Raw genomic sequence first — 57671 nt, 5'->3', positions numbered from 1 at the left:
CTAGTTGTTTAAAATCCATACGTTTCTCCACTTTCCTTCTGATTGTAATTCCGTGTGCTTACTTCTTACTTTTCTTTTGTATCCTCCGACCTCAATGCCTTTAACAAGCACACACAGGATAGTAACATGATAATTGCCAAAGGAAATGCCGCAACAATGGAACAATTCTTTAAGGAATCCAGTCCCCCTGACTTGAGTAATACCAATGTCAAAAGTGCCAGAAGTGCTCCCCACAGAATCTTTTTCCCATTTCCAGGATTCATCTCTCCATTACAAGAAAACATGGACAGCGCAAAAATTCCTGAATTTGCCGAGGTAATCGAAAACGTTGCCAGCAGACAGATTGCAATTACTGAAAACAAGCTACCTAGAGGATATTCTCGTAAAACCACAAATAAAACAGTTTCCGTTGATTCCACTGCTTTTAAAATGATCTTTGTGTCCAAATTAAGTCCAAGACTTCCAAAGATAGAAAACCATATAAAGGACACGATGGAGGGTGCAAAAATAACCCCAATCACAAATTCCCGAATCGTCCTTCCCCTTGATATTCTGGCAATAAAAGTACCTACAAATGGTCCCCAGGCAATCCACCAGGCCCAGTAGAAGATCGTCCAGGACCCAAGCCATGTTTTATCTTCAAAAGGACTTGTTGCAAAGCTATCTGCTAAAAAGCTGTTTACATAGCTTCCCAGCGAATTCATAAAGACATTAATAGATAAGAGCTTTGGACCAATGATAAATGCACCAAGCAATATGGTAATTGCCAATACAAAATTTATATCGGATAAAAATTTGACTCCCTTATCAATTCCTTTCACTGCCGTCCATGTGTAAATCACCATTAAAGTAAATATAATTATAATCTGAATTGTAATGGTTTTTGGCACTTGAAACAAGAAGTTAAGACCAGAATTGATTTGCATGGTTCCCTGCCCCAAAGAGGTAGCAAAACCAGCCACTGTGGCAAATACTGCACAAATATCAATTAATTTACCAATGGGCCCCTTTATCCCCTTTTCTCCAAGGAGCGGATAAAAAATACTGCTGATCAAACCTGGGGCATTTTTTCTGTACTGGAAATAACCAAGAGACATACCAATAATAGCATAAGCAGCCCATGGTTGAAATCCCCAATGCATAAAGACTTTTTTCATTGCCAGATTCGCTGCCCCCTCATTTGCTCCAAAGCTGACAAAATGGGTTAGGGGCTCTGCTGCTCCCCAAAACACAAGTCCAATGCCCATGCCTGCTGCAAAAAGCATTGCAAACCATGATCGGTTGCTGTATTCAGGCACCGAATCATCTGGCCCTAATTTGATTTTTCCATATTTGCTAAATGCAATTCCTAATGAAAATACTACAAAAACCAACATACAGAATAAGTAAAACCACCCAAAATATTGAACTAGAAAATCTTTTGCCGCAATGGTTGCTGCCGTAAACACATCTTTTGCAATGAGACCAAGTGCAATAAATACAGCAGTTATAAAAAGTGATATGTAAAAAACAAGGTTTTTCTTCATTACAAACCTCCTCCTTAAAGTTTAAATTCATACAGATATCTTTGCAAAATTGCTTTGATGATAGAAAAACACTTTACACCAAGTTTGTGAAAAGTGTTTTTCCATCATGTATTAGTTCTGGACTAAATTTTAACTTTAAAGACCTGAGGTTCTTCTATCTCACTGGTTAACGCATCAAGTGCCACTCCTACTCTGTGATAACGAAGCTTAAACTGCTCTTCCCTGGATGTCGCTGGATCTCCAAGCGGATAAGGAATTGAGATGGTTGGAACCAAACGGTTTACTCCAACGGTTTTTGCTACTGGAATTAAGTTTGCCATCTGAACAATGGTGATTCCTTCTCTTTCGATTTCTCTTGTCATTGTTGCACCGCAACGTGTACAAGTCCCTCATGTGGAGGTCAGAATTGCGGCTCGTATCCCATCCTTTTTTAGTACTCTAGCTATTTCCTTTCCCATTCTTGAAGCTTCTGCCTGAGTAGTTCCCGTTCCTACGGTAGAGAAGAAATGCTTATAAACTCCACCGATCTTCCCTTCTTTTTGATGCTTTCTCATTGCATCCAAAGGAACGATTACATCTGAATCATTATTTGCTGCTGCTGGATCAAATCCAGCATGGATGGTCATGTATTCCCCTTTGACTAAATCATCGATCTGGGAAATATCATATTTGCCCCATTTGGTTGCTGATGCAGACTGAATACGGTCTGGATTTCCTACTGGAACAATTCCTCCAGAGGTAAGCAGAGCAACCTCCATGGTGCTTAGTTCCTCCGGCGTAATTGCAGGAGCAATTGCCACCCGGTCAGATTTTGGTATGGAAAGCTCTGTCTCAAAAGGCTCTCCATGTACCTTTTTTAGAAGCATATCAATGACACGATCTGCCCCAGTAACAGGTGGATCCAGCCAAATCTGTTCTCTGATGCCTCTTCCAAAGTAACCTTCGGTTACTGCTGGGAGTAAGGTCTCTCCTTTTAATAGCTTAAGACCAAATTTTGCCATAGCGCTTACATCTTTTTTCATGCTTGCAGCACTGGCTCCACCCTTGAACACGTACATTTCCTTACGGAACATCTCAACGCCAGGGTTTTCATCATTCATGGAAGTGATTACCGGCACGTGAAACTCCTGCTTAACAGCCTTGCAGATATGGCCGCAGGCAGAGCCGTAACGACCTGCGCGAAACGCTGGACCGGCAAAGAATATATCTATTTCCTTGCCTTTGAGCATAGAAATTATAGTTTCTACCGCTTCTTCTGTATTGGAACCAATGAAGTTATCCCCACAAATTATGGTATGGGTTATCTCAACTTCATTTCCAAGTACCGCCTGTAAAGCCATTGCCGGACCTACAAGGCCCTCTCTAATTTCAGGCTTAAAATCAGCAAGTTCTTCTCCACCAATTTGGCCAAAGAACTGATTTAAGTATAAAATCCCCTTCATCTTTTCCCCTCCTTTAATATTCTGCCATTGTCTTTGTTGACCACCCAACCACCCGGTCTCCGCAGAACATTGCATTATTCTCCATTATAATAGATCCATCCTCTTTTACAGATGCTCCCAGAATCTCATCATTGGACCAGCCTCCTGACATTCCATCTCTCGCCAGGGCCTCCAGCTCACCCAAGACAGTTTCCATTTTGGGTAAACGGATGAGCGTGGAAACATTTCCGCAGGATACAATTGCATTTTCCTTTTCATCAAGGGATACAAGAGGCTGGCTCGCACCATCTCGACCCGTACATTCATTGGTGAGTCCCACGGTCTTTACGTTTGCATTCTCTAATGCTACAATGCAGCCTGTAAAATCAGCATCCGGATTGCCATACCCTTCCTCTGCAACAACTGCAGAATCTGCTCCCAGAGACTTCGCCATCTGAGCCACAAACAATGCTGCTCTGTCTTTCTGTTCAAGAGCTACATTTAAGTTTGACATGATGACACCAAGGAAATTAATTGTTTTTCCATGTTCACCATAAAGCTTGCGGATCATGGGGAGATTCTGAAAATCATAGGTAGACCACTTGGATGAACACGGCATGAAAGAACCGCTAATCATAGCTCCATCTAACACCTCATTGGGATGCATAAATGTGGGAAGCATCCGGTTTGTATCCCAACCATAATTTAGATCATTATAGCCGCCCTCTTCCATCTGAGATTGAGGCTGAAGCACTAAAACAACGCTTGGAAGATCATTTACTTCCTTACTTCTTTTTGTTACAGGTTCCAGCTCAAAGGTTTCCACCTCATCCGGTGTTAAATCCTTTGTCACAGCACCAATGTATTCTGAAAGGCGCATGCCTGCCCATCTTAATGCTTTGTTCTTTTTCTGCTGTTCTCTTTGTTCAATGACTTCATCACTGTCCGCTACCAGAACTAGGTTTTTTAACTGAGAGTAGTAGGTGTATTTTGCGCCCTCTCCGCCCATATCAATGAGCCCATCCTGAAATCCGCCGTAATGTTTTCCAACCACTAATACACTCATGTCTTTTAACGCGTATGTGGTGCCATCCCCCGCCTGCATAAGATCTCCTGTCACACCTGGGAAAACAGGACCTCCTCCAACACGGTAACGTGGTTCTATTGCTTCTTTTACAGGAACAAGCCGAACCATATCTCCCGGTGAAACAATATAAAGTTCTGCTTCTGTAATATGCTCATCTTCTTTTATGACCGCAAGAGCCTCCTCTTTGTTCACAGTAAGAATCCCATCTTTTAAAGAAGTTTTTTCACCAAAGCAAATATCTTTTACATAAAAATTGCCTAATTCCAACTTCATTGGGTGTCTCCTTTCAAAAAAGACATGATGCTTTCTTTCCATGCATCTTAAGTCTTTATAATTGATTTAAAAAATCTGCCGCTGTTTGAATTTCAACTTCATTCATAGTCCTTACATCAAACAGCACTTTGTTTTTCCATATTCTTGTTACAATTGGGGTGGAATTCTCTCTGAGCATTTGTTCCAGCATTCCTTCTGAGATATCGTTTCTGCATACACAAACTGCATAGGAGGAAAGGCTTACCCCTGGCATAGAACCCCCGCCGATCTGCCCCTGTGTCTCCACTACTTCATATTCCGCCTCTGGACACTCATCCAGTGACTGAAGAAAGAACTGTGCCCTTTTCTCCAGGAGCTCCAAAGGCTGCATAATCATATTTAGGGTTGGTATCCTCTCCATAGCAGCAGCTTCGTCTAGGTACTCTCTCAACGTAAGCTCCAGGGCTGTTAAGGTAAGTTTATCAATTCTCAGTGCTCGTAGAAGATGATTTTTCTTCATTTTGCTTATGTATTCCTTACTTCCAACTATAATCCCAGCCTGAGGACCTCCAAGCAGTTTGTCTCCGCTAAAGCAGACCACATCCGCCCCGTCCTCCAAACACTTTTTAACAGTAGGCTCTTCTCCAATTCCATAAGCCTGAAGATCAATTAAAAGACCGGAGCCCAGATCATATATAACCGGGAGTTGATGCCTGATACCGATTGCTTTCAGCCGTTCTACTGAGACCTCTTCTGTAAAGCCAATGATTTTATAGTTGCTGGTATGGACTTTTAAAAGCGCACCGGTATTCTCACTAATACCATCTAAAAAATCGGATTCATGAGTCTTATTAGTAGTCCCCACCTCTACCAGGTTACAACCGCTGGCCTTCATAATTTCCGGTACCCGAAAAGAGCCGCCGATTTCTACCAGTTCCCCCCTTGAGACAATTACTTCTTTTTCCCTTACCAGAGAATTCAGTATTAAAAATACAGCTGCTGCATTATTATTTACAACCAAAGCTGCCTCAGCACCTGTTAAAAAAGTAAGAAGCTGCTCCACATGAGAATATCTTGACCCTCTTTCGCCAGCTTCCAGATCATACTCCAGATTGGAATAATACGCACCGATATCTTTCATTTGATCAGAAACTTGATTGGCAAGCATTGCTCTACCCAAATTTGTGTGAAGAACAATTCCAGTGGCATTAATGACTCGCTTCAAATGCGGCCGATTCTGCCTTTTTATTTCACCTTCAATCCGCTCTAATAAAGCTTCACGTGTGCACCCAGTGGATTCACCTGCTAATATTTTCTCTCTCTCAGCATCTATCTCTTTTTTAACAGCCAGTTTTATTAGAACTTCAGGCGCTTTTACGGCTCGTTCTATGATAATACAACGTATTATTTCATCTACTTTTGGCAGTTGTCTCATTAAACTGTTTTTATCGGTCATTCCATCACCCTTTAAAGAAACGTTTTCTTAACCCATATTTATCATTTCTTCTTAGCCAATAAACTTTTTCTGGCTTAGAATATTCCTTGCTTGTTCCAGATTGTGTTCCCCAACAAGAACCACAGGTCCTGTGAAGCCCATACCGCTCTCTGCATAGATGCCGGCTTTCCATAAGCAGGTAACCGCATCCTCCAGATCCATAATTTCAATGCCAAGGATCTCCTCTGTTACAACTTCCTTTGGAGGTGCCTTTACTTCTACTGCTGTCTCTTCCCGTTTTCCAGCTTTAAGTTCAACCAGGATATCATTTAGACCAGCTTTTCTGGCTTTATTAAATTCCGCTGCTAATACCTTTTGGTATTCACCTAAGAGCATCTCTTTGGCAAATTCAATTGCACCTGCAATCACAGGAACTCCCGATGCTCTTGATACAATCATGATCAGCTTATCAAAGTCTTCGCCAATGCCAGGACCGTAACCAAAGCCCATGGATTCATACTTACCTCCTGTGGTATAGGAAGATAAAAGCTTAGACAGTACGTTGCCGGTTAAGGAATCCATAACCATTACATCTGCAGAGGCTGTCAATAGATCATTTCCACGCATAATCATGCCACCATCACTTCTTCCTGAAGTAGCAAAGTTAATATCGTATCCATTTTCTTTAAGCTTCTGCAATGCAATTTCCGTCTGACGGGCTCCATCCACATTTAAGATTCCTACGGTGGGCTGGTTCACTCCACAGGCTTTGGCTGTAATAATGCCGTAAATGGCATTTTTTATCATTCCCTCCACCCGGTTGACAGAAGAGGTACCCGTAGTGGTCGCAAGATACATCTTTCTCCCGGCTGCCGGTGTAATCACACGCCCAACCGTAGATACTCCAATTGGAAATGGATAGTGCATGGTTACTGCGCCATAAGCAACTTTTTCAGAGAGCATTTCATCCATTTTTTTGTGACCCTCTTCTTCCGAAGAAACGAGAATGGACTCAAGATTTTCTGCCTTTACGTCTCTGGTTCCAATCACCTTTACACAAATTCCTTTTTTTGCAGCTTCCAGGGCTGCGTTGTAAATAGTCTCTTCACCGTGCTCACTGCCAATGGCTGTAACTAAAATTGGCATCTTCTTGCCTGACTGCCCGGTTTCCAGTATTTGTGCCAGATCAAGAAAGGTGCTGGCGACTATTTTTTTTATTTTTTCATCAGACATAGGTTCACCCCTCATCACCTTGAAGGTGCTTTGCAAAGTCCTTTAGTGAATCAGCAATCAACTTTCTGACACTGGTTTCTGAAACAGACTTTTCTTCTCCGGCACCACTGTTTTGCTGAAGGATAAAAGATACTCCATCAAACAAGTTGGTCATTCTGCCAAGAAACAGGCTGCCCTTTCCAATTACCATGACTCTGTTAAGCTTTTTATCCATTAGTTCCTGTCTGGCAAAGCCAAGATAAGGAACACCGGATGGGATATGTCCCTGGGTAGGTGCCCAGCCAACCAGGCCATGTTCTGAAACAAAGTCTGCAAGCTGTGACTTTTCAATTTCTTTTCGCATGGCAGCAAGCGCCCCAATCATCTTATAATTGGCTTCCGGCACATTGCCTGCTCCAGCCGGCTTTGTAATATCCGGGTTTTGCATTTCCACGGAATACTTGTCAATATCTGATAATTTCAGTCCCACCTTTTCGAGTGGTATTGCAGTCAGGGAAGAGATGACATTCTGTGGAGATGACCCTGTTCCCACTGTATGTCGTCCTACAATGTCACTGTTGATTTCCGGACTTACTCCATCGTTAGCACTGATTAACACTGCAAATCCAGCAACGCAGTCTTCCAGTATTGGCATGTTCTTATTTACGTGGTCTTTTCCGTTCATACCAAGTTTAGCGGTGGATCCGCCAGCAGCAACAATTACATGTTTAAAGGTTCCGGATTTGACCAGGGCCGCTGCATGAAGCAAAGCATGAGCTGGACCTGCACAAAATCCTCTAACATCAGAACCGGTAGCATTTACAAGACCTGCCATTTCAGAGGCAGCTTTTGCAAAGTTTCCTCCACCTCTCTGATTCATATCTCCACACGCTTCTTCCGAGCACTCAATTACATAATCGATCTCTTCTGCATTAACTTCTGTTTTGCCGATGAGATGTAATAAGGATAAAACACAGGATGCTTTCGAAACAAGATTCTCAAAAATGACATGTGCAGAAAGTGATTGGTCAATATCGTGTGCCGCTTTGATGCATCCAACTATGTTGCCATTAAAGTACAAGGGCTCTACACGAGTATCCTCAATCAACTGCTTTACTTCAGGCAATGCAACTCCCTTTTCGAGGGCTTTTAATAGGGCTGGATTGATCAGGCTGTGTGATTCCAGTTTCGACCTTACGGTATTGGCAAAATTCACTTCCAACTTTACCAGGTCAAATACATCACATATGGCAATCAGGCCGATAAATTCATCTTCCGGCATGATTTCTCCGAACTTGCCTTCTCTTTCTGTGTGTTCAGACTTCTGCAAAAACCATGGTTGCTCGTATCCAGCCAGCTCCTGTGGCGTCATATTTCCAATATAGGTCTGATTGGGGAGATACGCCTTGCACTCTTCATAGGTGCGCAGGCTCTTATCCAGGTTTTTTAAATATTCAGATTCCGGATCAATGGTTCTTTGCGTAGTTTGTGTCGTGCCATTGTGAATGACCATATCCGGCGTATGAGCAAGAATATAACTTGCTCCTTTTAAGACACTATACATATTCGCCTCCTAATAATAAATCAATTCCTGTAAAATGTTTACCTTATACCATTTCACAAGAATTGATCTGTAAAGAGAAGATACTAGTATTTACAATACTCGTCTCTTATCGTCGACATTTCCTTTATAATATCATCTACATCTAAAACCATTTCCATCATACTGATCTGCTCGTCATAAACAGCACTGTCTACTTCGTCTTTTACTTCTGGCTCACAGACATGATATACTTTTAGTCCCAACTGGACTCCTGCTAAAGGTCCTGCATAAGTAGGGTCTCCTGCAGTAACAGTCTCAGCAGCAAGGCCTGCGGCCTCACCTTCTGCGGCACCTAAAATAACAATAATATTTTCAGGTCCATACTGTTCTGCTAATGCTTTCACCCTCTTTTGATTCTCAAGATCCATAGCACCCGCAGCCGTTCAGACAAAGCATTCTGTTGATGAGAATACTACTTGTACGCCAGCTGTTTTTACACACTCTTCAATGGCAGGGCCGGGAATGCCGTCTCTGTCACCGATAATGATGGCTTTTTTGTCTCTCAGCATCATATATTCCTCCTTTTATTATTTATATTAACGCAAATTACCAGGTGAGGCCCAATGCAAAGCATACAGCCCACACAAGAATTTTGGCGCTATTACCGATGTTTGGTTTGTTTCCTTTATTCAGCTAAAGCATACCTTTTAACCATTTCTTCAATGCGATCAGTAGTCGCATCTTCTTTGACCAGCTCTTCTACCTTTTCTCCGCCTTTGTAGATTGCCATGACAGGAAGACCAAGTATCTTTTGTGATATAGCAAGTCTCCTGGCCTTTGTCGTGTTAAGCTTTGTAAATTTCAGCTTATCTCCATATTCCTCTGCCAGCTTTTCCACATGTGGCAAAAGAGCCTTACAGGGCTCACAGCCATCTCCAAAGAAATCCACGAAAACAAAGCCTTCTGCCTCTAGAACTTCTGGTACAAATGTGTCCTTATCAACGATTAACATAGCAATTCCTCCTCTATTCTGAAACATATTTTTCAGCCATTACTGCGGCAATCGCACCATCCGCACATGCTGTAACAACCTGCCTCAACTCTTTTACTCTGATATCTCCCACCGCATAAACGCCTGGAATATTGGTCTCCATATTCTCGTTTGTCTTAATGTAGCCGTAATCCATATCCAAAATGCCATCGTAGCACTTTGACTGGGGAAGATATCCGATAAATCCAAACAAGCCGAATGTACCATCCTCTTCATCGGCCACGATTTCCTTTTTCTCCCCGGTTTTCAGGTTCTCTACCATCATACTCTGAACCATTCCGTCACCGCCTACTTCTTTCACCACAGAATCCCACATAAATTCGATCTTCTTATTTTTGAAGGCCTTTTCCTGAATGGATTTTGCAGCTCTTAATTCATCTCTTCTATGAATAATGGTGACTTTACGGCCAAACTTGGTGAGATAAATTGCTTCTTCCACTGCGGTATCCCCGCCGCCTACCACATAAATCTCAAAATCCTCAAAAAAATTACCATCACAGGTGGCGCAGTAGGATACGCCTTTTCCAATATATTTTTTCTCCCCTTCACATCCAATGGGCCTTGGAAATGCTCCGGTTGCAATGATGACTGTCTTGGCATAGTAATCATTCTTTTTGCCGTGAAGTACTTTAACATCATTTGAAAAATCTACGGCTTCCACACAATCTGCAGCTCTTTCTATTCCAAACGTCTCCACCTGCTTTGCCATTCTCTTTACCAGAGAACTTCCTGACTCTTCTGGAAGACATCCTGGATAATTCTCAATCTCAGAGGTGATGACAATCTGTCCTCCATCCTTTTCTTTCTCAATCAGCAACGCATCTAGCCTTGCTCTTCCTGCATAAAGTCCGGCTGAAAGTCCGGCTGGTCCCCCTCCAATTATTACAACATCGTAAATTTTCACTTGATACCCCCATGTATTTTAATTTGTATTTCAGACGATGATTCGATCTTCCCCCTGTCGCTTTGTAAACTTTTCCTGGTCAAACCGCTCCAATAATAGTAAGGCAAACTTTCGGCTAGTTCCAGCCATATCCCTGAAGTCTGATAGCTTTAACATACCTTTCTGAGTAAAAAGTTTTTTTGCTTGCTCTTTTAATTCTTCATATTGACTTCGATTCATTATGTATTGACCTGGAAGCAGGAACAGTTCTTCCTTTAACATAAATTCAAGGACTTGCTGCCTGTCTTTTTTATTCTCAGTAAGTTCAGCGATGGTCATAAGTGAATAACCACTGATATGAATCCTGCTTAACAATTCTTCCTTTATCATTTGCTGGTTTTGTGTCAATTCAGGCTGAAAAGAAATAGTGGATACGAGATTTTGTTCCAGCTTTATCCGTTTTATTTCAGACAGGTACTGAAGAAGAATCTCTCCCTGTTTTTTATTAGCCAGATTGAATTTTTCAATCAGCTCTGCTTTTGGCATCCCATTTCTAAGGGGGTTCCTTTTATGGTAGTCCATTAATACCGATTCGACTCCAGACTGAAATCGTATCAAAAATTCTCTATGTAAATATTGCTTTCCAATCTGTATGACAGTTCCTTTTTCCATCAGGTCTTTAAGTTCAGCTCCCACCCTTTCATCATTGATGAATGCAGCGATTTCTTCCAGAACAGAAAAGGGATGCCCTTTTACATATTCGTCCATAATCTCATCTACAGACGAGGAATTCTTTAGATCCACAGACTTTATAAGCTCTTCTGTGAATTTTTTATATCGCTGAGGCTTTGGATCAATAATAATACCGCCTCCTATGGTTGTTACCGGAGTAATGGTTCGTAAGACAAAACGGTCTCCTTTTAATACAACAATAGGGTGATCTAACATGATCTGAGCATAGCCCTCATCTTTTGCTTTCACTGTTTTATGGGTGATTGGAACAATTTTGGCTAGCACTTCCGTTGAGCCTACATAAAGCTTCAAACGAGAGAATTTCTTTAATTCAAACTTTGTATCTGCTACGATCCGAAACTTCACATCTATAATATTTGTTACATATACGCTGTCTTTTACTGCGACCGTGTTTCCTCTTTTTAATTCTTCCAACGAAAGACCGGATAGATTAATTGCTGTTCTTTGCCCTGCATATGCCTCCTCTACATTATGGTCATGAACCTGGAGATTTCTCACCTTTGCTGATATTCCCTGGGGGAAAACAGTAAGTTCATCATTTACCTTTATGACCCCCTCCATCAGCGTTCCGGTGACTACCGTCCCGTACCCTTTTATAGAAAAAACCCTGTCTACATTCATACGGGGTTTTTTCGTGAAGCTTCTTTCTTGAATATCAAAAGACAGATTCTCAAGTTCCTTAATCAGAGTATCCAATCCCTTTCGGCTAATGGAATCCACTTCAACGATCTTGGTCTGAGCCAGGAAAGTTTCTTTTAAAAAATCTCTGATGTCTTCCACTACCAATTCCTTAAATTCTTCATCCACCATATCGACTTTTGTAAGCACAATCAAATATTTCTGAATTCCTAAATACCCAAGGATTTCTATATGCTCCCTTGTCTGTGGCATAATACCTTCTGTTGCCGCTATGATGATCAGTGCAAGATCGATTCCGGTTGCTCCAGCTAACATGTTCTTAATAAATCTCTCATGTCCTGGTACATCTACAATACCAATGTTTCGTCCATTCGGCAGCCGAAAGCTGGCAAAGCCAAGATTGATTGAAATTCCCCGTTTCTTCTCTTCTGCCAGCGTATCCGTATCGCAGCCGGTAAGTGCTTTTACCAAAGCTGTTTTTCCGTGGTCAATGTGACCTGCTGTCCCCACAATAATGCTATCCATGGAATCCCCCATCCCAATCCTTTACTTCTTTCATAAGGCAATCAAATATATGTAAATGTTAATTATTTTTGGCGGAAACATATGGGAATCGAACCCACCCACGGCAGTTAATACCGCAACACGGTTTTGAAGACCGGTAGGCACACCAGTTACCTCTCTGTTTCCATTGTTGTTAGTATTGTAGATTGTCTACAATACATATCCTTATTATAGCATTCTGAAATTCATTATCAATCTGGATATGGCTATATTGTTATGCAACTTTATTTGTTTTTTTTATAAATACCAGAATTTTATAGGCACATTGTACAATCCCTTTGTATCCGCCTTATGTCTTTTGACCCGTTTCTTGATCATGCTTTAAGACAGAAAAACAATCTATGTATGCAAGGTTTCTATCTGTAGTTCTACATACAAACCGGAGTTCTTCCTATATATACCCCGGGGAGAAATGCTGCTGCTTTTCAACAAATGGTATGCACAAAGACCATCAGCCTCTGGCAGGCGCAGACAAAGCCCGCATCCGGCTGTAATTACTTCTGGCATCGGCATTACCTTTACTGGTATATTTGCTTCAAGCAAGATCTTCTCAGCTAAAATTGAATGATGCGTGTTGTGAAATGTAAATAAGATATCCTCCATAAGGCATCCCTTCTTCAATTAAAAATTCATGTGGCATATCTATAGATTAATGACTGTACCTGCCAATGCCATCTCTTCTGTTATGGTCATCATATTTACAATTTGCCCAACACCGATGGAAGATTTCACAGAATAGTAATCCGCACAGGTTCCGCATATTTTAATTTGAGTGCCGGCCTGTTCAAGTGCAAGCAAATCTTCCAATGTATTAGCTTCTTTCACAGTAAGAAGGACTCCCGAATTAAAAAACAGGAGTGATTTTGGGAGATCTTCAAGCTGTGTGAGGGAAAATACAAATCCTTTTATAAGAATTTTTCCTAATTCTTCACTTCCCTGCCCCATGGAATCTTTACTGATTACAACCACCAGGCCATTCTCTCCTTTATTAACAGGGGTTTTCTCTTCAAAAGATTGAGTTTTTATGATTTCCTGGGATTGTGCCGTAACCTTTATGATTACCCGGTATCTACCTGGCTCAAGCATCTCTTCCTTTGCGGTGTATCCCATACCATCCGCCATACTTTTTAAGTTTTCACATGCAGGTAGGTTATCCACCAGTACCTGTAATTCTCCACCTTCTAAGGCAAGTCTAGCTGCTTCTTTTTTGGCTAAGACTACCGGTATGGGACAGGCTTTTCCCATAGCATCAATAATTTTCATATTAGTAAACTCCTCTGCACAAGGTCTGCAACGCATGGATTGCGATCTCAACCTCTTTTCTTGTATTGCTATGTGAAAAGGAAAATCGGACCGCTCCTGTATCTTGTGTTCCCAGAGCCTGATGCATGAGGGGAGCACAATGAGCTCCTGCACGAACAAAAATATCATACTTCTCACTAAGTTCATACGCCAATTCACTGCTGGCAATTTTATCTGAATTAATTGTTACCACTGGCGTACGCAGACTGCTTTTCATATCACCATACACTTTAATAGAAGGTATCTTCAATAACTCTTCTACAAAATAATTTGACAATTCTAGAGCCTCATTTAAAAACTGTTCTCTTTTATCACTTACATAACGGACACCTGCTAGCAGACCTGCAATCCCCTGAGCATTTTGAGTGCCTGCCTCCAGACGCTCCGGCATTTCTTCTGGGCCAGTTTTAGAAAAGGAATTGTTTCCGCTTCCTCCCGTCAAAATAGGAGTGATAGAAAATTCCGGCTTTACACAGATTGCGCCTGTTCCCTGTGGCCCATATAGGGATTTATGGCCGCTAAAGCAAAGTGCTGTAATATTCATAGCTTTCATATCAATAGGAAGTAGCCCAGCAGACTGTGAGGCATCTACAATAAAAAAGATCCCTTTTCTTTTACAGATTTCACCTACTTTAGAAATATCGTAACCATTCCCAGTTACATTGGAAGCATGAGTCATAACAATTGCCTCAGTATCTGGACGAATTGCCTTTTCCATCTGGTCTAAATCCAGTCTTCCTTTCCCATCAACAGGTGCAATGGTATAATTACCATGCCGGTAGACCGGCCTAAGTACACTATTATGTTCAGCCGCAGTTGTGACTATATGTTTTTGAACTGACCCAATGACCTGATTCAATGCCATCGTAGCATTTTGACAGAATGCAACATCGACCTCATTCTCACCCCCAAAAAAACGAGAAATTTCCTGCCTTGCATCTGTGATACACCGAAGCCCGTCAAGGGAAGCTTTGTTAACGCCTCTTAATGGATTACCAAATGTTAGCATTGCAGAGGTAACTGCATCAATTACACACGGAGGTTTTGGCAATGAAGTAGCAGCACTATTAAAGTACATAATAAAGTCCTTTCTGGCATCAGCAAAACACTGATCCCAATCATCTTTTAGAATTTTAAATCATTACTGCAGTTCCTTATAGTAATTAAGAAGAAAGGTTTGAAACAACTTTTGCACTGGCTGTAAAATCATTTCTTTTTTTGATAACAGATAAAAGTTCCGTTTCACGATGAATTCTTTTAAATCAATCGTCTTAATTAGTCTCATTTTTGTGTATAAGTCTGTAGAAGCTCTGGAAACAAATGAAATACCTGCTCCGCTGGAAACAGCCTGCAAGATCCCATGTGTATTGTTAAAGCTACAGACGGTATTTAAATGATCCAGAGTTAGATTGATTCGATTCAAAAAACTTTCCAGCTCCTTCTTAGTTCCGGATCCATCCTCTCTCATAATAAAAGGCTGGGTTCGGAGTATTTTTATTAATGCTTCTAGTGACATGTCTTTAGGAACGGTAAAGCCCACAGGAACAGCAAGCACCAATGCATCATGATAAAAAGAAGATTGAACAAATCTGTTTCCAGTTATTTTTGTGCCTGTAATTCCAAAATCATAAATACAGTTTGAAAGCATCTTTCCTACCTGTTCACTGTCACTTTGTTTGACTTTAAAAAAAATGTCAGGATAAGCTTTTTGAAATACTGCAATGAATGATGGCAGCAAATATTGAGCCGGAACACTAGAGGCCAAAAGAGAAATCTCTCCTCTAATACAACGAACAGACTGTGCGACTGAATGAATGGCCTCGTCACGCAATGCCAGCATATTTTGAGCATACACATAAAAATCCAGACCGCTTTTCGTTGGATATACTTCTTTTGTAGAGCGTATTAACAACTGCGTACCTAATTCTTTTTCCAACGCATTGATATGGGAACTGATCGTAGGCTGAGATAAATAAATTGTATCAGCCGCTTTAGAGAAGCTATTTAACTTTGCAACATAAACAAATGCTTCAAGTTGCCTTAAATCCATAATGACACAACCTTTCAATCAAAGAAGAATCCCAATATGTAATGGATCAGCCAGAGATAATGATGTTCTTATCTTGACGTAATATGACGGAAGCAATGTTAGCACTTATTATTTTCAAGTCAGCCAGATCCTCTAACAGCGCTTTGGTATCCCGCGGGTCCACACTAAGCAGCAAACCTCCGGAAGTTTGGGGATCAAATAATATTTCCTGTATTGGTCTGGAAACCTGTTCAAACCGTAGTTTGTCCTGTAAAAATTTGCGATTTTTCTGACCGCCACCCGTAATCAAATATTGCTCTGCCAGATGAAATGCTTCCGGGATATAATGGATGCGGGAACAATCTACTTGAATGGAATATTCTTCTGTAACCATTTCATTTAGATGTCCTAAGAAACCAAATCCAGTTACATCGGTGATCGCATGCACCCGGTATTTTTTACTTGCTTGTGCGGCGTACTTATTTAATGTCTGCATGCTTTGAACGGCTTGTTTATAGCTTTCAAGAGAAGCCTCACCCGCTTTATAAGAGGAACATACCAAGCCCACCCCTAATGGCTTGGTGAGGATGATATCATCCCCCATCTGGCAAGCATTATTTCTCATGATTTTTTCTGGATGAATGATGCCAGTCACAGATAAACCATATTTTGTTTCCTTATCTGCAATAGAATGTCCTCCACAAAGGACTCCTCCTGCTTCTTTTACCTTTTCCGCTCCTCCTCTAAGAATTTCTCCCAAAATTCCAGGGTCTTCATCTTCAGGAAAGCAGACGATATTAAGCGCAACCTTAACTTCACCCCCCATCGCATAAATATCACTTAATGCATTTGCTGCTGCAATCTTCCCGAATAAATAAGGGTCTTCCACCATTGGCGGGAAGAAATCAAGTGTTTGTATGATTGCCAGATCATCCGTTAAACGATACACTGCCCCATCATCAGAAGTATCAAATCCAACAATAAGATTTTGATCGTCAAAATGAGGTATATTTAACAACGCCTCTTTTAACATACCCTGGGGCAGTTTGGCAATACAGCCTCCACAGGTGGTAAACTTATTAATCTTACGAATGTCCATAACTTCTCCTTAAACCAGTTAGACTTTATAAAGGTTTTATAAATTCTTTGTAAGACAGGAGTACTGCTTTTACATGCTTCCTGTTTGAAACACGCCAAACTGTAGATTGTCTACAATCAACAGTTATATCATAATAGAACACACTATCTTTTACAAGCAAATATTGACAATATAGGTGGTATTCTTTATTAGTTTTATCTATAAAGCATCGTTATTTCGACATTTTTGTGTATACTTCTCACATATTCAATTTGTATTGATGATATTTTTATACAAAAATGCACAATTGAAGACTCCCAATTGTGCATTTTGTATTTGTTTTATTATGGTTCCACATCTCATGCTTTTAATGCTGCTCCAATTGCCCCCGCGTAACGGGATAGTTGAGATACATGAATTGGGTGCCCAACCTGTTGTTCCAGTACCTTTCTCATTCCTTCAAAGTCTGCCAATCCACCAGTTAGAAGGATGGGAGATTCCACAAAAACTCTTCCCGCCAGCGCCATCACCCTTTGTACTACGGATTGAACAATTCCTCCAGCAATTTCTTCACGGCTTTTCCCCGCTGCCAATAAGGATACGATTTCTGAATCAGCAAACACGGCACACATACTGCTAAGAGAACAACATTTACCTTCCTCTAATAATTTTTTAAATTCATTTAAGTCGACTCCCATGCGGTGAGCAGACATTTCCAAAAATCTTCCTGTACCGGCGGCACATTTGTCATTCATCTGAAAAGATATTACTTTGCCACTTTCTACCGATATAACTTTAGAATCCTGACCACCAATATCAATGATTGTGTGTACTTTAGGCAGAAGATAATCTGCGCCTAATGCATGACACGTGATTTCAGTGATTCTTTTATGAGCAAAATCAATTCCCACTCTTCCATATCCAGTTGCCACTACACATGTTTCTTCTTCAAGAATCCCTGCCTGTTCCATCAACTCCTGATACACTGCCTTTGCAGTATCTCTTGGACTCCAGCCAGTTGGTTTCACACAAGTGGCGGCAACCAGATTTTCTTTTAGGAGAACTCCTTTGCAAGCGGCCGAGCCGCAATCAATTCCTACTGCTATCTTTTCCATTCTTTATAACATCTCCACAAATGCACCAGCTCTTGTTGATAGCTGACCAATATCAGCGGTGCTATAATCTGTTTCTAACTGTAGATAAGGAATATTCTTTTCTTTCAGAAATGTCTTTACGGTATATGACTCCACTGCATAAGTATGACAAGCCTGTAAGGTCATCTCCACCACGCCGTTTACATGAAACTGTTCGCATAACCTGCCTAAAAGCTCGAAACGGTTGGGATTAGGCGTCATAATAGAACAGCCAATCTGGAGATAATGATCTGCAATATTAGTCAGTGGATCTCCCTCCTCCCTGCATTGTCTATCCATTTGCTTTGCACCCGTACAGTTTTCATAAGCAACAACGACAGCACCAGCCTCTTCTATTACTTTAACTACCTTTTCTGTTACGCCCCCCATGGGACAGCCTGTAATGAGGATACGGGGTGCATCTTCTGAAACTGGACGCTCACCAGCCTCATACGCTTCCTTTATATTCTTGATTGCACTTCGTATTTCATCCGTCTTTTCCTGCCAGTCAAATTTAAACTGAGAGCCAAACAAGATCTGGAGCTGGCGAAGACCGGTAATTGGGGGAGGACACATGGTGCTCAGCTCATACAGCTCCTTTAATAATCTTCGCTCAACGTTACGCTTCTTTATCGCATCAACTAGATTGTCATCCGTAATTGTCACACCAAAATCTTTTTCTACCCGCTCCTTTAGACGTATTAGTTCCGATTTCCAAAGTGCCTTTGCTTCTGTTGTAAACTGATTACGAGGAAGCTGAAGGATATGAAGATTTTTCTTTTTTGCAAGCAATTCATACATTTTCACCTTTCCATCGCAGGTCGTTTCTCCTACTACCAAATCAGCAAAATACATATAAGGACATTTATCCGTAACCGCAAAACCATAGCTTGATTTAATAAGAGGACATAGATTACTTGGCAGATCTTTTTCTGCCTCAGGTATTGTCTCATCACTGGTGGAACAAAGGCTTACGGATACCAAATCAGCAGCCATGAAAATTTCAAGGGGTGTATAAGTGCAAAACTGACCCACTACTCCTTTTCCGGAATCTTTAATTTTTTTCACTGCAAGAAACCCATTTTTTCTTGCTTCCGCAAAACTATCAAAAACCTGAGGTAGCTCTTTTTTCATCTGTATCATCGTATAACTCCCTTCTTTTATAACCCTCTATTTTTAACAGAAAGACTGATCAATTTACATTATAATCCAGGAAACGTTTCAGTCTCTCATCCTTAGGAAAATCTAATATCTCTTCAGGTGTCCCATCCGCAACAATGGTTCCTTCTGCCATAAACAAGATTCTGGTGGCTATCTTCCTGGCAAACATAATTTCATGAGTCACCAAAACCATGGTGGCACCTTCCTGTGCAACTTTTTGAATGGTACTTAATACCTCACCCACTAGTTCAGGATCAAGGGCAGAGGTAGGTTCATCAAACAAAAGTACCTCTGGCTCCACTGCCAATGCTCTGGCAATGCCGATACGCTGCTGCTGACCACCAGAAAGCTTAGAAGGATAAAAATCCTTCCGATCCAGCATTCCAACCTTTTCTAATAACTGCAATCCAATTCTCTGAGCATCTTTCTTACTCTTTTTATTGATACAGATCAGCGCTTCTATGATATTTTCCATGGCTGTCTTATTTTTAAATAGATTATAATTTTGAAATACCATAGCGGAATGACTGCGAAGTTCCATGATGTCTTTCTTAGTATGTTTTTTTGCATCAATGGATGTGGTACCGATTCTAATGCTTCCATTTGTGGGTTTGGTCAGATAATTCAGGCATCTGAGCAATGTGGATTTTCCGGTTCCAGACGAACCAAGAATTGCCACGATCTCTCCTTTTTTAATGGTAATATTAATATCCTTTAAAATATCTGTCCGCCCATCAAAGGACTTGCGCAGGTCTCGTATTTCAATCATTTCCTTTCCCTCTTCCTTGCTCAATCACGAATCATTTTCGTCATGTCGGAATACATCCATTTGGTAATGATTTTCGAGGTAGTACCATCTTTCATCATCTCATCAAGAACCTGATTTACTTCATTGCATAGTTCCTGTCCCTTATCGTTTTGTTGAAAATAATACGCTACATTATTCGCCAATAATCTGTTATCTAAAATATGGAACTTCATATTCTGAGACTTCTCATATTTATGAACGAGGCTGTCCGTGGTTGCCATGGCATTGATTCTCTTTAAGTAAAGATCTTGGTAGCCCGTATCACTTGTTTCATAAACTACAACATTCCACTGATATGTATCCGCTAATTTTTCTACAGACACCTGAGAAGCCTGTCCCTGGGTTACCCCAATTGTTATGCCTTTTAGCTCCTCCAATGTATTGATATCCGATTGATCTTCGTTGACGATTACACACTGGGCATCCCCATAATAAGGGTGAGACGTAATATATTTTTCCATCCTGGCTTTTGTTGTTGCAAAACAGTTTGCTGCTACATCAATGCGTCCAGCATCCAGTTCTCCAAACAAGGAGGAGAACTCCGCTTGCTTAAATTCAATCTCCCAGCCTGTACGTTTTGAAATTTCACTCCACATCTCTGCATCAATTCCAGTCCAGTCTTTCCCGTCACTACTAAGCAAACTATAAGGCTCTCCTGTGCCACCTGTTGCAATTCTTACTTTACGGTGCTCAACATTAGCACTTTTTTCGGTGATGGATTCTTTATTTACTGGATTGGATAAAGTGCTTTTGCTACAGCCACAAAGTGCAACTGCCGCAGCTACCAGTAGAATCGGTATCATTTTTTTCATTCGTATTTCCTCCCTAATTTAAGTTTCTTTTTAGTACATATCCATACATTTTCTATCCATAATCTTATGAAAATGAGAAAATCCCAAAACTAAAATCCAATAAATAATCATTACGGCCAGATATATCTCAAAGTAACGAAAAGATTGAGCCCCTTCACTTTTGGCCTGTCCCATAATATCTCTCACACCTAGCATAAACGCCAGCGAGGTAGCCTTTAAAAGATTTATTAAATCATTAAATAGAGATGGCAATGACACTCTAAACGCCTGAGGCAAAACAATCCTTTTGATGGTTTGAAGTTCTGACATACCTAACATAGCAGCCGCTTCCTTTTGGCCGGAATCAACAGATAGCAGGCCACCACGTATGCTTTCCGACATAAAGGCACCGGTATTTAAGCTTAATACCAGAGCCACTGCTGTCAACGGTTTCATATTTAACACAATTTCACTGACCCGCGCCAGTCCATAGTAAAAAAAATATAACTGTGCAACGAGAGGGGTTCCCCTTAAAATCGAAAGATAAAAGCGGGTAATTGGATATAAGAAACATATTTTATAATATCCGATTACCGCAATTATGACGCCGATAACAATGGAAAAAATAGCTGCTGTTAAAGTCAAGGAAAGCGTCACTTGTAATTTTGAAGCAATGACTGGAAATACCCCGAAAAAATAAGAGAGATCAAACACGTTATATACTCCTTAATCTATAATGAATTCTAGCACGATTATAGCATTAGGGCGTATTCGAAACAAATTCAAAATATGTATCAGTCTTTCACTCACCTATACATAATACGAATATTTATATCAAAACAAAAAAAGCCAGCCGCTCATAAAAAAGCGGCTGGAAGATAGGAATCTATCTATATTACGTTTTATCTTTCACCTTAATATCTAAAATATCCAAAAAGAACATAAAAAGCGGAATTCCAAAAAGAAGTCCCCAAACTCCAATATAATGTTCGCTCACTAACAAAATTAAGAATACTAAAAATACGGGTATTTTTGTTTTGGCTGACATCAATTTAGGATTTAACACGTAAGTCTCCAGAGAGTGAAGTATAACGATCATCACGATTACCTCAATAATCTTAATCGCACCACCTATATTAAATGCAATAATGGTAAGAGGAACGAGAGAAATAATCACTCCTGCTACTGGTATCAGTCCTAGAATAAATATCATAGCCCCAAGGCCCAGTGTCTGAGGAAAGCCCATAATCGTTAGAGCCAAAACAGACAATAGCGAATTAATGAATGCAATAACAATCTGTAATTCAATCACCTTACCAAAGGAATTTAAAAACTTTTTGCCGTAAAATACAAAGTACTCATAGAGAAAAGACACCTTGCTGTTCTCCATCTGCTTTAAAAAACCAAGAATCTCATCCCGCTCTAATAAAAAGAGGAAACTGATTAAGAAAGAAAGCACTAAATTAATGCTGAAGGTACCAGCGGTTGCAACAAAACCAAGAAGATGACTTTCTGCCATCCGGATATATCCGTCAATCTGTTCCTTTGGAATGCTGTTAATGATACTAATATTTATTTCTGATTGTACCTGATTTAAGTCAAACTTGGAGATCAGATTGACAATATCAAATAACTGCTGAGTAACCTTTGGAATATATACAATTCCACAGATCGTAAAGATCAGAAGAATTACCAGATACATCAGTATAGTGATCAGCTTACGACTAACTTTTATACGGGCATTCACCTTATCGTATATATATTTTTGCAACTGCCCTAAAATAAATGTAATGATAAAAATGAGCAGAAGCTGATTAAACATTCCCCGAAATAAATACATAAACAGGGCAAGCAATATAACACTTAAAATCTTTTTCGCAAGAGTGTTATTAACAATATCATCAAATCGATTCATCCAGAATGCCTCTCTATTCCCCAAAACTGGGCTTTATCCATTATGTACCACTTTTCGCCAAATTAAGCATACCTAATAAATTATAATATAAAATGAGCATTATGAGAATACCTGGATTATTATAATTTGTATCTTGTTTCCTTAAGGTTTTCTTATGACGCCGTGCTCCATCAAATAATTTGTCCAAATACTATAGTAAGCGGCCTTTAAATGAACATTATCAAAAGTATATTCCGAAGGAATTCCACCAGAATCATCCATAATGACCTGATTAACATCAATATAATAGATAGAACTATTATCTGCCAGAGTCTCAATTGCTGCATTTCTTTCCTGTATATTTTTATTGTTAAATATAGGATCTGAATCTGATTTTTTCTTGGAAACTCCCATGATTCCTTCAATGAAGATGATGGCATCTGGCTGGAGCTCTCTGATTCTTCCAATTACCTGACTATACTTCCTTGCAAATGTTTCCGTTGTCCCTCTTCCAAGTTCATTGATCCCCAGCATAATATAAATCTTACCAAATTTCTGTCTTTGAAGAGCCTGGTCTATATTCATGGTCTCCCCATTTACATTTGCGATTTCTTTATCAAATACATGATATACCGTAAGGCCTACATCAGCATAATAGACTGGATTTTTCCAATTGGAATACTCAGACAGACCAACTGTCCTGGAATCTCCGATAAATAAAGCATCATCAAAATATCTTTCATCTACCTTTGTAAATGGATTGGATTCTTGGGCCTGAGAAGGGGTCGCCTCTTTAGTTGATGCAGTCTCTACTTCCCAGGCGGGCTCTATGACTGGTACTTCCTCCTTTTTCACCTCAATCTCTTTTGATACTTCCTCTGTTTTAGTTGGCTGAGCTAAAACATCCCATGGGTATTTCCCCTGCTTTACCCCTTCAAACACTACCATAAGCTGAGGTGACTTCAACAAATCAATTGTATTATCTGCATATACCGTATTTTTCCCTGCGAATCCAATGGACGACAGAATCAAGGTGCTGACAAAAATCAGAGCAAGCAAACGGTATCTTTTAAAATCTTTTAACTGTTTCATTCTAACCCTTTCTTCATATATGTACTTCTAAAACTTAAAATATAGGAAGGGATTATTTACCCCATTGGAAATAAGGTACACGGAGTACCAGAATAGAAACAACAGGAATATGGTACACGCCAGGCTGTTTTGAAACCGATTAAATAACCGCCTTCCGTAAGGGAAGCAAAGAAAACCTCCAATGAGAAACATCCATTTATATTGACTGAGATATCGAATATAATCATGTTGATTTACATTAAAGCCGTGACTAATTCCAAACATTCTTCCAAGGTAGATTATTAAATCTTTACTTTGATTGATGGCAAAGATCATCCAGGTTACAGGCATCACAAAAAGCATATAGAGTCTTGCAAGAACCCTTGACCGATCAAGCAAAGGCTTATAGAATAGCTTTTCAAGTAGAATTAAGAGGAACAACAAAAATCCCCATAATATGAAGTTCCAGCTTGCTCCGTGCCAAAGCCCCGTAAGAATCCATACTGCAAGAAGGTTTGCTACAAGCCGTTTCATGCCGTAACGGTTTCCACCTAAGGGAATGTACACATAGCTTCGAAACCACATACCAAGGGTCATATGCCACCTCCGCCAAAATTCAGTGACGGATTTAGACATATAGGGGTGATTAAAATTGTTTGGAAGGTGAAATCCCAGCATTCTTCCTATTCCTATCGCCATAAGGGAATATCCTTGGAAATCCAGATAAATCTGTATACTGTATGCCATGGAACCAAGCCATGCAAGGGGGGTGGAGATACTTTGAAAACCTATAGTCTGTATATCATTCCATAACATTCCAATACGGTCTGCTACAAGAACCTTCATTCCCAACCCTAAGATAAAAAGCCTCAGTCCCATTTCTATCTTAAAGATGTTGTACTTTCTGGTTGTCAGTTCGTCTGAGATCTCTCCATAGGAAGTAATTGGCCCAGATAATATTTTAGGGAACATGGTTACATAGGTAGCGAACCGAAAAAACGTTAGTTCTTCTTTTATTTCCTTTCGATAAACATCTACAACACATGAGATGATTTGAAACGTATAAAAGCTAATCCCCAAAGGTAAGCCAAGATTCAAAAGAGGCAGGTTTTTCTCATAGTGACTAATCCTTAAAAGGGTATTCACATTTTCAATTAGAAAATTGGAGTATTTAAAGAAAAATAATGTCCCTATATTATACAACAGGGATACAAAAAGCCAGATCTTTTCATGATTGCGATGACGAATCATCTGTCTGACTGCAAGGTAATTAACGAAAACAGATACTATAATAATAGGAAGATACCTAATATCACCCAGGGCATAAAAACAAAGACTTCCTATTAGAAGGACTTTATTTCTATGCTTTTCGGCCACCAGATAATAGAGTGCCAGAAATGCCGGAAAAAAACGAAAAACAAATTCTAAACTACTAAATGCCACTCTTATGTCCTCCTCACGCTGCTATGTGTGGCTGACCCACAAAGACCTATTATATACCTTTATTTTAAGAAAGCCATTAAGTAAGCATTAATTAATTTTAAGTTTTCTTGTATTTGTTTACAAAATTATAACATAAAAGAAATCCCCGCTGACCAATCCAGTCAACGAGGATATTATGTTTTTAATTATATTTAATTTTCCTTATCATATGGCTTTCCTGCTTCCCAGTCTTTCGTCAGCTTTATAACAACGCCTCCAAGCAATGTAATCGCCAATATATTTGGAATAACCATGAGACCATTGAAGAGATCTGCCAAACTCCAGACTAGATCTACCTTTAGTGCGCAGCCAATTCCCACAAATATCGAAACCATCACTGCATAAAACGGAATGGCTTTCTTACCAAAGAGATACTTCACATTGGCAAGGCCAAAAAAGTACCAACCCATGATAGTAGCAAATGCAAAGAAAAACACACAGATCGCTATAATAACGTAGCCAAAGTGGCCAAAGACTTGAGCAAAGGCAGATTGAGTCAGCTCAATTCCGGTTACAAATTCCCCTGCTGCATCTCTAGATCCAAGGACACCAGTCGTTAAGATAGCCAACACAGTTAATGGCAACAATACGATGGTATCCACAAAAACTCCCATCATAGCAACAAGACCCTGTTCACATGGGTTTTTCACACGTGCCAGCGCATGAGCATGAGGTGTTGACCCCATACCAGCTTCATGAGTGAATAAACCTCTGGCAATTCCAAAACGCATGGCTTTTTGTACAGTAACTCCAAGAACTCCGCCTAACACTGCCTTAGGATTAAACGCGCCTACAAAGATATCATAAAAAGCTGGAATGATGTTACGGAAATTCACGATCATGATAATTAGGGATGCTAAGGTAAAGAAAATTGCCATAAAGGGGACTACTTTTTCCGCTACCGCAACAATTCGTTTTACACCGCCTAAAAAGACTAGAAGCGATAAAATCGCCAGGGCAACTCCCACGTATTCAGAACGAATTCCAAATGCCGCTTCCATAGCTCCTCCTACCGAGTTTGCCTGAACCATATTTCCCATGAAACCAAGGGCTATAATGATGAGCACAGAGAAAACTGCTGCTACCATTTTCCCCGCTGGACCTTTGATGGCAGCCCTAATATAATAAACTGGTCCGCCTACCAACTCACCATTCACTATGGTCTTATAACGCTGAGCCAAAGTCGCTTCTGCATAGATGGTAGCCATGCCTAAGATCGCGCTGACCCACATCCAAAATACGGAACCAGGTCCTCCAGAAATCATAGCTGTCGCAACACCCGCCAGATTACCTGTACCTATCTGCGCAGATACTGAGGTGAGAAGGGACTGAAAAGATGTCATGCCCTCTTTTTCACTGGCTTCTTTCCCTTTAAAGGTAATAGACCCAAAGGTCATCCGAAAACTATCCTTAAATCTACGAAATTGTATGCCCCTGGTCCTTACGGTAAAATAAAGACCTACACCACACAGTACAACAATTAAAAATACATCCCATAAAACTTTGTTAATACTTAGGACCAATCCAGAAAACCATTCCATACTCGAACACTCCTTATAAATTTTTGCAAAAATTTCTTGCATCAACAAATAAAAAAGCCAAACCAAAAAATGGTTTGACTCCGGATATGCACAAAAAAACCCCAAAAAAATCACATATAGGTTCTCTGTCCTTTTGCCTGAGAGATTAAAACGGTTTTATCCGTCCCTTACACCTTCGGCACCCTTAAAAGGGATTCTCCAGAGTTACATCCATTTATAGTCCACACCCGATTTTTCGGGCACCTGAGAGTGTTACTCCTTCGGTAGGCTTACGCCATTTTCCTACAAACTTCACTTGTTGATGTCACTTCATTTTCTATACTACCACATTAATTTAATAAAGTCAAATCTTGGGATTGATAACCAGATCAAAAAAGGTGCAAACAAATTTCTCTTTCAGAAACTTATTTACACCTTATTTTTAACTCCTATTCCCCATCAATAGATCCGATAACTGTTTAACTCACCATCTACCCAATTGATATCCACTGTTTTTCCGTTCTTGATTCTAAGCCCCTTTACATATCCAGTGCCAAATTGAGCTGGCATTGCAGGTAAGATCTTAATCTCTCCGTTTCGGTCTTGAACCATCATGTTGGCTAATCCAGCAGCTCCTCCAAAGTTTCCATCAATCTGAAATGGCGGATGAGCAGACCAAAGATTTTCGTAGGTGGATCTTGTCAAAAGGGTATTTAAATAATGGTATGCATTTTCTGCATCCCCTAAAACCGCAAATAAATTAATAATCCAGGCACAACTCCAACCCGTATGACCGCTACCGCTGCTTAAACGCAGGGACATAGACTTTTTGCAAGCCTCTGTAAGTTTCTCATCTCCTTCAAATATCTCTCCAGGAAACATTCCGTATAGATGAGATAGATGACGATGGCCAGGCTCGCACTCTTCAAACTCCTTATTCCATTCAAGAAGCTGTCCCTTGCTTCCTACTTTAAATGGAGTGAGCTTTGAAAGTCTTTCGGATATTTCTTCTAAAATTTCATCATCAATCTTTAAGATCTCACAGGTTTTCTGGAAATTCCCAAACACTTCCCGAATGATAGCAAGGTCCATGGCAGAAGACATAGCCACTGAACTAGGAGCACCCGATGGCGCTTTAAACTTATTTTCCGGAGAAGTTGATGGACAGGTTACATAGTTGCCCTCATATTCGTAAAGCCAGTCTATTAAAAACATGGCGGATTCTTTTAAAACCGGATAGACGGTATCTTTTAAAAATTCCTCATCTGGATTATATTCGTAATGGCGAAACAATTCACTGGTCAACCATGCACCACCCATGGGCCACATAGACCAGGTAACAGATTCTTCCTCTCCATGATCAACTCCATAGGCCACACCAACTGGATTTGTATTGCACCAGTAATCCGCATTGTGATGATGGACAAAACCTCTGCAGTTATAATGAACCTTTGCAGTCTTTTTTCCTTCCTCACAAAGCTTATTGACTAATTCAAAGTATGGAGGCAGGCATTCCTTAAGATTGCAACTCTGAGCAAGCCAGTAATTCATCTGCGCATTGATATTGGTGGTCCAGTTGCAGCTCCATGGTGCTCTAAACTGCCAGCTCCAGATTCCCTGTAAATTAGCAGGCAGACTTCCCTGTCTGGATGAGCTGATTAATAGATATCTGCCATACTGAAAGAACAGGACATACAAAGAATTGTCCTCTTCACCCTTTCTCAGTCGCTCAAGCCTTTCATCGGTTGTAAGATCATTATCTTCACCAAGATAAAGCTCCACCTTCTCATATAAGGCCCTATAATCCTTAATATGTATCTCCTTCATCTCGTCATAGGACATGGAAGGATTATATTCTGGCTCTTTTACCGCAGAAAATGCTAGAATCACTGTCGATGCATTGGTAATACTTATGGACTGTTCTTCTTTTTCTATGGTTCCATCACACTTTATTACGCTTAATCCTGCATGAAACTTCATGCCTTTATCTCCCTGAATCACAGGGTTCTCATTGACATCTATGTAGGATGGGTCTACATGCTCTGGACAAACACCCGTTATCTTTAAACCATCTAAAGAATAAGTTGTCTCACTGCTCATCTCTGATTCAAAGGAAACCTTGAAATTTAAGGCCGGGCTGTTACATTGAAGCTTTATAAAAATTGCCTTAGCTGGATAGCTTGCAAAGTATTCTCTTGTATAGCGATGTTCTCCTATCTGATAGCTGACCTTTGAAACCGAATGTTCCAGGTCTAGAGAACGTTTGTAGTTTTTAATTTCTTCTCCATGATCAAAGGTAAAATAAAGATTGCCAAGAGGCATATAAGATTCATTATATTCCCCTAACATATTTTCCCGAATGACCTTTTCTGCCTGTTCAAACGCTTCCCCTTCTACGAGCCTACGGCACTCTTCAAGGTGTTCAAAAGCCTTATTGTTATTCTTATCGTGGTAATAACCTGACCACAGGCTTTCTTCGTTCAGTCCCAGACATTCTTTCTTTGCATCGCCCCATATCATGGCACCAAGACTGCCATTTCCAATAGGCAAGGTTTCTTCCCATTTCATTGCCGGTTTGGTATAAAATAACTTCATCTCGCTTTACCCCTATTTATCATTGATTTTGACAAAGCTGATTGCAGATCATTGATCCTATCTAGTTGTTCCCTTTTGCCCCAGTGACAGTCAGTCAGACACTCCATAAAAAAAGGCAGGGCTGGAATGGATGCAAAACGGATCCACCCCTTCCCTGCCATTATGGGTCTATATATCTGTTAAATCTCCCCCATTTGATTCTATTACTTTTTTATACCAGTAAAACGATTTTTTCCTAGATCGTTTCATGGTTCCGTTCCCTTGATCGTCTTTATCCACATAAATAAATCCATACCGCTTTCGCATCTCTCCTGTACCGGAGCTTACAATATCAAGAGCAGACCAGACTGTATATCCGAACAAATCAACTTTGTTGAGAATGGCTTTTTCCATCTCAATTATGTGCTGTCTTAAGTAGTTTATCCTATAATTGTCATGAATGCAACCGTTTTCATCCGGTTCATCTACAGCCCCTAATCCGTTCTCAACAATGAAGATAGGAATGCCATATCGGTCATTGATTTTGTTCAGTGTATAGAGCAAACCTTTGGGATCTATCTGCCATCCCCACTGGGTTGTTTCCAGGTAAGGATTCTTTACTCCACCTAGCAAATTGCCAAGAGTTGTAGCATGTCCATCCTCTGTTGTGATGCAGTTGCTCATATAGTAGGAGAAGGAATAAAAATCAACGCGGCCCTCTAATAACGTGGCTTCATCTCCTGGCTCAAAGACTAAATTCACTTCTTTTTCTTCCAGGTAACGCAAGGCATAACTAGGGTACTTTCCTTTTACCTGCACATCTCCGCAAAAATCATTGATGACATGATCAAGCTCCTGTAAGAGCAGCATATCTTCTGGCCTGCTAGTCAAAGGATACATGGTAATGTGAGCGATCATACAACCCACTTTAAAATCAGGATTGATTTCCTTTGCTGCGATTACAGCTCTGGCGCTGGCAAGAAACACATGGTGCAGTGCCTGAAAGCGGAGGTTTACATCATCGAGAGGATTTGCCACTTCATCATTTTCCCGGTTGATAATCCCTAGAACTTCAAGATTACCCATTGGCATGGTGGCAAAGTTGATCTCATTAAAAGTCAGCCAGTATTTCACCTTGTCTTTGTAACGTGTCATAACACATCTGGCGTACCGTTCAAAGTAATCAATGACCTTACGGTCTACAAATCCCTGATACGCTTTTACCAGATGATACGGTATCTCAAAGTGGCTTAAAGTGACCATTGGTTCTATGCCATACTTTTTGCATTCGTCAAAGACCTGGTCATAGAATTTAAGGCCTTCTTCATTAGGAATTTCATCATCTCCGTTGGGAAATATTCTGCTCCAGGCAATGGATAGCCGAAAAACCTTAAATCCCATTTCTGCAAATAATGCAATATCTTCTTTGTAACGGTGGTAAAAATCGACTGCTTCATGGCTGGGATAACTCTCATCTGGCAAAATTTCAGTCGTAAATACCCGATTTTTATTCCGGGAACCTGCTGTTAGATGATCGCCAATGCTATCCCATTTACCATCAGCCCTCCAGGCTCCCTCACACTGGTTGGCTGCAACCGCACCGCCCCATAAAAAATGATCTGGAAACAATTTCATTCCTCCTGTCTGTTATAATACGGCAATCAAATCATCGCCGCAATGAACGGTAGAGCCACTGTTATTAATTGCAATGACTTCCATATAATCCTTCGTATTAGTAACTAAAATCGGGGTGTCCAAAGAATACCCTTCTTCTTCAATGGCATCTTTGTCAAAGGAAATAAGAAGGTCGCCCTTTTTCACCCTATCTCCTTCTTTTACGTGGGCTTCAAAATATTTTCCACTTAGCTGCACCGTATCCATTCCTACGTGAATGATAATCTCACACCCATGGTCAGACATCAGTCCTACTGCATGCTTGGTGGGGAATAACATCACCACGGTACCGTCAAAAGGAGCGGTAACCTTTCCTTCTGTTGGTGTAATAGCAACGCCTTGTCCCAGAGTTCCGCTTGCAAAAGCTGCATCCTTTACCTGATCAAGGGCCATAACTTTACCATTTATTGGACTAGCAATGACATCCTTTTTGTATTTCTCAGAAGTATCTTCATCCTTTGTATTTAAAGGTGCTTCATCTTTAAACGTAACAAAGGAAACAACAAAACCAACTACAAGAGAAACTGAAGCTGCAATCAGTGAATAGATCAAACTTCTGCCAGGCTGTGCAGGATCAAGCAACGCTGGGATTTCGAAAAGTCCCATACCTGCCATGGTGTGATACTTTAAACCTAATGCTGCAGTGGCGGCACCTGCAAAAGCACCACAGAGACAGGACAAAACAAACTGTTTCATTCTTGGAAGCAAGATTCCATAAATTGCTGGCTCGGTTACTCCAAAGAACCCAGAAATCCATGCAGGAAGTGCAATCTGCTTTAAAGACTTATCTTTTGTCTTCAACCATATTGCAAATATCATTCCGGTTGTTGAGAAGGTAACGAAGGTAGTAAATGCCAAAATAGGATCTGGTGTTCCTGCTATGATGTTTGTAATACACAAAACCACCAAAACAATCTGAACGCCAAATACGATCATGATCTGCCACAATCCGCCTACTAAAAATCCAGCGATAATAGGATTCAGTTTGTATACAGATAACACACTCTGTGAAATGCCGTTAGAAAGCATATTGGCAAGAGGGCCAATGACTACAAAGCCGATTGGTAAGGCTATTAGCAGCACTAACATTGGTGTAATAAAGGTCTTTATCATATCAGGAATTACCCGGTTAAAAAAGCTCTCCAAAGGTTTTGCCAGGAATACAATCAAAATGACTGGTAGTAAGGTTGAAGTATAAGTCGTGTTAATTACATGGCCAAATAAAGGTACATCCGTTCCATTGATGGTTGGATAGCACAGTGCCGCTCCAATAATCAGGCCTAAGAATGGATTCATATTTATCTTCTTCGCTGTGTTAAAGCCAATCACAACCGGGAAGAAGAAGAAAATAGAATCGCCTATGGCATTGAGCAGAATATAGATTCCATCAGCATCAGAATAAAGTCCAAGGTATGCTAGAATGGAATTTAGTCCTTTTAACATACCGCAGGCACACAAGATGCCGATAGCTGGCATCATGATGCCGGAAATAAGATCCAAAGATTTTTCTCTAAAACTCATCCGCTTTTTCTCTGGCGCCGCCTCTGTTTTAATATTTGCCAGATTGCATACATCTGCAAATACCTGAGGCACATGATTTCCAATAACAACCTGATACTGTCCAGCGCTATGCATTACGGTTATGCAGCCCTCCGTATGTTTTAACGCTTCATCGTCTGCCAGACTTTCGTCTTTTAAGTTAAAACGCAGACGGGTTACACAGTGGACAAGGCTTACGATATTATCCTTGCCGCCGACTTTTTTGATGATGTCTTTTGCCAACAGGTCATATTTTCCCATTGTTATTACCTCCATTTTTCTTTTATATGAAATATGAAAGTTTAGCCAACTTAATGTAACCATCTCGTCATAAAACAGTCTTATATACCACTCGTTCGATGTGGAGTGTCAGATAAAGCAACTCATCACTGGATGCGTCATACTTGTACTTTTTCTTGAGAAATTCACATATCTTTTCTGCGCATTCGTATGCATTTACATATTTTTTCTTGATGATCTGAAGAAGATCATCTTGTTCATCATCAAGATAGGTTTTTCCCTCTAACAACCTTTGAGCAAAAAACTTCAAATGAGTGATGAATCGGAAATAATATAAGGAATCTTCGTTAAAAAATATGTGAAAATTATAAGATACAATGTTTGTGATCTCGGATATAATTTCAGCCACCTGGTGAATATCCTGGGCACCCTTTCGTGTAACTGCTTCCACAAGGTGAATGGCTATGAAACCAGCTTCGTCTTCTGGCAACCGGATGGAAAATCGCTTTTCAATCATATCAAGTGCCTTTAATCCAATCTCAAATTCCTTTTTATAAAATTTTCTAATATCCCAGAGAATGGCATTTTTAATCCCGATGCCTTCCTGAAATCGTCTCACAGCGGAATGCAGGTGATCGATGAGGGAGAGATATATGGTGTCATTTAAATCCACTTCCAGGACCTTAGCCGCATATTCTATGATTTCTTCTCCCAGTTCCACATAATCTATGGGAATGCTTGCAACCAGCTCCTGAAATCGGTTGTTGACCAAAGGATCGGACAGGACAAAGATCTTATCAATCTTACTTTCATCCAGTTCGTCACCGTTCTTCTTTTTGAAGGCCAGACCGCAGCCCATAACAACTTTTTCCACCCCGTTTTCATCTTTAATTACGACTGCATTGTTATTAAACACTTTGTAAATGATCATGGTCTTCACCCCTATCTCTTGTGATAAATCATCTTTAAAATTCTGCCTTTAGCGAAAAAAAACCTGCTTACTATGCTATTATAGGCTAAAAAAGCCAAAATAACATAATAAACAGGTATAGCTTGCTAGCGCAATCACCATCCACTGACTATAGTATAGTGGAACAAAGCAATTTTAGCAACATATTTTTTAGAGTTTCTATAAATTACTATTCATTATTACTAATTACCAATTTTAATTTGTGACAGACGGTAAACTGCTTAAATTATTGCTTTCACTGCCATCAGGAAGAGATTTTAAATACTCACTTCCATTTCTGGAGGAAACTCCCACACCTTGTATGCCACCCTGCTTTGCTAGCTCTACTCCGTTTTCCTTATTAAGAATTCTTCCATCGGATAGCTTATATCCGGTGACCCGACCGCTTTCCTTTACTAATGCGACGATCTGCTTAGCATCTGCGTTTGGTTCTGGAATTTCTTTCAGTGCCATCATTGGAAGATCATTTGCTGTACTAAGAAATTTGTTATCTTGCATTGTGATTCCCTCCTGTCTTATTGATTATTTTTATTTAAGATTAGTGTTTCAATTCTCCACCGAATTATTCAGGTACTATTATGCAATAAAAAACTTGACGCATGGCTTCGCTTGTGCTATACCTATTTTGTTAGTTTTGACTAACTATTATTTGCAGTATGAAACTGCAACATCCTAAAGGAGAATTCAAATCAATGATATTTTTAATCGCACTATTGGAAGCTGTTCTATTTGTTTTTCTTTGCAAAGGTGCAATCAAAAAACACCCAGGCGTTTTTTACGTTCTTTCCGTAGCAATCATTGCATTTTGCGCATGCTACAAGATAATGGATCTTTACTCCGTCTTTCCAGAATGGACCTATACTTATATTATTTCAGTCTTTTGGAGAGGCGCCTTTTCTACTGCCTTATTTGTAATCGTCATGTATATTGGTGCTTTGGATCGTAAAAGTAAAGTCGTTAAGGCTTTGATGCCAATTCGAGGGTATTTATCTATTATCGCCTGCCTGATTACATTGGCTCATTCCTTTGCCTATGGAGCATATTACATTCCAACTTTGTTCAACAGTCCCAAAGAACTGGATCTTAGGGGAATCATTGCACTGATTATCACGGCTCCTTTGTTTTCTATTATGATACTATTAATGGTAACTTCTTTTATAAAGGTTCGTCGTAAGATGAAACCGCAGGTATGGAAGAAGGTTCAGCGGCTTGCTTATCCGTGGTTTGCACTGCTCTACATATATCTGATGGTACTCTTTATTCCCTCCATCATAAAATCTTTTGATCCTGCCTCAGAAATAAGTATGTTTTATCGGGTAAATTATGTGATAACGATTGTTGTCTATAACTTGGTATTCGGTGGATATCTGATTTTAAGAGTAAGAAAATACCGACTGGACAAAGCAAGGAATTAGTACCTTTCACAATCTCTTCACACATCTATCAAAATCCCGTCACACTTTCCAAGTATAGTTAGAGACACAAGAGGTGAGAAACCTTTTTATAATATACTTTTTCATACTTCAGCCGGCAGGACCTTTAGGTTCTGCCGGCCCCTCCATGTAAAGGAAAAATATGTCTGCTTCGTATCGGTTTTAATTAATCTATTGGTTTTACGCTCTATTAACTTATTTATCATCGGTTGACAATATAGATAAATCAATTTATACTTAATCCATTCATATAATCAGCGAGGTGACTACTGTGTCATTAATTAAATTTACTAATAGAGAACTGAAAGTAATGTATATTTTATGGGAGTCAGATAGAGCATTGACTGCCTCGGAAATCTTTGAATTCATCGGAGATAACAAATTTAGTATCTTTAGTATACAGAATGCTCTTCAATCTCTTCTATCAAAAAATGCGGTTGCAGTAGCTTCCTATACAAAAGTCTTTAAGACAACTGCGCGTAAATACAAACCTGCTATCAGTTCGAATGATTATGCTTTTATGCAATTCTCCCAATATTATTCTCCAAAGGAAAGTAAGTCCGATATCCCAAATTTGGTATCAACATTAATTAAGTCTGAAGGCGAAAATATTGATAAGGAAACCTTAGACGAATTAGAAAAGTTGATAGAAATAAAAAAAGCTCAATATAAACAAGCGCAAGAGAAAAATGTTAGGAGACCAATTGATGATAACAACTTGGAGCATTCTGACCACAATAACCATTAGCTGCTTATTTATTGTAATGTTTTGTATATTAGCTAGGAAGGGCGTGTTGCAAAACTGTTTTTACAAACGGTTTTGCAACACGTTCTTTATTTATTGTTAAGTTCCAATTAGGAACATAAACTGCAAATGCTAAAGTTTAAATTATTTTATAGCTATATTGTTTTTACCACATAAAAAAGTCTTTCTGTCAGTTTACACTCTTGGATCTGTTTTATTTTCTTTTATGTTTATTAAATTCTCTAATTCCTAAAAAGAATAGTGTAATTCCCAATACAAAGCTAATGACTATTTTTATAAATTCCATCGGAATACCTCCATTTTTACTATCACTAAAGCATATTATACACATAGTAACAATTATAGTCAACCGTTAATTATTTTTATAAATTTGTACTGACACATTTATTTTTATCGATTAATATAAAATAACAACCGTTGCAAAATTTTATTCATTTAAAGCCCATTGTAACGCTTAAGAAAGGAGAAAACAAAAGAAAGCATTTAATTAACGCCTATCAATTTACAACGGTCTTTAATGTATAAAATCACATTTTCTAATATAGGTTTAGCAAGTAAAATTTGGGGAATTGCTGATGTTCAAGATTATTGTTTCGGGGGTTAATATTTTTAACTTAATTTATTAAAAAATGTGTTTTTATATCTAGTTCATAGGCCTAGTTGTAATTCTGATATATTTCTACCAAATATAAAAAGCATCTGTAAGTTTTTTGCAGATACTACGCATGATAGAAAAAGCGACTGAAGAAATTCAGCCGCTTTTTCTATATCCCTAAAATTATTCTCCATCATGCTTGTTGCCCGTTTTATAATCATCTCTTGCCCAGTTAGGTGCATTAATAGGACCAGCCTTTTCATCCCCATTTTTTGCAGCTCCCTGAATTTCTGGTACCTGAGCTTGTTCATTTTTGGGACGGTGCATTTTTTCATGATTTTCTGTTCCATGATTGTTGGAATCATAGGGACTTGGTCTTCTCATTCCTGCTTTTGCCATGATAATACCTCCTATTCTTCCATAGTCTCTGTATTTTCAAGGAAAGTATGCAGGTATTGTTCCCTTTCCTAAAATCATTAAAAATGATTGGCAATTAATTGATTTGCATGTTTTAAGAACTCCTGAATGAGTTTTAATTCATTGTCGTTTAGCCCGTCGAGATAACTAAATAGAGGGCTATCAAATTCTTTATGGTATTCTTGATGAAGCTCATCTCCTATAATAAGAATTTATATATTATAACTTCTTGTTAAATAGGTACAAAAAAAGCCCGCACTTTTCTGTGAGGGCCTATCATACCATTTGATTCTATTTGATTATCCTTATAATAGTCCAGCTACCATAGCAGATTGCGCTTTAGATATCTTTTGAAATATTTAACCCCTCTGCCCATTTTATTGCCTTAGTTGTATTCCCATCGGATTTCCTGAGTGGTTCAACAAAATCAATCACACTTAGAAACTCATTTCCCGGAAGAGCTTTCTTTAGCTTTTCAAAACACTTTGCAGCTCCCCCACCGCCATGACATGCAAACATCCCTATCTTTTTTCCCTGGATGGGATACTGACTGATCAGGCTTTTTATAGGCGGTGCAAAAGTTCCTGCCCACACTGGTGTACCGATTATAATAACATCATACTGTTTCATATCAATGGGTTGATTGATCAACTCCGGTTTCTCACCGAAGATAACACTTTTTCCACCCCAAAAAAACTTTCCAATGCCTTCTTTGGGATAAACCTTACTGGTCTTGAGCTCCACAAGATCGGCGTTTATTGTCTCTGATATCTTTTTTGCAACTAATTTTGTATTACCCTCAAATGAAAAATACACTACTAAAGCTTTCATAGCATTCTCCTTCTTTCAATCATTTTCTATTCTATATTAATGGGTTCGCTTTTTTGATATTCCAAAACCGATGGCCTGTTTCGGACAAATATCAACACACGCCAAGCAGCTTATGCATTCTTTTGAATCCATATTACCAGACTTTACCATATGGGAAACGTCTAACCCCATGGGACATTCTTTTGTACACTTTTTGCAGGAAACACAAGAATCGGGATTGGGTTTAAGCCTGAACCTTGGGATGTGTAGAAAATCGGAAATCGTTTCTCCTATGACCATAAAAGGAGCCATCCAACAAAGACTATGGCACATTCCCCGTCTTCCCGTACTAATTGTAAACAGGTATATAATCGTCATAACAATGGCATATATCATCATATATTGCCCATCCATCTGATATAAATACAAGAACTCTCCCTTTAAGGGACGATGTTTTATCCAGAGAAACAGAATAAAAGAAAACCACACAGCCCAGATTATGTATTTTGACAGGTTTTTCCCTTTGCTATTCCAGTTTCTTTTATTTGCGCCAGAGATAAGGTCCTGGACTGCTCCGCCGGGGCAAATCCAGCCACAGTAGATACGGCTAAATAAAATGGAACATAATAGAAGGAAGCCAAATACCATGGCACTGCCATTTATCACACCTGTAGTGGCAGACAAAACAATGACATAAGGTGATAAAAAGAAAAAAGTTAGTGGAAACATTAACACCGAAAATGCAAGTATGCCTTTACGTATTCTTTGTCTCATGGTTCTTTTCCCCTTTCGCAGAAATTATACCCTTTGCTTCAATGGCCCAAGCCTTCATAGCAGAATACAGATGAATGCCGCAAAGAGCTGTCAATTTGCTGTAGGTGCAGTCAAAATTCTGTCCTTTTTCTCCCTCCATCTCTTCCATATAACCGTTCATATCCTCAAGGAGCTTCTCATTCCTTTTCATAAATTCATCCAGATGTCCAAGAAGCACTTCTTTTGTGGTATTATCTCCAAATGATATTTTAAGCAAGATTTCATATCTAAATTTTTCAATCTCAGGCGCTTTGGAAAGCCAGTCAGACAGCTCCTTTTTACCTGGTTCTGTAATGGTATATATAATCTGCCCCCTCCCGTTACCATGTTCTGAATTATGTGAGCTGACTGCAAGACCCTCTTCTACAAGCTTTTTAAGGGTGGGATAAATCTGCCCATAGCTTTCCTGCCAGAAATGACTGTACTCATTCTCCAGCCATTTTTTAATCGTATAGCCAGTCTGGGGCGTGAGCGCAAGCATTCCAAGCATTACATATTTGGATTTTCCTGTGTTCTCTTTCATGGGTGCACCTCTGTTTCTGATATAACATTATAATATATCATAATGTTATATCATGTCAAGAAAGAACTTCATTTTTATTCGTCCAAAATGCTCTTAATTTTTCACGTGGATAAAATGTGTAGTTGCAACACTACATTTATAACAAATAACACTATCAGAGGAAAAATAACTGTTTTTTTCTCGACACGAATAATAATAATCTTCCAAACAACAGACTTCTCCCACAATAGACTTGCTTTTATCCGTCACATATGGTATAATACTATTAATTGGATATAAAAGAACCGTCTTTTGAAGAAGGGCTTTTCTTAGTTTCATTTTAGGATGAAACAATGAAAGCCCTTCTTTTTCAGTAACAGGCTATTTTATACCATACAATTCACAAGGAGGATCACAATGGATATTATTACTGTGGAAAAACGTAATGAACAATTAAAGGCAAAGCAATTGCGAAGAAAAGGCATTGTACCTTGCTGTGTATATGGAGGCGGACTTGCCAATACTATCTCGATTCAGATGGAACAAAAAACTGCCGACAAACTGCTTCGAGTACTACGGCTGGGAAGCAAGGTTCAACTTAAATTAGATGACCAAAACATAATCACACAGATTAAGGACAAATACTTTGCTAATGGTAAAGTCGAGCATATTGATTTTCAGGCATTGGACCCACAAACAAAAGTTAATAGTGTAGCACACATCATTTTAGAAAATAGTGATGTTGTCACCGGTGTTTTGGATAAAATGTTAATGGAGATTCCATATGCCTCTTTACCAAAAGATATGATTGATACTATTACAGTAGATCTAGAAGGTAAAGCGGTTGGAACAACCATAGCGGTCAAAGACATTCCGGAATTCTCAAACGAAAACATTGAATTGCAAGTGGAAACAGATAGCATTATTTTAAAAATTTCAGAAAAGAAATCTTCAATTTCAAAGGATAATGCGTTAGCAAATGAATAACGAATATTTAGATTTGTTGGATTCCATAAGAGCCTTGATTGTCGATTTATCATGAGACATGAGAGGCTCTGTGTTTTCATATACAGAGGTGTATATGAAATACAACTCCAGATTTACTATTAATTAGAACATGTACAAGAAACACCATAAATTTAGGGAGGGATAAAATGCCAGCAGCAGAACAAAAGAATGTAGATGCAACGATTGAAACAAAACAACTGGATACCTATGTAGACGATTCTATAAAAATGTATCTATTGCAAGCAGGTGAATCCCCTTTGCTGACTCAACAAGAAGAATATCAACTTGCCAAACTTTCTGCGCAAGGAAATAGGGAGGCAAAAAACAGACTTGTTTGCTCTAATCTCAGGCTTGTCGTCAGTATTGCAAAAAAACATGAACCATATGTACAATCCTTAACCTTGCTTGACTTAATTCAGGAAGGAAATATCGGTCTTATGAAAGCGGTGGAACGGTATGATTATTCGCTGGGATATCGTTTTTCTACCTATGCTACCTGGTGGATTCGTCAGGCAATCACTCGGGGAATCGCAGACCAGGACCGTGCGATTCGTTTACCTGTACATCACAGAGATGACTTAAATCTAATCCATCAAATTCTGCGTCAACTCGATCATAAGCAAGAATCCTTTACAACTCAAGACGTGTCTGAATTAACAGGATTTTCTGTAGAAAAAATAGATAAGCTTCTGCTGGATTCTGCATCAATTGCCTCACTTGACACTCCACTTATGGATGATAATTCATGCTTCTTGGGTGATTTTATTGAAGATAAAACTATTTTATCTCCCGAAAAAAGTGTAATTGATATTATGCTTAAAGAAGAAATTAATAAGCAGCTATCATCTTTAAAACCGAGAGAGCAGATAGTTGTCAATATGAGATTTGGACTCAATGGAGAAAACCCCCATACTCTGGAAGAAGTAGGAAACCATATCGGAGTCACGAGAGAACGAATTAGACAAATCGAAACTCGGGCCTTAAGCAGTCTCCGCGTGGCAAAACGCAGCAAACATCTGGTCGATTTTTTGTAAGCCTTACACCTCCTCTTCCTTATGAAAGTTCTGTTCATGGTCCAGAAGCCATTTTTTTCGTTCTCGTCCACCACCATAACCGCCAATATCTCCACTGGTTTGAATCACTCTGTGACAAGGAATTATAACAGCCAACTGATTGGCTCCATTTGCATTGCCTACGGCTCTAACACCATCAGGAGTGCCGATTTGAGATGCTATTTTTTTATAGGTGGAAACCTCTCCTGCCGGAATTTCTTGTAACGCATTCCATACCTTTTTTTGAAAATCAGACCCGAGGAAAAAGACAGGAGTCTGAAAATGAATCAGCTTATTATTAAAATACAGGGACAGTTCCTCCTCGATCTGTTTTGATATCTTAGTTTCTCCAGGTAATATAGTTGCCTTTAATTTGTTTCTCAACCGTTCAATCTCCCGCTCCAATCCACGGCGGTCAACAAATTCAAGCAGATAAAGATACGTGTCATCCGAAATACTGAGCATAGGACCAAGCTTTGTATTGATCCATTTGGCATACAGAAGCTGAATCTGCCCTTTTTGATTGGCGGATTTCCCATAATCTTTGAAAATGCATCATAAAATCCACTGGCAGAATCATAGCCAGCATTTAACTGAGCATCAATCACCTTTTCTCCCAGTCGTATGGATTGCAGGGCAAGTCCCATTCTACGAGCCCTTGCATACTGAACAAACGTCATGCCATAAGCCTGTTTGAATTGCCGTCTAGCGGTTGCCGGATGAGCGCCTAAGACCTTGAAGTCTTCTTCCTTCCATCTCTTTTGTGGATTCTCCTCCACCAGTGTTACAATCTCTTTTACTAATGGAGATAGATCATGGGGATAAGAAAGAGGGTTACAGCGTTTGCAGGGTCTAAAACCGGACAATAAAGCCGACTGGGCATCTTCAAAAAACAGACAGTTCTCATATTTGGGTTTTCTTGCAGGGCAAGTGGCATGGCAGAAAACACCTGTGGTCTTGATTGCCGCAAAAAATATACCGTCATAATTTGCATCTTTTCGTACCAATGCTTCGTAATATCTCTTTTTTATTTTTTCTTCTTCTATCATAATTTTACCTCTTATCTATCAGAAACCGTATTTTTTTCTTATCAACAATAGCATTTTTTGTCGTATGTCGATTAACAGAAATTAATTTACTTGTTACATCAATGGATCAGTCTATTAAATTGCTGCCTTAATTAATCCTAATTGTATTTTATATCATACAGAAGGATTGATTCATTTGCATACGAAAAATGAACATCTATTTTTAAATAAAAAACCGCCCACTATTATCAAATAGTTAGCGGCGGTTTCTCTCCTATCTCTATAAAAATCGTTGTAAAAAATTAAGTAAATCACGTTTACTTACGGGTTCACTGTGTCCAACCACTGCTATGTCAAAATCAATTGCACTTAATTCTCTGTGAAGCTCCCTTGTCTTATCCAAATCTCTGTAATGATTGCGATAAAAATCATCGTTATAGATATCACCAAGAAATATAACCTTCTCTTCTGGGATATATACAACCACTGAATCATCACTATGGGCGGACTCAAGATGCATACATACACATGTGATTGCGCCACAATCAATCACCATCTTGCTATCAAAGGTCAGAGCTGCAGGCACAACTTTGATTTCATTTAGATCGGAATACTCTGCCCGAATATGCTCATCTGCGAATTCAATGTCTTCTCCAGAAATTAAACGTTCCTTCATATTTTTATCATCCCAAACCCAAGATGACATCCGGTCTAATTCTTCATTGGTCTTAAAATGTGCTATGGTTTCCGCATTTAAAGCATGCATTCCAAATGTATGATCCCAGTGCCAATGTGTAATAATACAGTATTTCGGTATCTTCAATCCTTTTTCTAAGAGCAGAGAATTGTATTCACTCACATGATTTGCTGAATTTCCTGCATCGATCATAACGGAAAAATCTTTTCCATGAATGTAACCAAGAACTGGCCGGTCATTACTGGAATCACATTCTGTATATAAAATATGTTCTTTCAATGTTCTAAGTTTCATATCTTTATCTCCTAATTCTCAAAACCGCTATTAGCAAACGTTTCAATGGCTGCGATTGCTTTCCTCTCATCGTCCCCACTTGCCTCAAAAGTCAATTTATCATCAAATAACGCATTTAAATCCATCACGGAGAGGACATTTTTCACATCACATTTCCTGGAGCTATCCTCATTTTTATATACTGTGATGTGACAGTTAAACGCCTTTACCAACTTTGTTAATAAACTTGACGGCCTTGCATGCAGTCCTAGTGGATCATTTACGGTTACCGTTACTATTTCCATGTTCTTCCTCCTTTCACCTACAGATGACTGCAATTATGTTATAAAACACACTCGATCTCTCTAATAAAAGTATAATGAATAATATGGTATCTGTAAAGTAAAAAGCAAGCCAAATGAATCATTTAACTTGCTTTTTGCTAATTCAAATTAGTTTCCTTACTTAATCCCTGACGGCCTTTGTTATGGTTAGGGTATAAGCCTTTGTTGTGCCATCTTCTGCAACCACTTTAATATTTAATGTTTCTATATCCGACGTCAGAATCAACCTTCTGATCGCCTTATCATCAATTAAGATGTTATTTACATAGACTAGTGCATTATTTTGTTCTGGTGTAATCTTTATATCCCCATAGTCTTCTTCTCGTTCCACATAACCACCATAGGAGTTATCTGTTACACTTGCTTCTTTTCCACTTACAATGATGCTTTTTAAACGGGCATTGCTGCTGTAGTCCTTAAGGATAGAAAGAGTATCAAAGACTCCACCTACATAACTATTACCCCGATTTGAATATTTAACTGTAATTTTTGATTTCCCATCAAGCCAATCCTTTGGAATCTTATAGCGGACTTCGTAAAATCCAGTAGGATTTTTCGCCTGAATGGTTTCTTCCACAAGTAAGCGATTGTCTACATGAACGTTAAAGGTTCTTCCAGCATCACCACTATAGTACTTTGTACTGATATAGTTGGTCGCAGTTGGATTGATGTTCAAGTCATAACTAAACCAGCCTTGCCCGTCGGCTTTTCCATGAACATGACGGTAATTATATCCGCCAAAAGAACCACCAGAGGAGTTTCCCTGTAAATTGTGGACAAGCTCGTGTTGATCGTTGGTTATCTGTATTTCATCAATGGTGGCTTCCACCTTTTTTGCTGCATTTTTGCTATTTTTAATCCCTTCTTGAAACTCTGGAGAATCAATGGCTGACAAATTAAAATAGATGCCATATCGATCCGTATATCTCCGATAATGAGGTGTGAATTTCAAACGGTTATCTTCATCCGTATTTTTTAGCGTAAACTCGAGTTTTCCTGGTTTTTGTACCAGATTATTTTTGATATTGGCAATCCATGCATCTACGGACTTCTCTTTAATTAGAATGTAATCCTTAATGAGAACGCCTTGAGGTATGGTCGCTTTTGCAGAAGCCAAATGTCCGGCTGAAACCATCTTCTCCGTTCCAAGTCCAGCGCTTAAAACCACTGGTCCATACTTAAATGCAACTGCATTTGGATTATCAGGAAGTCTTTCTGCCTTGACTTCCATAGGAAAATTAAGTTCTATTTTATCGCCAGCTTTAAAGACTCTGTTTACCTCAAGATACCCATTCTTTTTTACTGGATAAAACGCTATATTATTAATCGTAATTGAAACATTCTGACCTGCTGCAATCCAATAGGGGGCTCTAAATTTGATATTAATTGCTGACACAGGTGCCATACCAACCGTAAAAACCACGTTTCCAGACAACGGGATATTGGTAGACTGGGTTAAAGCAAAGCCTTTTTCTGCCCAATTTAATTCAGAACTCACATACATATTGACGTACAAATCATTGCCATTATTAAAATAGATACTGTCATTTAGTTTTGTATAGTTCTCCATTCCACTGCCTGTGCAGCACCAAAATGAATTGGTTTCTGTTCCAAACAGTTTGAAATATCCGGTTCCCATTGGTTTAAAGTAGGTTGTCATTCCTGTTTCCGGATTAATTCCTGAAATAATTTCATTGATATATGCATTTTCATAATAATCCGCATATTGAATGTCACCAGTGATTTTAAACAATTCTCTGGCCAGCTTTAACATGTTATAGGAATTACAAGATTCATTGTTTATATTATTTCTTGTGGAATCCAACTTACCAGGGGTTCGGAAACGTTCATTTTCACTGTTTCCACCCGTGATATAGGTATGGTCCCTTAATACCATATAAAAAAACTGCTTTGCCGCATTTAAATAAAAGCTTTCAGCTTCGCCCAACGTGCGGTACCTATTTAATGCACCCACAAACTTAGGAATTTGAGTATTTGCATGGAGGTTTTCTAACACATTGCTACCATTTCCTATGGCAGTAAATAAGGAGTCTTCGTCAAACTTATGAGCTGCTGCCAAGTGTCTGATGTTTCTGGTATTCTTATAAAGTTCATATAAACAATCATTCATTCCTCCATATTCAACACTCAGCACTTTCTTTTGTAGGGAGCTGTCCCAGGCGGAGGTTCTGTTGTATGCCCAGTCTCCTAACCTGCCCGCCACCAGTAAAGCATCTGAATTCCCGGTGTATTTGTATACATCTACTAGGCCTGAGATAATCTTGTGCATGGTATACCAAGGAACCCAGTTATCACCTGTAGCTTTCCCTTCAATTATGTCAAAATGAACCTCAGGAGAGGCGAATAAATAACCATTCTTACTTTTATTCTGAAAACTTTTTAATTGTCCCACAACATAACCCAGCGTTTGGTTTATCTGGAGATTTTGATTTGGATGACTGCGTTTGGTTTGTTTATAGGCTTGTGCCATTGCGGTGAGATAATGCCCTAAGGTATGGCCTCTTAACAGACTCCAGCTGCCTTCCCACCCACCGTATAAGTTTAGACCTGATGCGTTTTTGGGATCTTTTCCTTCGGATACTGCCCTAAAGCCAGCCAATAGCCGATCCGCCTCCAGAGATAGAAGGTAATTCAAATCCTTTTCAAGTATCGCTACGTAATATTCATCTGTAACCCTTACCTGTTCCATATCAAACTCTTTCATGGTTAAAACTTCTGTTGATAATGAACTCATTCTCTCTTCTAACAAAATTATTTCCCCCTATGAAAACAGACATGAATGATTCCGATCTAACCTCAAAACACCCGGCATTTTATCGCCGGGTGTTTGTAACACAGGCCGGATCTTCTATAGGCCTGTACCATATCAATCAAATACTATGGTATAGACGGCAGGAATATCTTCATTCTTATCATTACTTATAATTACTTATAATTTCTTATAACTCCCAGATCCCAAATAATCTGCTGATAAGGCCCTGATAGGCTGTTCGTACCCTGAATCAGGAACTCAACCCTGTCTATATTATTTATTTCCAACTTCTGATTGTAGCCAGCACGAATAATTTCACCGTGAGATACGTTAGTCGTCCATTTGTCGGCTTTATAGCTTAAATTGCCTCTCCACGCCCATTTCTCAGATAGCTTATTCCATGGGCCACCGGCATTTCTTGATGTCCATAACTCATAATAACGTCCATCCTTTTGATCTTCAATTGTCAAATAATACTGACCATCTGCCAAAGATTTATAAACGTTTGCACCTTCAAACGTATCCGATAATGCTACGGATGGAGAACCCCAGCCTGTGGGGAAATTAGAAAGTGATGTTTTTCTTACAAATAATCTTCCAGAACCATCACTTGGCGTATTATACATATAAGCAAAGGAATCGTCACAAATAACATAGTAATCCCAGCCCATATTTCCTGACATACCAAGGGACTTTGGCCCTGACCAGGATTTAGGGTCTGCTATATTGGTAGTTGTGGAATATGCTGCGCCATGTGTTCCGTCTTGGTAAATCAGATACCATAATTTTTTAGGCTCAAAATAAAATACCTGAGGTGCACAAAAATAACTTTCCCCAATGGAGCTCATATAGGTTCTCGCAGAGTTCTTAAGACCTGAGATTGTGGATGCTGACGTATAAAGCATCTGCCAGCCGCCGCCTTGATTGGCTCCTGTATAAAACACATGGTATTTGCCCCCATAATATACGATGGTAGGATCTTTTGCACCATAATAATCATAAGGTTTTGCTTGCCCATGAAAAATAACTCTCTCATCCACATACCATGTGGGGTTTGTAATTGCTGTTGCACTCATTAACTTTTTCATAAAAACTCTCTCCCTTATTTCCTTTATTTCATTTATTTTCTTTTCTACTCCTATACACCCTTACATCATTTACCGATCAATATTTGCCTTTTCAAATGTTATTTTATCACCTCCCATTACTATTTTATGCACCTGAGACAACTTACGCTCCCACTTACCTCCTGAACCAAAGTTTAGTGACTCAATATATTATGCTACTTGTTTTAAATCGTTCTATTCCTATAAAATAAGGATTATTATAAAAGAAAAAACTAATAAAAATTAAACTAACTATTACCAAACACTTAAACTATATCAAGTTAAATTATTGCATAAAAATAGACATGATTTTTCATCATGTCTATTGAAATATTTGAGAGATAACCTTTATCTCTGTTTTTTATGAAGAAGGAATCAAACCAACAATCCTCGTAACTGTTCTCACATATCTAAATTCTGATTCTTACTTTCTTCTGCTTCTAATCTATATAGGGCAAGGCTTCTCCCCATTAAGTACTGTAAAATCAGGGTTTCTTGCAAATACTGTGTATATAAACAAGAGTAATAACAGTTATATTGGTTGTTTTGGTTATTATTTTTTACGAATTGTATTTAATTTGAAATTGTGTATAAAAATGCAACTTATTGATTGATAAATTCACTTTAGTGTGGTATAGTGTTAACGAATGTTTAGCCACATTCGTACAATGCTTAACAGAGCCAAACTGATTCAGTTGGCTCTGTTCTTTATTTTTATAGATATGACTTTTATCCATTGGAGTTCTTATATTTGGATCAATTTTTGCATTTTAATAGCTGTATGAAATTATCGGCTAGATGATTTAATTTTTCCTTGTTCGCAGAAGTTCTGGTATATACCCGAACACCAAGTAATGTACCATGTAAAATATCTGCCAATGCATCCGCACTGAGGTCGCATGTAAATTCACCAGATTTCTGACCTTTTAAAACAAGTTCTTTTATCAGTCCCTCAGTTTGTTTAAATACCGCGTCTGTCTTTTCCTCAACCTCTTGATCCCGCAACGCAAGCTCAGTGGCTGCATTTACAATAAAGCACCCCCAGGGACACTCTTTACTGCCATGGATCATGATGTCGAAGATAGCCTTTACTCCTTCGCCTGCCGTCTTAGTGTCTGATAGTACACATGTTAATCTCTCCGAAGTATTCTCACGATAATGATCTATGGTCTTTAGATATAACGAATGCTTGTCTCCAAAAGTATCGTATAAGCTCTTACGGTGAATTCCCATATGCTCTACCAAATCGCTCATAGAAGTCTTTTCATATCCCTGCTCCCAAAACAATTCCATCGCTTTTTGAAGAACAACCTCTTCATCAAATTCCTTCGTTCGTCCCATTGCTTCACCTCCGACCTTTACATCATATCATTAACAGAACGGATGACCAAGTATATTTTTCCTAATTAAATCCCTTCGTTATCTCACAAGCCTACGTTATGCAACTTTTTCTTAATCACATATAAAACAGTCCTATCAATACAGATGCATATTAGCTAATGATACATCTGTATCGATTGATCGCTCTAGCCAAAGCGATATTAACGGTATAGAAGAGTCATTTGATCACTCTTTATTCATTATAAAATGAAACTGATAATGGCTGTCTTTCTGTAAAACGTTTGAAGCTATGTTTTGGATATCCTACCATAACACAACCAGTTATAATCTTTTTATCTGAAATGTTTAATAACTTATGTATGGGAGAATCTTCGTTACGGGCACATATTTCTAATATTCCTGCCCAACATGATCCCAAACCAAGAGATGGAGCAAATAATTCAAGATAAGTCAATTGAAAAATGGAGTTCTCTCTGGCATTGCGAAAATCCTTATCTGCTAATGATAAAATTAAGCTGGGAGCATCTCTTAAAATCCCATCCGCATTATATTCTCTGTATCCCTTTGTCAAACCACCCAATAATTTACCAAAGACAGGATGATTTTCAAACCAAATGACACATTCTTCTACGATTGCTTCAATTGTTTTCTTATCGTCTATTATCAGATAGGAAATCCCTTGTGTATTACTGGCAGTTGGAGCTAAATTAGCAACCTCTACAAGCTGTAAAAGCTTTTCTCTTTCTACCGCATCGGTCTTGTAAGAGCGAATAGAACGGCGTGAACGCATAAAGTTCTTAGCCTGTTCTGGATCTAATTTAGGCAGCTCTAAAACTTTACTTTGCAGAGCAAGTGGTGATTTTTCATTGTCTATGGCTTCCTTTGGGCATACTGCTACACAATGGCCACATGCGATACATGCATTTCCATTCATCTCAACTGGTCCATCTGATTCTAATTTTAATACTCTTGTTGGACATTCCTCTACACATAATCCGCATTTAATACAACTTTCTTGATCTACTGTGATTAAACTCATATTGATTCTCTCCTTGTTATTGACCTCTTTGATTTCAAATCGCCGACACTTGGTAACGGGTATAACTAGTTGTTACGCGATCAATCACCAGCCGCATTAACTGATGATTGATAATTGTAGAATGATCATTCTTTAATTTATAGCCAGTATATCTATTTTAGAACGATTAGTCAAGTATTTTTCTTAATAATTATCTCAGTGTCGTAACAGGAGTACTTTTTAAATCCTCATCCACCGTTTCACCGACTTTGGAATAGGTGCGTTTCTTCCCACAATACTCTTCAATGGGTATCGGTCCTCTAACTACGGTACGAAGGATCTGAAGACCACCATTTTCATCAGCTGCGATTCTCCAGTCAACCATTAAAATTTCACCATTTAAAATCTCAATTCCTGATATTCCTCGAGTCCTGGTGCAACATCCTGTATTAAAATATGGCAGGTCATTGTCCTTTGGAAATTTAGGTCTATGGGTATGTCCACAAATAAGCATGACTTTACGTCTTCTGATCCATTCATCATATATCCTCTCCACCTTATGCCTTTTAAACAAATTGCGAGCTGGGCTTGTGGGGTTATCAAAACCCACCAAATGGAGATATCTCCAGAAATAGCGAAGCAACAACATGGAAAAAAACCAGAGCTGATCGTTAATAATATCACCCTGGTGCCCATGAAGAACAAAAATCTTTTGTCCGCTATTTTTATATTCCAGGACCAAAGCCTCCTTCGGTTCCAGGCCCCGAAATAAATCCACTTTCTTTTGATTGTATTCATCATAATATTCGAAATAATTTGTCTTTACAAAACGTTTGGATTTCAAATATATATTATGATTTCCATATAACATGATGAACCGACCGGTGTCATAAAACTTCTTTATTACCGTAAATACGTCCGTATGAGCTAGGCGAATAACACTGAAATTCTTATATTCCCATAGTTCATCACCATCACCTACTTCTATATAAGTATAACCTTCTTTATAATAATAGTTTAATGCATGTAAAAAGATGTTCTGGTTTCTGATAAACTCGTCCGATACACTATCATCGCCGCGATGACAATCACTAAAAAATATATATTTTGAATTTTTATCAAATGGTATTCTCTTCGCATTTTCAAATGCCTTGGTTAGTCTTTTATTGGCTCTCATATTTGCTCCATTATCCTTTTTTTATATAGTATTAAACTTATCTTCTGTTTTATACGGATCGAAATGGGACAATGATAAAACACGTGAGACACCTTTCCTACTGGTAATACTCAAGACTATTTAAAGAAAGCACACGAAAGATAGATCAATTGGATTAATCGGACTTTCGTATGCTTTTTCAATTACTATGGAAATAGAATTATAAACTTACCTTTTATTATTGAATCATAGGTTATAACCGAAGAATTTTATCATCCCCAGGATTTGGAAGCCCTCTCCCATCCTTATTACTGGTACTAAGATAGACAGATCCGTCCATGGCTTCATAGACATCTCTTAAACGTCCGTAATCGTTTTCTAATAACCGTTCCACTTGAACCACCTGTGTCCCTGTTTCATCAAACGTGATTGCCAGTAAAACATTCCCACGGAGTGTCGCTACTAGAAGCTGCCCCTTTCTGGGACCATCGGTTACAAACGTGATTCCAGCTGGAGCCCAGGTAGTATCACCACTTTGTATTACAGGTCTAATAAAATTTGATTCCGGCATTTCTTCATCACCAGTCACCAAAGGCCATCCATAATTTCCTCCTGGCTGAATGATGTTAATTTCATCATGGGCCCTGTCTCCATGATCGGAGGCATATAACACATTGTTATCATTCCATGCCAGGCCCTGGGGGTTTCTAAGTCCCAGAGCATAAACTGTCGAACCGGGAAATGGATTATCTGAGGGAATGCTTCCATCGGTTCCAATTCGCAGAATTTTACCTGCCAGACTATTCCTATCCTGAGAAAGATTGCGATCTCCTGCATCTCCCGTAGTGATATACAAATAACCGTCTGGACCAATTTTCAACCGTCCGCCGTTATGGGACGGACCGGCTGGAATCCGGTCCAAAAGAATCTCTTCTTCGGATGCGGCATTGCCCTCCACTCTCATGCGCACCACACGGTTAAAAAGCCTTCCATCTTCTCCGTACGTATACATAAGGTAAATATATCCGTTGGAAAGAAAATTACTATCAAGTGCAAGTCCCATAAGCCCTCCTTCTCCGCTGCTAACGAAAGGAGTGCCAAATGCATGGACAGGTACCGGATTTAACATTCCATATTCTACAACACGAAGGTTTCCGCCCCGTTCTGTAATGAACAGCCTACCGTCTTCACTTACCTCCATGGCCCATGGTACAGAAAGGTCTTCCCCGATAATCTGAGGCTGTAAGGGAGGATTTTGAAGGTCATAGATATGGAAAAGGCTATGATTTTGGTTCCAATCCCAGGTTGTTAAATAGCTTAATGTACTAAAATTCTTGCTAATCATGGTGTCACCTTAAATACTTTTGGTATTGCCTACCACGTTCTTCCTAGCATTATATGGAAAGAAAAAGATTTATGTGAGAAGCTCTTCCGTACTTACCTAAAGATAATGATAAGTCAGTGATAAATGTGGTATACTTAACTTTATCAAGGAGCAAATACTCGTAAACTACATAATGGGTATTGTTAAAGCTTTTTAATCGATATTTACAAGACAGGAGGATTCTTATGAAATCAAACAATAAAAAAGTGCTTATTTTTTCCGCATTGCTTACAATACTGTTGGTGTTTGCCACCACACCAGTATTTGCGGCGGAAGATGCCATACCATCGATTCGTCTGGATGTCTCGCTTCAAGAGAATGGTTCTGCCGTCATAACAGAGACTTGGGATGTTAGGGGGGTATCTAGTGGCACGGAATATTACAAGGCTATTAATAACGCAGATGGAATGAACGTTCGCTCTCTTCTTGTATGGGACGAAACTGGAACTAAGTTTAAAACGCTGGACAATTGGAATACCAATCTCTCCAGAGCAGAAAAAACTCATACCAGCGGCATCTTAAAAACCTCAAAAGGATATGAACTTTGTTGGGGCATCGGAACCTATGGAGATCATCAATATACCATTCAATACACACTTGATGGATTGGTAAAAGATTATGGGGACTATGCTGGATTTTATCACCAATTTATATCAGAGCTCTCTAGTGCTCCACAGTCCGCTTCTATTAAGATTTCGATGCCAAATACTCGTTTCGATGGAAACAACGCCCGCATTTCAGCTTATGGATTTAAAGGAGAAGTTGGAAATGGGAGCGATGGAAGCTTTACGGTTCTTTCATCGAAGGCCTTAGGAAACAATGATTACGTGAATGTCCTTTGCCGCTTTGACAGAGGATTGTTTCCCTCTGCCTCCACAGCCAATATGTCTTTTGAGAAGCTTCAAAAATCTGCAGAGAATGCAAACTCAAATTTAGGTTTGTATATCACCTTAGGAATTTTAGGGGCAATCATTGTTATAATCATTTCTCTCATTTCCTTCTACTATTCAAGATTTAAGCTGGCAGACGGAACAACCGTGCGATTACCTGGAAATAATAAAATAGACGTCAACTGGTGGGTTCCTTTCGAAGGTAGCATTCCTGCTGTTTATTCTATGATGAAACTGCTTCGCAGGGATATTTCATATGAAAAACTTATGGGAGCCTATTTGATACGTTGGCAGGAGGCGGGATACATCCGCATGGAAGAACGTCCAAATGAGGGAAATACGAAGAAACCAAAAAAAGAAGAAGCCATTCTATTAAACCTAGACAAAACACCTGACCAGGAAGTGGAGAAGAGTCTATATAAAATCTTAATCGGCATTGCTGACGGTAAAGACATTCTTTGGACCTCTGATATAGAAAAACATGCGAAGAAACTTCAGGAAAAACTCACTGTATGGGCAGAAGAAGTGAAGCAAAACGGTGAAAATGAATTAATGCGTTTAGGTGCTGCCGCAACGAACCAAAAAGGGACTGTCTCACTCACTTCTTTTGGCTTTGAGCAGGCAGTCAAGATAATTGGTTTCCAGAAATATCTTATGAATATGAGTAAACCAAGGGAAGACAAGACGGCTCCGAGAGAGCTTTGGGGGGATTATCTTGTATTTGCAACCTTGTTTAGCATCGGAGAGCAGGTTTTAAAGAGTATGAAAGCCCTTGATCCTACCCACTTTGATTCCTTTGCAGGCATGTATGGATGTAACTCCTATAGTATGATCTACCTTTTGACTATGACAAACCATATATCCGGTGCCGCATCACCTAACTCAGGCATGAATGGAGCCGGAGGCGTTAGTTCTGTTGGTGGTGGAGGTTTCTCCGGAGGTGGAGGTGGAGGCAGCCGATAATCGGCTTGCCCCCACCTTTTTTTATTAAATCTTATTGGAATGTAACTATAGAAATTAAGAAATCAATTTATGTTCCTTTAAAAATTCAAGAGCGACCTCTGATGGCTTCTCCTGTAACTCATCCACCTTGTAATTTAGCTCTCTCATGACCTCATCCGTTAACAGAGGACTTAATTCCTCCAAGATAGCTGAAATTTCCGGATACTTTTCAAGGACTTCACCACGAATGATTGGCATTGCAAAATATGGTGGAAAGAATTTCTCATCATCCACAAGAGATTTTAATCCAAACTTCTTTAAAAGCCCGTCTGTTGCATAAGCATCTATGACATCAACGGTCCCATTTTGAAGGGCCGCATAGCGAGGTGCGTTGTCTAAGGTGATGTTTTTGCCTAACTGAAAATGATAAGTCTTTTGCAGACCACTAAGACCGTCTTCCCGGTTGGTGAATTCAAAGGTAAGACCAGAGGTCAGTCCACCAGCTTCTTTAGCTAAATCACTAATGTTCTCAAGTCCATACTTTTTTGCCGTCTCCTGCGTTACCGCAAGTACAAAGGTATTATTAAAGTTCATCTGCTTTAAAACGTTGATATCATATTTCTCTTTCAATTCAGTCTTCACCGTCTCATATACCTGATCCATATCATTGATCGGAGGATGTTTTAGCGTATCTGTATAAGCAGTCCCGCTGTATTCAACGTAGAGATCAATATCCCCATTTTTCAGTGCTTCAAAGCAAACCTGGGTTCCCCCAAGATTCAGCCTTCTTTTTACAGAAATATCCGTGCGATCCTCGATAAGATCTGCCATCATGTTTCCGATGATCTCTTGTTCTGTGAAGTCTTTGGAACCGATAGAGATAGACCGGGCACTCTCCACGCGACCTCCAGTGGATGTGAAAAGAAAGATTCCTGCCAATATCAGTGCTGCCACACTGAGTGAAGATTTTTGGATGGTACGCTTTTTCTTCTTTAACGCCTCATCTCCCTTTTGAAGGTTCATTGGAGTCACCAGTTTTTCAACCAGTCCGATCAAATAATCCACCATAAGGGCCAGTAAGCAGGCAGGTATGGCTCCAGCCAGAATCTGGCTGTTATTGACTGTCCTTATACCCGAAAAGACAAGATAACCAAGACCTCCAGCACCGATAAATGCCGCCATGGTCATCAGTCCCACTGCTGTTACCGAAGCGATTCGAACTCCTGCCATAATAACTGGAAGAGCCAAAGGAATCTGTATTTTGATCAGTACCTGAAACGGAGTTAATCCAATTCCCCTTGCAGCCTCTAGAGTCTGGGGATTGATATTTTCAATTCCCGTGTACGTATTCTTAATGATGGGAAGTAGAGAATAGAGCACAACTGCAACAATTGCCGGAATGGTGCCGATTCCAAACAGAGGAATCATAAATCCTAAAAGTGCCATACTTGGGATTGCCTGAATTACATTGGCGACAGATAAAATAGCTTTTTCTACTTTTGATGTGTAGGAAACGAAGATACCAAGAGGAACTCCAATTACGATAGCCAGACCTACGGAAATGGCGGTTAGTTTTAAATGTTCTATTAATAATGATAGAATCTGAGGATAATTGCTTCCTATATAATCTAAAAAACTCATTGCAGCTCTCCTCCTTCATAATCAAAGTACTGCTGACTTAAAGTCGTTACCAAGCTGCTTCGTGTAATTAAACCGGTGAGACGTTTTTGCTCATCCACCACCGGTACGGTGGATACATGGTTTTCCGTTACTATTTTTAGTGCATCCAGGATACATTGCTCTGGTGATAGAGATGGAAAATCTTCATACATATATTCTTCTGCCGGCCTGGACCTATCTTCCACTCCACGTAATCTGCCAGCTTTTACGATTCCTGCCAATTGCCTGGTTCCTCGTTCTACGATCAAAAGACTGTCTACCTTATTCTGGCGCATCTTATCAATGCACTTTAACACGGTAAGATCTCGAAACGCAGTAACAGGATTTTCAATCATAATATCAGACACTTTTATATATTCTGGTGAAGACCAGATCCTGTTTCTTCCAACGAAGCTGGATACAAAATCATCACTAGGATTATTCAGAATATTTTCCGGCGTGTCGTATTGAAGAATATCGCCATCCTTCATAATACAAATCATATCTGCAATTTTAATGGCCTCATCCATATCATGAGTCACGAAAACAATGGTCTTTTTTAATTTAGCATGCAACTGTACTAACTCATCTTGAAGGTCAGCTCTAGTCATTGGGTCCAAAGCAGAAAAGGGCTCATCCATAAGGATAATATCTGGGTCCGTAGCAAATGCTCTGGCCACCCCCACTCGCTGCTGCTGTCCACCACTAAGTTCTGTTGGATAGCGATGTAAAAACTCTTTGCCGTCAAGCCCTACCATTTGCATTAATTCTTCTGTGTTTTTTTCAATCTCCTGAGCAGGTTTCTTTTCAAGCTTTGATATTAGTTCGATATTTTCCTTCACTGTCATGTGGGGAAACAATCCTGTTTGCTGGATTACATAGCCAATACTTCTTCGTAAAGTCACTTCATCCATACTGCTGATACTCTTATCATCAATGTAAATCATACCAGATGTTGGTTTAATCAAACGATTAATCATTTTAAGGAGAGTTGTCTTTCCACAACCACTCTCACCAATCACCGCCACCAGGCTGCCACTTTCAATCGTAAAAGTAACTTCATTTAGAACTTGTTTTGTTTTGTACCGTTTTGAAATGCCTTCAAAATGGATCATATTTATGCCTCCTTCTCAACAAAGTAACAACTTAATTATATTCCAAAGTTGTCACTTTGTCAAATCGGGACATGAAAATAGCCTGAAGCAAAACTGCTCCAGGCCTTATAGTTAGGGCTTATTTTGATGGATATAAAAATTCTTTTACCCTGTCCAAAGTGTCATCTTGTGTCACAAAATAGATGGTGTCATTTTCCGAAAGAGCAACATATGGTCCTGGTGACTTCATAAGAGTATTGTTCCTACTGACTCCTATGACAGTTGCACCTGTGCGCTGCCAAAATTGTATTTCCGTCACTGTCTTATTTAGATACACACAATCCGGGGTAATCCTAATTTCAAATGGCATAAACGGATTCATAGACCGGAAGTGTACCGATGCTTCAATAAGATCCTTTAAACAATCGTTTAAAGTCTCCATTTCTTGTTTTTGACGGCTTACACTTTTTAATAGATTCTCTTTGATGGTGTCAATGGTCTGCCGCTTGCCATTTTGTTGAATGTACTCCGAAGCCTTTTTCTGAGATCTAATAATAATCCCATTGCCCTTTTCGGATGTAACGATTCCAAGATCGCTAAGAATGCAGATCGCCCGTCTAGCAGTTTCCGGGGATACGCTATATTGACTGGCAAGAGAGGATCGGGCATAAATTTTCTCTCCCTCTATATATTCTCCATTGGCAATACGGGCTGCCACTTCCACGGCTATCTGCTGATAGCGGGGAATCGCTGTTTTAGTTTTTATCTCTTCGGCCATGTGATTTTCATTTCCTTTACTCATTTGATGATGTTACGTCAAAATCAGTATAGCCTAAAACAATATATAAGGCAAGGTGGACAATATTTCCTACGTTTACAAGTTCAAAAACTGTCCCATAACAGCCCTCCTTATCGTACAAATCCAAAACAAAAAAAAG

General features: G+C 39.3%; 52 protein-coding genes, 1 tRNA gene and 1 riboswitch (1 of these 54 running past the window's edge). Of the genes, 5 read left to right on the top strand and 48 right to left on the bottom strand.

All coding sequences use genetic code 11. The annotated features are described in order from the left end of the window. From BET01_RS17280 to BET01_RS17130, 31 genes are all read right to left on the bottom strand, one after another. Positions 1-19, bottom strand: partial view of a selenium metabolism-associated LysR family transcriptional regulator gene (locus BET01_RS17280; RefSeq protein WP_120198127.1) — the start only. It extends 884 nt beyond the left edge of the window; 19 of the gene's 903 nt are visible here — the first part of the coding sequence; the start codon lies at positions 17-19; its stop codon lies off the left edge, out of view. A 46-nt stretch (positions 20-65) separates the two neighbouring features. Continuing rightward, complete coding sequence (locus BET01_RS17275) at positions 66-1526, bottom strand: BCCT family transporter (RefSeq protein WP_120198126.1); 1461 nt, start codon at positions 1524-1526, stop codon at positions 66-68. 122 nt (positions 1527-1648) lie between these two features. Next, positions 1649-2968, bottom strand: a complete 1320-nt coding sequence (gene grdH, locus BET01_RS17270) for a betaine reductase selenoprotein B (RefSeq protein WP_120198125.1) — start codon at positions 2966-2968, stop codon at positions 1649-1651. Positions 2969-2981: 13 nt separating this feature from the next. After that, positions 2982-4307 carry a glycine/sarcosine/betaine reductase component B subunit gene (locus BET01_RS17265; protein WP_120198124.1) on the bottom strand — a complete coding sequence of 442 codons (1326 nt, stop codon included), beginning with the start codon at positions 4305-4307 and terminating at the stop codon, positions 2982-2984. A 55-nt stretch (positions 4308-4362) separates the two neighbouring features. Beyond that, positions 4363-5742 (bottom strand): L-seryl-tRNA(Sec) selenium transferase, encoded by a 1380-nt coding sequence (gene selA / locus BET01_RS17260; RefSeq protein WP_120198123.1) that lies wholly within the window; start codon positions 5740-5742, stop codon positions 4363-4365. Positions 5743-5793: 51 nt separating this feature from the next. After that, positions 5794-6954 (bottom strand): glycine/sarcosine/betaine reductase complex component C subunit alpha, encoded by a 1161-nt coding sequence (gene grdD / locus BET01_RS17255; RefSeq protein WP_120198122.1) that lies wholly within the window; start codon positions 6952-6954, stop codon positions 5794-5796. Between the two features lie 4 nt (positions 6955-6958). Next, positions 6959-8497, bottom strand: a complete 1539-nt coding sequence (gene grdC / locus BET01_RS17250) for a glycine/sarcosine/betaine reductase complex component C subunit beta (protein ID WP_120198121.1) — start codon at positions 8495-8497, stop codon at positions 6959-6961. An 83-nt stretch (positions 8498-8580) separates the two neighbouring features. Then, positions 8581-9045 carry a glycine/sarcosine/betaine reductase complex selenoprotein A gene (grdA, locus tag BET01_RS17245; protein ID WP_120198293.1) on the bottom strand — a complete coding sequence of 155 codons (465 nt, stop codon included), beginning with the start codon at positions 9043-9045 and terminating at the stop codon, positions 8581-8583. Between the two features lie 116 nt (positions 9046-9161). After that, entirely contained in the window at positions 9162-9488 is a 327-nt protein-coding gene (gene trxA / locus BET01_RS17240) for a thioredoxin TrxA (RefSeq protein ID WP_120198120.1), read from the bottom strand. Positions 9489-9501: 13 nt separating this feature from the next. Beyond that, the gene (trxB, locus tag BET01_RS17235; RefSeq protein ID WP_120198119.1) at positions 9502-10431 is read right to left on the bottom strand and encodes a thioredoxin-disulfide reductase; all 930 of its coding nucleotides are present in this window, start codon (positions 10429-10431) and stop codon (positions 9502-9504) included. A gap of 30 nt (positions 10432-10461) precedes the next feature. Beyond that, complete coding sequence (gene selB, locus BET01_RS17230; protein ID WP_158585095.1) at positions 10462-12327, bottom strand: selenocysteine-specific translation elongation factor; 1866 nt, start codon at positions 12325-12327, stop codon at positions 10462-10464. Between the two features lie 69 nt (positions 12328-12396). Continuing rightward, a tRNA-Sec gene (locus BET01_RS17225) sits at positions 12397-12492 on the bottom strand. A 213-nt stretch (positions 12493-12705) separates the two neighbouring features. Continuing rightward, positions 12706-12969, bottom strand: coding sequence for a DUF3343 domain-containing protein (locus BET01_RS17220; protein WP_120198117.1), 264 nt, complete (start codon positions 12967-12969; stop codon positions 12706-12708). Between the two features lie 39 nt (positions 12970-13008). Next, positions 13009-13629, bottom strand: a complete 621-nt coding sequence (gene yedF / locus BET01_RS17215; RefSeq protein ID WP_158585094.1) for a sulfurtransferase-like selenium metabolism protein YedF — start codon at positions 13627-13629, stop codon at positions 13009-13011. Position 13630: 1 nt separating this feature from the next. Continuing rightward, positions 13631-14746 (bottom strand): aminotransferase class V-fold PLP-dependent enzyme, encoded by a 1116-nt coding sequence (locus BET01_RS17210; protein WP_330513101.1) that lies wholly within the window; start codon positions 14744-14746, stop codon positions 13631-13633. A 63-nt stretch (positions 14747-14809) separates the two neighbouring features. Next, a complete protein-coding gene (locus BET01_RS17205; RefSeq protein ID WP_120198114.1) occupies positions 14810-15718 on the bottom strand; it encodes a selenium metabolism-associated LysR family transcriptional regulator in 909 nt (302 codons plus the stop codon). A gap of 46 nt (positions 15719-15764) precedes the next feature. After that, positions 15765-16796, bottom strand: coding sequence for a selenide, water dikinase SelD (gene selD / locus BET01_RS17200; RefSeq protein ID WP_120198113.1), 1032 nt, complete (start codon positions 16794-16796; stop codon positions 15765-15767). Positions 16797-17134: 338 nt separating this feature from the next. Continuing rightward, positions 17135-17890: an acyl-CoA dehydratase activase gene (locus tag BET01_RS17195; RefSeq protein ID WP_120198112.1), complete on the bottom strand. Its 756-nt coding sequence runs from the start codon at positions 17888-17890 to the stop codon at positions 17135-17137. Positions 17891-17893: 3 nt separating this feature from the next. Beyond that, positions 17894-19048: a double-cubane-cluster-containing anaerobic reductase gene (locus BET01_RS17190; RefSeq protein ID WP_243117269.1), complete on the bottom strand. Its 1155-nt coding sequence runs from the start codon at positions 19046-19048 to the stop codon at positions 17894-17896. A gap of 52 nt (positions 19049-19100) precedes the next feature. After that, complete coding sequence (locus BET01_RS17185) at positions 19101-19838, bottom strand: amino acid ABC transporter ATP-binding protein (RefSeq protein ID WP_120198110.1); 738 nt, start codon at positions 19836-19838, stop codon at positions 19101-19103. Between the two features lie 20 nt (positions 19839-19858). Beyond that, entirely contained in the window at positions 19859-20689 is an 831-nt protein-coding gene (locus tag BET01_RS17180; protein WP_120198109.1) for a transporter substrate-binding domain-containing protein, read from the bottom strand. 30 nt (positions 20690-20719) lie between these two features. Continuing rightward, positions 20720-21382, bottom strand: coding sequence for an amino acid ABC transporter permease (locus tag BET01_RS17175; RefSeq protein WP_120198108.1), 663 nt, complete (start codon positions 21380-21382; stop codon positions 20720-20722). Between the two features lie 181 nt (positions 21383-21563). Next, positions 21564-22583 (bottom strand): AI-2E family transporter, encoded by a 1020-nt coding sequence (locus BET01_RS17170; protein WP_120198107.1) that lies wholly within the window; start codon positions 22581-22583, stop codon positions 21564-21566. Between the two features lie 141 nt (positions 22584-22724). Next, complete coding sequence (locus BET01_RS17165; RefSeq protein ID WP_120198106.1) at positions 22725-23654, bottom strand: GDSL-type esterase/lipase family protein; 930 nt, start codon at positions 23652-23654, stop codon at positions 22725-22727. 27 nt (positions 23655-23681) lie between these two features. After that, positions 23682-25076 (bottom strand): MBOAT family O-acyltransferase, encoded by a 1395-nt coding sequence (locus BET01_RS17160; protein ID WP_120198105.1) that lies wholly within the window; start codon positions 25074-25076, stop codon positions 23682-23684. Between the two features lie 191 nt (positions 25077-25267). After that, complete coding sequence (locus BET01_RS17155; protein WP_120198104.1) at positions 25268-26656, bottom strand: alanine/glycine:cation symporter family protein; 1389 nt, start codon at positions 26654-26656, stop codon at positions 25268-25270. Positions 26657-26771: 115 nt separating this feature from the next. After that, a riboswitch (glycine riboswitch) is annotated at positions 26772-26868 on the bottom strand. A gap of 226 nt (positions 26869-27094) precedes the next feature. After that, complete coding sequence (locus tag BET01_RS17150) at positions 27095-29230, bottom strand: glycoside hydrolase family 95 protein (protein ID WP_120198103.1); 2136 nt, start codon at positions 29228-29230, stop codon at positions 27095-27097. Positions 29231-29398: 168 nt separating this feature from the next. Further along, positions 29399-30844 (bottom strand): glycoside hydrolase family 1 protein, encoded by a 1446-nt coding sequence (locus tag BET01_RS17145; protein ID WP_166428741.1) that lies wholly within the window; start codon positions 30842-30844, stop codon positions 29399-29401. Between the two features lie 12 nt (positions 30845-30856). Continuing rightward, positions 30857-32683, bottom strand: a complete 1827-nt coding sequence (locus BET01_RS17140; protein WP_120198101.1) for a beta-glucoside-specific PTS transporter subunit IIABC — start codon at positions 32681-32683, stop codon at positions 30857-30859. A gap of 67 nt (positions 32684-32750) precedes the next feature. After that, positions 32751-33593: a BglG family transcription antiterminator LicT gene (gene licT / locus BET01_RS17135; protein WP_120198100.1), complete on the bottom strand. Its 843-nt coding sequence runs from the start codon at positions 33591-33593 to the stop codon at positions 32751-32753. Between the two features lie 234 nt (positions 33594-33827). After that, positions 33828-34130 (bottom strand): DUF3892 domain-containing protein, encoded by a 303-nt coding sequence (locus BET01_RS17130; RefSeq protein ID WP_120198099.1) that lies wholly within the window; start codon positions 34128-34130, stop codon positions 33828-33830. Positions 34131-34324: 194 nt separating this feature from the next. Here BET01_RS17130 and BET01_RS17125 point away from each other — a divergent pair, with 194 nt between their 5' ends. Both BET01_RS17125 and BET01_RS17120 read left to right on the top strand, forming a co-directional pair. After that, positions 34325-35047, top strand: coding sequence for a ferric reductase-like transmembrane domain-containing protein (locus BET01_RS17125; RefSeq protein WP_158585093.1), 723 nt, complete (start codon positions 34325-34327; stop codon positions 35045-35047). 289 nt (positions 35048-35336) lie between these two features. Then, positions 35337-35813 (top strand): BlaI/MecI/CopY family transcriptional regulator, encoded by a 477-nt coding sequence (locus BET01_RS17120; RefSeq protein WP_120198097.1) that lies wholly within the window; start codon positions 35337-35339, stop codon positions 35811-35813. A 796-nt stretch (positions 35814-36609) separates the two neighbouring features. Here BET01_RS17120 and BET01_RS17115 read toward each other — a convergent pair. The 4 genes from BET01_RS17115 to BET01_RS17100 all read right to left on the bottom strand — a co-directional run bounded on the left by BET01_RS17115 (position 36610) and on the right by BET01_RS17100 (position 38989). Continuing rightward, entirely contained in the window at positions 36610-36825 is a 216-nt protein-coding gene (locus tag BET01_RS17115) for a hypothetical protein (protein WP_120198096.1), read from the bottom strand. Positions 36826-37182: 357 nt separating this feature from the next. Further along, on the bottom strand, positions 37183-37674 hold the full coding sequence (locus tag BET01_RS17110) for a flavodoxin family protein (protein ID WP_120198095.1): 492 nt from the start codon (positions 37672-37674) through the stop codon (positions 37183-37185). Positions 37675-37710: 36 nt separating this feature from the next. After that, positions 37711-38427, bottom strand: coding sequence for a 4Fe-4S binding protein (locus BET01_RS17105; protein WP_120198094.1), 717 nt, complete (start codon positions 38425-38427; stop codon positions 37711-37713). After that, entirely contained in the window at positions 38408-38989 is a 582-nt protein-coding gene (locus BET01_RS17100; RefSeq protein WP_120198093.1) for a PadR family transcriptional regulator, read from the bottom strand. Before BET01_RS17100 ends, BET01_RS17105 begins: the two co-directional genes overlap by 20 nt. A 396-nt stretch (positions 38990-39385) precedes the next feature. On the opposite strand from BET01_RS17100, the gene BET01_RS17095 reads away from it, so the two are divergent. Both BET01_RS17095 and BET01_RS17090 read left to right on the top strand, forming a co-directional pair. After that, the gene (locus tag BET01_RS17095) at positions 39386-39955 is read left to right on the top strand and encodes a 50S ribosomal protein L25/general stress protein Ctc (protein WP_120198092.1); all 570 of its coding nucleotides are present in this window, start codon (positions 39386-39388) and stop codon (positions 39953-39955) included. 167 nt (positions 39956-40122) lie between these two features. Further along, positions 40123-41010, top strand: a complete 888-nt coding sequence (locus BET01_RS17090; RefSeq protein WP_120198091.1) for a sigma-70 family RNA polymerase sigma factor — start codon at positions 40123-40125, stop codon at positions 41008-41010. A gap of 3 nt (positions 41011-41013) precedes the next feature. On the opposite strand, the gene BET01_RS22165 is transcribed toward BET01_RS17090, so the two are convergent. The 10 genes from BET01_RS22165 to BET01_RS17045 all read right to left on the bottom strand — a co-directional run bounded on the left by BET01_RS22165 (position 41014) and on the right by BET01_RS17045 (position 52109). Then, entirely contained in the window at positions 41014-41412 is a 399-nt protein-coding gene (locus BET01_RS22165; RefSeq protein ID WP_243117262.1) for a methylated-DNA--[protein]-cysteine S-methyltransferase, read from the bottom strand. After that, on the bottom strand, positions 41409-42077 hold the full coding sequence (locus BET01_RS22160; protein ID WP_243117261.1) for a bifunctional transcriptional activator/DNA repair enzyme AdaA: 669 nt from the start codon (positions 42075-42077) through the stop codon (positions 41409-41411). The genes BET01_RS22165 and BET01_RS22160 overlap by 4 nt, the downstream gene beginning before the upstream one ends. A gap of 259 nt (positions 42078-42336) precedes the next feature. Then, complete coding sequence (locus BET01_RS17080) at positions 42337-43047, bottom strand: MBL fold metallo-hydrolase (protein WP_120198090.1); 711 nt, start codon at positions 43045-43047, stop codon at positions 42337-42339. A gap of 11 nt (positions 43048-43058) precedes the next feature. After that, positions 43059-43331, bottom strand: coding sequence for an HPr family phosphocarrier protein (locus BET01_RS17075; RefSeq protein ID WP_120198089.1), 273 nt, complete (start codon positions 43329-43331; stop codon positions 43059-43061). A gap of 160 nt (positions 43332-43491) precedes the next feature. Continuing rightward, positions 43492-46140 carry a glycoside hydrolase family 127 protein gene (locus BET01_RS17070; RefSeq protein WP_243117260.1) on the bottom strand — a complete coding sequence of 883 codons (2649 nt, stop codon included), beginning with the start codon at positions 46138-46140 and terminating at the stop codon, positions 43492-43494. 176 nt (positions 46141-46316) lie between these two features. Beyond that, positions 46317-47231: a non-reducing end alpha-L-arabinofuranosidase family hydrolase gene (locus tag BET01_RS17065; RefSeq protein ID WP_120198088.1), complete on the bottom strand. Its 915-nt coding sequence runs from the start codon at positions 47229-47231 to the stop codon at positions 46317-46319. Between the two features lie 774 nt (positions 47232-48005). Beyond that, positions 48006-48590, bottom strand: a complete 585-nt coding sequence (locus BET01_RS17060) for a TetR/AcrR family transcriptional regulator (RefSeq protein ID WP_120198087.1) — start codon at positions 48588-48590, stop codon at positions 48006-48008. 232 nt (positions 48591-48822) lie between these two features. Further along, on the bottom strand, positions 48823-49629 hold the full coding sequence (locus BET01_RS17055) for a nitroreductase family protein (protein WP_120198086.1): 807 nt from the start codon (positions 49627-49629) through the stop codon (positions 48823-48825). Between the two features lie 190 nt (positions 49630-49819). Beyond that, on the bottom strand, positions 49820-50785 hold the full coding sequence (locus BET01_RS17050; RefSeq protein ID WP_120198085.1) for a metallophosphoesterase: 966 nt from the start codon (positions 50783-50785) through the stop codon (positions 49820-49822). A 232-nt stretch (positions 50786-51017) separates the two neighbouring features. Further along, a complete protein-coding gene (locus BET01_RS17045; RefSeq protein WP_120198084.1) occupies positions 51018-52109 on the bottom strand; it encodes a PQQ-dependent sugar dehydrogenase in 1092 nt (363 codons plus the stop codon). A 224-nt stretch (positions 52110-52333) separates the two neighbouring features. Between BET01_RS17045 and BET01_RS17040 the strand changes: the two genes are divergently transcribed. Beyond that, positions 52334-54001 (top strand): DUF2207 domain-containing protein, encoded by a 1668-nt coding sequence (locus BET01_RS17040; protein ID WP_120198083.1) that lies wholly within the window; start codon positions 52334-52336, stop codon positions 53999-54001. A 54-nt stretch (positions 54002-54055) separates the two neighbouring features. Here the strand turns inward: BET01_RS17040 and BET01_RS17035 are convergent, their stop codons facing one another. The 3 genes from BET01_RS17035 to BET01_RS17025 all read right to left on the bottom strand — a co-directional run bounded on the left by BET01_RS17035 (position 54056) and on the right by BET01_RS17025 (position 57511). Further along, positions 54056-55621 carry an ABC transporter permease/substrate-binding protein gene (locus BET01_RS17035; RefSeq protein WP_120198082.1) on the bottom strand — a complete coding sequence of 522 codons (1566 nt, stop codon included), beginning with the start codon at positions 55619-55621 and terminating at the stop codon, positions 54056-54058. Next, positions 55618-56754: an ABC transporter ATP-binding protein gene (locus BET01_RS17030; protein ID WP_120198081.1), complete on the bottom strand. Its 1137-nt coding sequence runs from the start codon at positions 56752-56754 to the stop codon at positions 55618-55620. Before BET01_RS17030 ends, BET01_RS17035 begins: the two co-directional genes overlap by 4 nt. Positions 56755-56872: 118 nt before the next feature. Then, a complete protein-coding gene (locus tag BET01_RS17025; RefSeq protein WP_120198080.1) occupies positions 56873-57511 on the bottom strand; it encodes a TrkA C-terminal domain-containing protein in 639 nt (212 codons plus the stop codon). Positions 57512-57671 lie beyond the last annotated feature (160 nt).

This window comes from Lacrimispora algidixylanolytica (assembly GCF_003609635.1).
In the GTDB taxonomy this organism is placed as follows: Bacteria; Bacillota; Clostridia; order Lachnospirales; family Lachnospiraceae; genus Lacrimispora; species Lacrimispora algidixylanolytica.
This window is presented reverse-complemented; position numbering and strand designations above follow the sequence as displayed.

What these genes read in the sequence shown, in the direction of transcription:
- BET01_RS17275 (WP_120198126.1), bottom strand. Translation starts at nt 1,526, where the DNA reads ATGAAGAAAAACCTTGTTTTTTACATATCACTTTTTATAACTGCTGTA.
- BET01_RS17265 (WP_120198124.1), bottom strand. Translation starts at nt 4,307, where the DNA reads ATGAAGTTGGAATTAGGCAATTTTTATGTAAAAGATATTTGCTTTGGT.
- selA (WP_120198123.1), bottom strand. Translation starts at nt 5,742, where the DNA reads ATGACCGATAAAAACAGTTTAATGAGACAACTGCCAAAAGTAGATGAA.
- grdD (WP_120198122.1), bottom strand. Translation starts at nt 6,954, where the DNA reads ATGTCTGATGAAAAAATAAAAAAAATAGTCGCCAGCACCTTTCTTGAT.
- grdC (WP_120198121.1), bottom strand. Translation starts at nt 8,497, where the DNA reads ATGTATAGTGTCTTAAAAGGAGCAAGTTATATTCTTGCTCATACGCCG.
- trxA (WP_120198120.1), bottom strand. Translation starts at nt 9,488, where the DNA reads ATGTTAATCGTTGATAAGGACACATTTGTACCAGAAGTTCTAGAGGCA.
- selB (WP_158585095.1), bottom strand. Translation starts at nt 12,327, where the DNA reads ATGGATAGCATTATTGTGGGGACAGCAGGTCACATTGACCACGGAAAA.
- BET01_RS17220 (WP_120198117.1), bottom strand. Translation starts at nt 12,969, where the DNA reads ATGGAGGATATCTTATTTACATTTCACAACACGCATCATTCAATTTTA.
- yedF (WP_158585094.1), bottom strand. Translation starts at nt 13,629, where the DNA reads ATGAAAATTATTGATGCTATGGGAAAAGCCTGTCCCATACCGGTAGTC.
- BET01_RS17210 (WP_330513101.1), bottom strand. Translation starts at nt 14,746, where the DNA reads ATGTACTTTAATAGTGCTGCTACTTCATTGCCAAAACCTCCGTGTGTA.
- BET01_RS17205 (WP_120198114.1), bottom strand. Translation starts at nt 15,718, where the DNA reads ATGGATTTAAGGCAACTTGAAGCATTTGTTTATGTTGCAAAGTTAAAT.
- selD (WP_120198113.1), bottom strand. Translation starts at nt 16,796, where the DNA reads ATGGACATTCGTAAGATTAATAAGTTTACCACCTGTGGAGGCTGTATT.
- BET01_RS17195 (WP_120198112.1), bottom strand. Translation starts at nt 17,890, where the DNA reads ATGGAAAAGATAGCAGTAGGAATTGATTGCGGCTCGGCCGCTTGCAAA.
- BET01_RS17185 (WP_120198110.1), bottom strand. Translation starts at nt 19,838, where the DNA reads ATGATTGAAATACGAGACCTGCGCAAGTCCTTTGATGGGCGGACAGAT.
- BET01_RS17180 (WP_120198109.1), bottom strand. Translation starts at nt 20,689, where the DNA reads ATGAAAAAAATGATACCGATTCTACTGGTAGCTGCGGCAGTTGCACTT.
- BET01_RS17170 (WP_120198107.1), bottom strand. Translation starts at nt 22,583, where the DNA reads ATGAATCGATTTGATGATATTGTTAATAACACTCTTGCGAAAAAGATT.
- BET01_RS17165 (WP_120198106.1), bottom strand. Translation starts at nt 23,654, where the DNA reads ATGAAACAGTTAAAAGATTTTAAAAGATACCGTTTGCTTGCTCTGATT.
- BET01_RS17155 (WP_120198104.1), bottom strand. Translation starts at nt 26,656, where the DNA reads ATGGAATGGTTTTCTGGATTGGTCCTAAGTATTAACAAAGTTTTATGG.
- BET01_RS17150 (WP_120198103.1), bottom strand. Translation starts at nt 29,230, where the DNA reads ATGAAGTTATTTTATACCAAACCGGCAATGAAATGGGAAGAAACCTTG.
- BET01_RS17145 (WP_166428741.1), bottom strand. Translation starts at nt 30,844, where the DNA reads ATGAAATTGTTTCCAGATCATTTTTTATGGGGCGGTGCGGTTGCAGCC.
- BET01_RS17140 (WP_120198101.1), bottom strand. Translation starts at nt 32,683, where the DNA reads ATGGGAAAATATGACCTGTTGGCAAAAGACATCATCAAAAAAGTCGGC.
- licT (WP_120198100.1), bottom strand. Translation starts at nt 33,593, where the DNA reads ATGATCATTTACAAAGTGTTTAATAACAATGCAGTCGTAATTAAAGAT.
- BET01_RS17130 (WP_120198099.1), bottom strand. Translation starts at nt 34,130, where the DNA reads ATGCAAGATAACAAATTTCTTAGTACAGCAAATGATCTTCCAATGATG.
- BET01_RS17125 (WP_158585093.1), top strand. Translation starts at nt 34,325, where the DNA reads ATGATATTTTTAATCGCACTATTGGAAGCTGTTCTATTTGTTTTTCTT.
- BET01_RS17115 (WP_120198096.1), bottom strand. Translation starts at nt 36,825, where the DNA reads ATGGCAAAAGCAGGAATGAGAAGACCAAGTCCCTATGATTCCAACAAT.
- BET01_RS17110 (WP_120198095.1), bottom strand. Translation starts at nt 37,674, where the DNA reads ATGAAAGCTTTAGTAGTGTATTTTTCATTTGAGGGTAATACAAAATTA.
- BET01_RS17105 (WP_120198094.1), bottom strand. Translation starts at nt 38,427, where the DNA reads ATGAGACAAAGAATACGTAAAGGCATACTTGCATTTTCGGTGTTAATG.
- BET01_RS17100 (WP_120198093.1), bottom strand. Translation starts at nt 38,989, where the DNA reads ATGAAAGAGAACACAGGAAAATCCAAATATGTAATGCTTGGAATGCTT.
- BET01_RS17095 (WP_120198092.1), top strand. Translation starts at nt 39,386, where the DNA reads ATGGATATTATTACTGTGGAAAAACGTAATGAACAATTAAAGGCAAAG.
- BET01_RS17090 (WP_120198091.1), top strand. Translation starts at nt 40,123, where the DNA reads ATGCCAGCAGCAGAACAAAAGAATGTAGATGCAACGATTGAAACAAAA.
- BET01_RS22160 (WP_243117261.1), bottom strand. Translation starts at nt 42,077, where the DNA reads ATGATAGAAGAAGAAAAAATAAAAAAGAGATATTACGAAGCATTGGTA.
- BET01_RS17080 (WP_120198090.1), bottom strand. Translation starts at nt 43,047, where the DNA reads ATGAAACTTAGAACATTGAAAGAACATATTTTATATACAGAATGTGAT.
- BET01_RS17075 (WP_120198089.1), bottom strand. Translation starts at nt 43,331, where the DNA reads ATGGAAATAGTAACGGTAACCGTAAATGATCCACTAGGACTGCATGCA.
- BET01_RS17065 (WP_120198088.1), bottom strand. Translation starts at nt 47,231, where the DNA reads ATGAAAAAGTTAATGAGTGCAACAGCAATTACAAACCCCACATGGTAT.
- BET01_RS17060 (WP_120198087.1), bottom strand. Translation starts at nt 48,590, where the DNA reads ATGGGACGAACGAAGGAATTTGATGAAGAGGTTGTTCTTCAAAAAGCG.
- BET01_RS17055 (WP_120198086.1), bottom strand. Translation starts at nt 49,629, where the DNA reads ATGAGTTTAATCACAGTAGATCAAGAAAGTTGTATTAAATGCGGATTA.
- BET01_RS17050 (WP_120198085.1), bottom strand. Translation starts at nt 50,785, where the DNA reads ATGAGAGCCAATAAAAGACTAACCAAGGCATTTGAAAATGCGAAGAGA.
- BET01_RS17045 (WP_120198084.1), bottom strand. Translation starts at nt 52,109, where the DNA reads ATGATTAGCAAGAATTTTAGTACATTAAGCTATTTAACAACCTGGGAT.
- BET01_RS17040 (WP_120198083.1), top strand. Translation starts at nt 52,334, where the DNA reads ATGAAATCAAACAATAAAAAAGTGCTTATTTTTTCCGCATTGCTTACA.
- BET01_RS17035 (WP_120198082.1), bottom strand. Translation starts at nt 55,621, where the DNA reads ATGAGTTTTTTAGATTATATAGGAAGCAATTATCCTCAGATTCTATCA.
- BET01_RS17030 (WP_120198081.1), bottom strand. Translation starts at nt 56,754, where the DNA reads ATGATCCATTTTGAAGGCATTTCAAAACGGTACAAAACAAAACAAGTT.
- BET01_RS17025 (WP_120198080.1), bottom strand. Translation starts at nt 57,511, where the DNA reads ATGGCCGAAGAGATAAAAACTAAAACAGCGATTCCCCGCTATCAGCAG.